Source organism: Sphingopyxis sp. EU05-FHT14B03 (assembly GCF_058790875.1).
On sequence record NZ_JBYTDC010000005.1, the window covers coordinates 105,576 to 161,091 of the forward strand.

The 55,516-nt window shown below is 66.1% G+C and carries 54 protein-coding genes (2 of these 54 only partly in view); 37 read left to right on the forward strand and 17 right to left on the reverse strand.

Annotated elements, in window-relative coordinates; all coding sequences use genetic code 11:
- The 3 genes in view from AC3WS4_RS23515 to AC3WS4_RS23525 are tightly spaced (at most 18 nt apart) and all read left to right on the forward strand, a layout consistent with a single transcriptional unit that may run on beyond the window.
- Positions 1–308, forward strand: partial view of a relaxase/mobilization nuclease domain-containing protein gene (locus AC3WS4_RS23515; RefSeq protein WP_492740703.1) — the end only. The gene continues 1,435 nt to the left of window position 1, outside the view; the window shows 308 of its 1,743 coding nt (coding positions 1,436–1,743); its start codon lies off the left edge, out of view; the stop codon is at positions 306–308.
- Between the two features lie 18 nt (positions 309–326).
- Positions 327–2,321, forward strand: coding sequence for a conjugal transfer protein TraG (locus tag AC3WS4_RS23520; protein ID WP_492740702.1), 1,995 nt, complete (start codon positions 327–329; stop codon positions 2,319–2,321).
- The gene (locus AC3WS4_RS23525; RefSeq protein ID WP_440859438.1) at positions 2,318–2,749 is read left to right on the forward strand and encodes a CopG family transcriptional regulator; all 432 of its coding nucleotides are present in this window, start codon (positions 2,318–2,320) and stop codon (positions 2,747–2,749) included. The genes AC3WS4_RS23520 and AC3WS4_RS23525 overlap by 4 nt, the downstream gene beginning before the upstream one ends.
- On the opposite strand, the gene AC3WS4_RS23530 is transcribed toward AC3WS4_RS23525, so the two are convergent.
- The 4 genes from AC3WS4_RS23530 to AC3WS4_RS23545 all read right to left on the reverse strand — a co-directional run bounded on the left by AC3WS4_RS23530 (position 2,725) and on the right by AC3WS4_RS23545 (position 5,081).
- Positions 2,725–3,567: a JAB domain-containing protein gene (locus tag AC3WS4_RS23530; protein ID WP_492740701.1), complete on the reverse strand. Its 843-nt coding sequence runs from the start codon at positions 3,565–3,567 to the stop codon at positions 2,725–2,727. The two genes, AC3WS4_RS23525 and AC3WS4_RS23530, sit on opposite strands and share 25 nt — an antisense overlap.
- A gap of 77 nt (positions 3,568–3,644) precedes the next feature.
- Positions 3,645–4,133: a hypothetical protein gene (locus AC3WS4_RS23535; RefSeq protein ID WP_492740700.1), complete on the reverse strand. Its 489-nt coding sequence runs from the start codon at positions 4,131–4,133 to the stop codon at positions 3,645–3,647.
- Between the two features lie 41 nt (positions 4,134–4,174).
- Complete coding sequence (locus AC3WS4_RS23540; protein ID WP_492740699.1) at positions 4,175–4,483, reverse strand: hypothetical protein; 309 nt, start codon at positions 4,481–4,483, stop codon at positions 4,175–4,177.
- A 79-nt stretch (positions 4,484–4,562) separates the two neighbouring features.
- Positions 4,563–5,081, reverse strand: coding sequence for a helix-turn-helix transcriptional regulator (locus AC3WS4_RS23545; RefSeq protein ID WP_077029198.1), 519 nt, complete (start codon positions 5,079–5,081; stop codon positions 4,563–4,565).
- A gap of 266 nt (positions 5,082–5,347) precedes the next feature.
- Between AC3WS4_RS23545 and trbB the strand changes: the two genes are divergently transcribed.
- The 14 genes from trbB to AC3WS4_RS23615 all read left to right on the forward strand — a co-directional run bounded on the left by trbB (position 5,348) and on the right by AC3WS4_RS23615 (position 17,597).
- The gene (trbB, locus tag AC3WS4_RS23550) at positions 5,348–6,277 is read left to right on the forward strand and encodes a P-type conjugative transfer ATPase TrbB (RefSeq protein WP_082396305.1); all 930 of its coding nucleotides are present in this window, start codon (positions 5,348–5,350) and stop codon (positions 6,275–6,277) included.
- Positions 6,277–6,609, forward strand: a complete 333-nt coding sequence (locus tag AC3WS4_RS23555; RefSeq protein ID WP_492740698.1) for a TrbC/VirB2 family type IV secretion system protein — start codon at positions 6,277–6,279, stop codon at positions 6,607–6,609. Before trbB ends, AC3WS4_RS23555 begins: the two co-directional genes overlap by 1 nt.
- Positions 6,609–6,869: a VirB3 family type IV secretion system protein gene (locus tag AC3WS4_RS23560; RefSeq protein ID WP_492740697.1), complete on the forward strand. Its 261-nt coding sequence runs from the start codon at positions 6,609–6,611 to the stop codon at positions 6,867–6,869. Before AC3WS4_RS23555 ends, AC3WS4_RS23560 begins: the two co-directional genes overlap by 1 nt.
- Positions 6,866–9,298, forward strand: coding sequence for a conjugal transfer protein TrbE (trbE, locus tag AC3WS4_RS23565; protein ID WP_492740696.1), 2,433 nt, complete (start codon positions 6,866–6,868; stop codon positions 9,296–9,298). Before AC3WS4_RS23560 ends, trbE begins: the two co-directional genes overlap by 4 nt.
- 6 nt (positions 9,299–9,304) lie before the next feature.
- Entirely contained in the window at positions 9,305–10,015 is a 711-nt protein-coding gene (trbJ, locus tag AC3WS4_RS23570) for a P-type conjugative transfer protein TrbJ (protein WP_492740695.1), read from the forward strand.
- A 1-nt stretch (position 10,016) separates the two neighbouring features.
- A complete protein-coding gene (gene trbK-alt / locus AC3WS4_RS23575) occupies positions 10,017–10,268 on the forward strand; it encodes a putative entry exclusion protein TrbK-alt (RefSeq protein WP_056350357.1) in 252 nt (83 codons plus the stop codon).
- Positions 10,265–11,545 carry a P-type conjugative transfer protein TrbL gene (trbL, locus tag AC3WS4_RS23580; RefSeq protein ID WP_492740693.1) on the forward strand — a complete coding sequence of 427 codons (1,281 nt, stop codon included), beginning with the start codon at positions 10,265–10,267 and terminating at the stop codon, positions 11,543–11,545. Before trbK-alt ends, trbL begins: the two co-directional genes overlap by 4 nt.
- Positions 11,546–11,549: 4 nt before the next feature.
- Positions 11,550–12,233 (forward strand): conjugal transfer protein TrbF, encoded by a 684-nt coding sequence (trbF, locus tag AC3WS4_RS23585; protein WP_492740692.1) that lies wholly within the window; start codon positions 11,550–11,552, stop codon positions 12,231–12,233.
- Positions 12,230–13,066, forward strand: a complete 837-nt coding sequence (gene trbG / locus AC3WS4_RS23590) for a P-type conjugative transfer protein TrbG (RefSeq protein WP_492740690.1) — start codon at positions 12,230–12,232, stop codon at positions 13,064–13,066. The genes trbF and trbG overlap by 4 nt, the downstream gene beginning before the upstream one ends.
- A 116-nt stretch (positions 13,067–13,182) precedes the next feature.
- Entirely contained in the window at positions 13,183–14,289 is a 1,107-nt protein-coding gene (locus AC3WS4_RS23595) for a TraB/TrbI/VirB10 family type IV secretion system protein (RefSeq protein WP_492743026.1), read from the forward strand.
- Positions 14,286–14,510: a DUF2274 domain-containing protein gene (locus tag AC3WS4_RS23600; RefSeq protein WP_056350365.1), complete on the forward strand. Its 225-nt coding sequence runs from the start codon at positions 14,286–14,288 to the stop codon at positions 14,508–14,510. Before AC3WS4_RS23595 ends, AC3WS4_RS23600 begins: the two co-directional genes overlap by 4 nt.
- Positions 14,507–14,707 carry a helix-turn-helix transcriptional regulator gene (locus tag AC3WS4_RS23605; protein WP_492740688.1) on the forward strand — a complete coding sequence of 67 codons (201 nt, stop codon included), beginning with the start codon at positions 14,507–14,509 and terminating at the stop codon, positions 14,705–14,707. Before AC3WS4_RS23600 ends, AC3WS4_RS23605 begins: the two co-directional genes overlap by 4 nt.
- A 647-nt stretch (positions 14,708–15,354) precedes the next feature.
- The gene (locus AC3WS4_RS23610; protein WP_492740687.1) at positions 15,355–16,584 is read left to right on the forward strand and encodes an MFS transporter; all 1,230 of its coding nucleotides are present in this window, start codon (positions 15,355–15,357) and stop codon (positions 16,582–16,584) included.
- Positions 16,584–17,597 carry an alpha/beta hydrolase gene (locus tag AC3WS4_RS23615; RefSeq protein WP_492740686.1) on the forward strand — a complete coding sequence of 338 codons (1,014 nt, stop codon included), beginning with the start codon at positions 16,584–16,586 and terminating at the stop codon, positions 17,595–17,597. The genes AC3WS4_RS23610 and AC3WS4_RS23615 overlap by 1 nt, the downstream gene beginning before the upstream one ends.
- 159 nt (positions 17,598–17,756) lie before the next feature.
- Here the strand turns inward: AC3WS4_RS23615 and AC3WS4_RS23620 are convergent, their stop codons facing one another.
- The 4 genes from AC3WS4_RS23620 to AC3WS4_RS23635 are packed head-to-tail and all read right to left on the reverse strand — an operon-like array spanning position 17,757 to position 24,143.
- On the reverse strand, positions 17,757–19,346 hold the full coding sequence (locus AC3WS4_RS23620) for a long-chain fatty acid--CoA ligase (RefSeq protein ID WP_492740685.1): 1,590 nt from the start codon (positions 19,344–19,346) through the stop codon (positions 17,757–17,759).
- A gap of 17 nt (positions 19,347–19,363) precedes the next feature.
- Positions 19,364–20,872, reverse strand: coding sequence for an alpha,alpha-trehalase TreF (gene treF, locus AC3WS4_RS23625; protein WP_492740684.1), 1,509 nt, complete (start codon positions 20,870–20,872; stop codon positions 19,364–19,366).
- Between the two features lie 3 nt (positions 20,873–20,875).
- Positions 20,876–21,832 carry an alpha/beta hydrolase gene (locus AC3WS4_RS23630; protein WP_492740682.1) on the reverse strand — a complete coding sequence of 319 codons (957 nt, stop codon included), beginning with the start codon at positions 21,830–21,832 and terminating at the stop codon, positions 20,876–20,878.
- A gap of 4 nt (positions 21,833–21,836) precedes the next feature.
- Positions 21,837–24,143, reverse strand: a complete 2,307-nt coding sequence (locus AC3WS4_RS23635; protein WP_492740681.1) for a TonB-dependent receptor — start codon at positions 24,141–24,143, stop codon at positions 21,837–21,839.
- A 154-nt stretch (positions 24,144–24,297) separates the two neighbouring features.
- On the opposite strand from AC3WS4_RS23635, the gene AC3WS4_RS23640 reads away from it, so the two are divergent.
- A complete protein-coding gene (locus AC3WS4_RS23640; protein WP_187140399.1) occupies positions 24,298–25,227 on the forward strand; it encodes an alpha/beta hydrolase in 930 nt (309 codons plus the stop codon).
- A 4-nt stretch (positions 25,228–25,231) separates the two neighbouring features.
- Here the strand turns inward: AC3WS4_RS23640 and AC3WS4_RS23645 are convergent, their stop codons facing one another.
- Together AC3WS4_RS23645 and AC3WS4_RS23650 are read right to left on the reverse strand one after the other, a co-directional pair.
- Positions 25,232–26,233, reverse strand: coding sequence for a LacI family DNA-binding transcriptional regulator (locus tag AC3WS4_RS23645; RefSeq protein WP_492740679.1), 1,002 nt, complete (start codon positions 26,231–26,233; stop codon positions 25,232–25,234).
- Positions 26,234–26,260: 27 nt separating this feature from the next.
- Positions 26,261–27,166 (reverse strand): alpha/beta hydrolase, encoded by a 906-nt coding sequence (locus tag AC3WS4_RS23650; protein ID WP_492740678.1) that lies wholly within the window; start codon positions 27,164–27,166, stop codon positions 26,261–26,263.
- A gap of 208 nt (positions 27,167–27,374) precedes the next feature.
- Here AC3WS4_RS23650 and AC3WS4_RS23655 point away from each other — a divergent pair, with 208 nt between their 5' ends.
- A complete protein-coding gene (locus tag AC3WS4_RS23655) occupies positions 27,375–27,911 on the forward strand; it encodes a nuclear transport factor 2 family protein (RefSeq protein WP_492740677.1) in 537 nt (178 codons plus the stop codon).
- A complete protein-coding gene (locus AC3WS4_RS23660) occupies positions 27,911–28,378 on the forward strand; it encodes a DUF3237 domain-containing protein (protein WP_492743028.1) in 468 nt (155 codons plus the stop codon). Before AC3WS4_RS23655 ends, AC3WS4_RS23660 begins: the two co-directional genes overlap by 1 nt.
- On the opposite strand, the gene AC3WS4_RS23665 is transcribed toward AC3WS4_RS23660, so the two are convergent.
- Positions 28,371–30,023, reverse strand: a complete 1,653-nt coding sequence (locus AC3WS4_RS23665) for a long-chain fatty acid--CoA ligase (protein ID WP_492740675.1) — start codon at positions 30,021–30,023, stop codon at positions 28,371–28,373. The two genes, AC3WS4_RS23660 and AC3WS4_RS23665, sit on opposite strands and share 8 nt — an antisense overlap.
- A 183-nt stretch (positions 30,024–30,206) precedes the next feature.
- On the opposite strand from AC3WS4_RS23665, the gene AC3WS4_RS23670 reads away from it, so the two are divergent.
- Both AC3WS4_RS23670 and AC3WS4_RS23675 read left to right on the forward strand, forming a co-directional pair.
- The gene (locus AC3WS4_RS23670) at positions 30,207–31,388 is read left to right on the forward strand and encodes an acyl-CoA dehydrogenase family protein (protein WP_492740674.1); all 1,182 of its coding nucleotides are present in this window, start codon (positions 30,207–30,209) and stop codon (positions 31,386–31,388) included.
- A gap of 12 nt (positions 31,389–31,400) precedes the next feature.
- Positions 31,401–32,513 carry an acyl-CoA dehydrogenase family protein gene (locus AC3WS4_RS23675; protein WP_492740673.1) on the forward strand — a complete coding sequence of 371 codons (1,113 nt, stop codon included), beginning with the start codon at positions 31,401–31,403 and terminating at the stop codon, positions 32,511–32,513.
- A 134-nt stretch (positions 32,514–32,647) separates the two neighbouring features.
- On the opposite strand, the gene AC3WS4_RS23680 is transcribed toward AC3WS4_RS23675, so the two are convergent.
- Positions 32,648–33,973, reverse strand: a complete 1,326-nt coding sequence (locus AC3WS4_RS23680) for a spinster family MFS transporter (protein WP_492740672.1) — start codon at positions 33,971–33,973, stop codon at positions 32,648–32,650.
- Positions 33,974–34,160: 187 nt separating this feature from the next.
- Here AC3WS4_RS23680 and AC3WS4_RS23685 point away from each other — a divergent pair, with 187 nt between their 5' ends.
- From AC3WS4_RS23685 to AC3WS4_RS23695, 3 genes are all read left to right on the forward strand, one after another.
- Positions 34,161–35,045, forward strand: coding sequence for an alpha/beta fold hydrolase (locus AC3WS4_RS23685; RefSeq protein WP_492740671.1), 885 nt, complete (start codon positions 34,161–34,163; stop codon positions 35,043–35,045).
- A gap of 161 nt (positions 35,046–35,206) precedes the next feature.
- Entirely contained in the window at positions 35,207–36,019 is an 813-nt protein-coding gene (locus tag AC3WS4_RS23690; RefSeq protein WP_187140389.1) for an IclR family transcriptional regulator, read from the forward strand.
- Between the two features lie 95 nt (positions 36,020–36,114).
- Positions 36,115–36,981: an SMP-30/gluconolactonase/LRE family protein gene (locus tag AC3WS4_RS23695; RefSeq protein WP_492740669.1), complete on the forward strand. Its 867-nt coding sequence runs from the start codon at positions 36,115–36,117 to the stop codon at positions 36,979–36,981.
- A gap of 87 nt (positions 36,982–37,068) precedes the next feature.
- Here the strand turns inward: AC3WS4_RS23695 and AC3WS4_RS23700 are convergent, their stop codons facing one another.
- Together AC3WS4_RS23700 and AC3WS4_RS23705 are read right to left on the reverse strand one after the other, a co-directional pair.
- Positions 37,069–37,830, reverse strand: a complete 762-nt coding sequence (locus AC3WS4_RS23700; protein WP_492740668.1) for an SDR family NAD(P)-dependent oxidoreductase — start codon at positions 37,828–37,830, stop codon at positions 37,069–37,071.
- 59 nt (positions 37,831–37,889) lie between these two features.
- Positions 37,890–40,058 (reverse strand): TonB-dependent receptor, encoded by a 2,169-nt coding sequence (locus AC3WS4_RS23705; RefSeq protein ID WP_492740667.1) that lies wholly within the window; start codon positions 40,056–40,058, stop codon positions 37,890–37,892.
- Between the two features lie 294 nt (positions 40,059–40,352).
- Here AC3WS4_RS23705 and AC3WS4_RS23710 point away from each other — a divergent pair, with 294 nt between their 5' ends.
- From AC3WS4_RS23710 to AC3WS4_RS23765, 12 genes are all read left to right on the forward strand, one after another.
- Complete coding sequence (locus tag AC3WS4_RS23710) at positions 40,353–41,117, forward strand: enoyl-CoA hydratase/isomerase family protein (protein ID WP_492740666.1); 765 nt, start codon at positions 40,353–40,355, stop codon at positions 41,115–41,117.
- Between the two features lie 14 nt (positions 41,118–41,131).
- Entirely contained in the window at positions 41,132–42,718 is a 1,587-nt protein-coding gene (locus AC3WS4_RS23715) for an AMP-binding protein (protein ID WP_492740665.1), read from the forward strand.
- Between the two features lie 59 nt (positions 42,719–42,777).
- Positions 42,778–44,382: a flavin-containing monooxygenase gene (locus AC3WS4_RS23720; RefSeq protein WP_492740664.1), complete on the forward strand. Its 1,605-nt coding sequence runs from the start codon at positions 42,778–42,780 to the stop codon at positions 44,380–44,382.
- Between the two features lie 39 nt (positions 44,383–44,421).
- Positions 44,422–45,510, forward strand: a complete 1,089-nt coding sequence (locus tag AC3WS4_RS23725; RefSeq protein ID WP_492740663.1) for an NADH:flavin oxidoreductase — start codon at positions 44,422–44,424, stop codon at positions 45,508–45,510.
- A gap of 98 nt (positions 45,511–45,608) precedes the next feature.
- On the forward strand, positions 45,609–46,373 hold the full coding sequence (locus AC3WS4_RS23730) for an SDR family NAD(P)-dependent oxidoreductase (protein WP_492740661.1): 765 nt from the start codon (positions 45,609–45,611) through the stop codon (positions 46,371–46,373).
- 10 nt (positions 46,374–46,383) lie between these two features.
- A complete protein-coding gene (locus AC3WS4_RS23735; RefSeq protein WP_492740660.1) occupies positions 46,384–47,031 on the forward strand; it encodes a glutathione S-transferase family protein in 648 nt (215 codons plus the stop codon).
- Positions 47,028–48,005, forward strand: a complete 978-nt coding sequence (locus AC3WS4_RS23740; protein ID WP_492740659.1) for a thiamine pyrophosphate-dependent dehydrogenase E1 component subunit alpha — start codon at positions 47,028–47,030, stop codon at positions 48,003–48,005. Before AC3WS4_RS23735 ends, AC3WS4_RS23740 begins: the two co-directional genes overlap by 4 nt.
- On the forward strand, positions 48,002–48,994 hold the full coding sequence (locus tag AC3WS4_RS23745) for an alpha-ketoacid dehydrogenase subunit beta (RefSeq protein ID WP_492740658.1): 993 nt from the start codon (positions 48,002–48,004) through the stop codon (positions 48,992–48,994). The genes AC3WS4_RS23740 and AC3WS4_RS23745 overlap by 4 nt, the downstream gene beginning before the upstream one ends.
- Positions 48,995–48,998: 4 nt before the next feature.
- On the forward strand, positions 48,999–49,229 hold the full coding sequence (locus tag AC3WS4_RS23750; protein WP_056350414.1) for a biotin/lipoyl-containing protein: 231 nt from the start codon (positions 48,999–49,001) through the stop codon (positions 49,227–49,229).
- Entirely contained in the window at positions 49,226–49,618 is a 393-nt protein-coding gene (locus tag AC3WS4_RS23755) for a nuclear transport factor 2 family protein (protein WP_492740657.1), read from the forward strand. The genes AC3WS4_RS23750 and AC3WS4_RS23755 overlap by 4 nt, the downstream gene beginning before the upstream one ends.
- 3 nt (positions 49,619–49,621) lie before the next feature.
- Positions 49,622–51,271 carry an FAD-dependent oxidoreductase gene (locus tag AC3WS4_RS23760; RefSeq protein ID WP_492740656.1) on the forward strand — a complete coding sequence of 550 codons (1,650 nt, stop codon included), beginning with the start codon at positions 49,622–49,624 and terminating at the stop codon, positions 51,269–51,271.
- Positions 51,268–52,182 (forward strand): SDR family oxidoreductase, encoded by a 915-nt coding sequence (locus AC3WS4_RS23765; protein WP_492740655.1) that lies wholly within the window; start codon positions 51,268–51,270, stop codon positions 52,180–52,182. Before AC3WS4_RS23760 ends, AC3WS4_RS23765 begins: the two co-directional genes overlap by 4 nt.
- 72 nt (positions 52,183–52,254) lie before the next feature.
- On the opposite strand, the gene AC3WS4_RS23770 is transcribed toward AC3WS4_RS23765, so the two are convergent.
- From AC3WS4_RS23770 to AC3WS4_RS23780, 3 genes are all read right to left on the reverse strand, one after another.
- A complete protein-coding gene (locus AC3WS4_RS23770; protein WP_492740654.1) occupies positions 52,255–52,578 on the reverse strand; it encodes a hypothetical protein in 324 nt (107 codons plus the stop codon).
- 297 nt (positions 52,579–52,875) lie between these two features.
- Positions 52,876–54,318 (reverse strand): aromatic ring-hydroxylating oxygenase subunit alpha, encoded by a 1,443-nt coding sequence (locus AC3WS4_RS23775; RefSeq protein ID WP_492740653.1) that lies wholly within the window; start codon positions 54,316–54,318, stop codon positions 52,876–52,878.
- A gap of 16 nt (positions 54,319–54,334) precedes the next feature.
- On the reverse strand, positions 54,335–55,516 hold the 3' portion of the coding sequence (locus AC3WS4_RS23780; protein WP_492740652.1) for an aromatic ring-hydroxylating oxygenase subunit alpha. 48 nt of this gene lie beyond the right edge of the window; 1,182 of the gene's 1,230 nt are visible here — the last part of the coding sequence; the start codon falls outside the window, past its right edge — the gene reads right to left on this strand; it ends in the stop codon at positions 54,335–54,337.

The window sequence follows — 55,516 nt, forward strand, 5'->3', positions numbered from 1 at the left end:
GGTCATCCCGGGAGCGGATCGAGACACTCCGCCGCAGCGAGGTGGACGCGGCCGTTGGCGCGATCGCGGCGCGGACCGGCCTCGAGCATCGGCCATCGGCACCGGGCGAGCATGTGAGCGGCATCTACCGCGAGCGCGTGCAGCTCGCCTCGGGACGCTTCGCGATGATCGACGACGGGCTCGGCTTCCAGCTCGTGCCCTGGCGGCCCGCGCTCGAGCCGCACCTCGGCAAGCATATCAGCGGTACCGCGACAGCGACCGGCGGCATCGACTGGTCGCTCGGCCGCGGCCGCGGGATCGGCATCTGACCGGATAGGAGAATAGCCATGAACGACCGCATCCTCTGGGGACAAATCACCGTCATCTTCCTGATCGTCCTTGGCGCGGTATGGACCGCGACGCAGTGGACGGCATGGGAGCTTGGCTATCAGGCGGCGCTCGGCGATCCCTGGTTCCGCCTATCGGGCTATCCCGTCTATCCCCCGCCGGCCTTCTTTTGGTGGTGGTTCGCCTTCGATGCCTATGCGCCGCCGATCTTCTATCGCGGCGCGGCGATCGCCGCTTCGGGAGGCTTCCTGTCGATCATCGTCGCGATCTTCATGTCGATCTGGCGCGCCCGCGAGCGGCGCCGCGCCGAGACCTATGGCTCGGCGCGGTGGGCGAGCGAACGCGAGGTTCGCGCCGCCGGCATGCTCGGCGAGGACGGGGTGATCATCGGACGGCTCGGAAAACGCTACTTGAGACACGATGGCGCCGAGCATCTCCTTTGCTTCGCGCCGACGCGGTCGGGGAAGGGCGTCGGCCTCGTCATTCCGACGCTGCTGACCTGGCCCGGCAGCTGCATCGTCCACGACATCAAGGGCGAGAATTGGGAGCTAACCGCGGGCTTCCGCGCGAAGCACGGCCGCGTGCTGCTCTTCGATCCGACCAACAAGGCGTCGGCGGCCTATAATCCGCTTTTCGAGGTGCGGCGCGGGGAGTGGGAGGTGCGCGACGTGCAGAATGTCGCCGACGTACTCGTCGACCCCGAGGGCAGCCTCGAGAAAAGAAACCATTGGGAGAAGACGAGCCACGCGCTCCTCGTCGGTGCGATCCTCCATGTCCTTTATGCCGAGGAGGACAAGACGCTCGCGGGCGTCGCCGCCTTCCTGTCGGACCCGCGCCGCCCGATCGAGACGACGCTGCGGCGCATGAAGACGACGAAGCACCTCGGCACATCGGTTCATCCGGTGGTCGCGGCAGCGGCGCAGGAGCTGCTGAACAAGAGCGAGAATGAGCGGTCGGGCGTGCTCTCGACCGCCATGTCCTTTCTCGGCATCTACCGCGATCCGGTCATCGCGGCCGTCACCGGATCGTCCGAATGGCGGATCGCCGACCTCATGGAGGATGATGTCCCGGTCTCGCTCTATCTTGTCGTACCGCCGGGAGACATCAGCCGAACCAAGCCGCTGATCCGCCTCATTCTCAACCAGATAGGGCGGCGTCTGACCGAGGAACTCAACCCCGCGGCACGGCCGCGCCGGCTATTGCTGATGCTCGACGAATTTCCGGCGCTCGGGCGGCTCGACTTTTTCGAAAGCGCGCTCGCTTTCATGGCAGGGTACGGCATCAAGGCCTTCCTGATTGCCCAATCGCTCAACCAGATCGAGAAGGCTTATGGGCAGAACAACGCGATCCTCGACAATTGCCATGTGCGCGTCAGTTTCGCGACGAACGACGAGCGCACCGCCAAGCGCATATCCGACGCACTCGGAACCGCCACCGAACAGCGTGCCATGAAGAATTATGCCGGCCACCGGCTCTCGCCATGGCTCGGTCATCTGATGGTATCGCGTACCGAGACGGCCCGCGCCTTGCTCACGCCCGGCGAGGTGATGCAGCTCCCGCCCGACGACGAGATCGTGATGGTCGCGGGTCTGGCGCCGATCCGGGCGAGGAAGGCGCGATATTTTCTCGACGCCCGGTTCCGTGCCCGGGTCGTCGCGCCGCCCGATCGGCAGGCCGGACTGATGAAGCCCAACGACTGGGCGCGGAGGGAAGGGGCTGCGCCTGCTCCCGTCCGCCTCGCATTGCCCGCGCCTGAAGCCAGGGAGCAGAATGACGGCGAGAGCGACGCTGCGAATAGCGGGATCCGGCAGGAACCCGAGCTTCCTGCGCATGAGAATGTAGCGCCGCCAAGCCGCCCCGTGCAGGGCGAGTTCGACTATGCCGACGACGACGCACAGGGCGACGCGGCCCGCGCCCGGGCGGCTGCGGATCGCCGCCTGTCGCGCGCGGCGCGCAATGCCTCGCTCGATCCCGGTGACGGGATCGACCTGTGAGCCGCGCCCATATCAAGCAGACGTTCCGCCTCGACGCTGGCCTCGTGCGAAGCGTGGAAGATCGAGCCCGGCAGCGCGGCACCACCAAGACCGAGGTCGTCGAGGCGGCGCTCACCACCATGTTGCTGCCACAGGATCAGGACCGGGCCGAAGCTCTGCTGATCCGGCGCCTCGACCGCCTGGTCCGGCTCCTCGAACGGCTCGAATGGCATACCGACCTCACCAACGAGACGCTGGCGCTCTTTGTGCGGCATTGGCTGACCAGCACGACACCGATACCCGACGCCGCGCTGGCTGCTGCGCAGGCGACCGGCAAACGGCGATGGGAGGGATTTGTCGATGCGCTCGCAAAGCGGATGGACGGCGGTGCCAAGCTGGCGGCAGAGTTGAGCCGCGGCGAAGCTCAATCGGACCCGGCGAGGAAATAGGCGCGGAGGCGGTGGGACACGTCGGGGTTGAGCTCGACGAAGACGCGGCGACCATCATAGAGATCCGGTTTGCGCCGGATGAGATTGGCGTCGCAGAGCTTCTGACAGAGCCGAATGGCGCTGCTCATGGGGATGCTCGGGGTAACGCATAGCGAGGTAACCGAGATCGGCTTTCGCTCGCATTCGTGGATGAAGAGATCGATCAGCATCTCCCACGCCGGATCCCCGAAGAGCTCGGGCGCGCCGAGCAATTGTTGGCGGAGCAGCCGTCGCCGCATCGTCGCCCGTGCGTTGGCGAGCGCCAGGTCCTCGTCCTCCGAGGTCTGCTGGCTGTCAGGGCTTCGGAGGGTGAAAGGTGCCGCCCCCTCCCGAGTGGTCGTCGGATCGCGATTGATGAGGTGATGTGCGTAGGCGGCGGTGACGATGATATGGTCGAGCACCTCGATCCCGAGCGATCTGCCAATCTGGTCGAGACGCCGCGTCACTTCGATATCTTCCGCGCTTGGGCTCGGATCGCCGCTCGGGTGATTGTGGACGAGAATGATGGCGGCAGAGTTCACCTCGAGGGCACGCCGAAAGATGGTTCTCGGGTAGAGGCTGATCTGGGAAATCGTCCCGCGCTGCATCTCTTCGTCGGTAATCAGGCGGTGCGAAGAATCCAGAAACAGGATGCGGAAGCGCTCGTCCGCAAGGCTGCCCATCGACAAGATCAGATACTGTCTGACCTCCGCTGCGAACGGATCGATGCGAATTCCGCGGATGTCGGAACTCGCCGCCGCGATTGCGGCGTCGCGGGCGTGCAGGATGAGGGATGCCACGGGAGAATTGCTGCCGACGATTCTCGCTATGGCCTCGGGTTCTTGCGCCCACAGGCGGCCGAGCGACTGGAATTCGTCTAGGAGGGCTTTGGCGACTGCTGCCCCTTGTCCCGGGGCTGCGATTTCCAGGAGATGTGCCAAGACGGATCGCTGCCGCACTGCTTCAGGCGACGCTGGTGATGCCAGGTTGCAAGGATTAGCAGGGGTGGCACCAGCCAGGACGATGCGACCTGCATCGTCAGATACACGACAGGACTGATGGAGAGGTCCACGGCTCGGCTCAGGTGGGCGAGCAGGGGCAAAGCATGAAGGATCGCCGCGGGAATGGTCCAGAAGCGGTATGCGACCATCGCCAGGGCAAGCGTCGCTAGGGCTCCAAATGCGTCTTGCGCGAGATAACCAATATCGAGCACATGATAGGAGACCAGCCCAGAAGCGACCAACAAGCGATCCCAGATCACGATGGTAACGGCGATCGCGACCATCGCCCGCTCGGGTCCGCCGCCCTTCCACGCCGCATAGAGAAGAGCGATCAGCAATATCGTGGCGAAAATGGCTATGCGCATTCTCGTGACTTTTCATGCGGATCGCTCTCGGTCAATTCGCTTCACGCAGCCGAAGAAAGCGGAACGACCTTGGTGCCGGCAACGGACGGGCATTCGCGCAGATCGTACCCGGCCGTTTCCTTGCCGATCTCGGCCAGCTCATTGTGCGCGCGAAGTATGCTGCCGCTGACCTTGACGAGCGACATCTGCGCCTCGACCAGGCGTATGATCGTTCCTTGGCCCGTTTTCGCCGGTGCGCCGATCGCGCGCCGGGCCATGACGACGCTGGTGGTGAGCGAAGCCACGGCAATCAGCGCGTCGTCGATACTTCCCTCGGCATTTGGGACGTCGCGATATAGCCGGGCCGCCATTGCGGCAATATTCTCAGACATAGGTTCTCCTTCGCCGAAGCCGCAGAGCCTCAGCCAATTGGACCGATTTGAAGAGAGGTCAGTTCTGGATCAGCTGGTTCAGCGCTTGGGCAACGCCGAGACCACCCAGGACAATCCAGACCGCAGCGGCAAGTCCGGCGAGATAGATCCAAAGCCGGTTTGCCGAATTATGATCGCGCTTGAAAAGACCTCTGAACGGCGGGCGAATTCCCGATGACCCGCCCCGCAACGCCGAACTGTCGTGCAGTTCCATGAGGTTGGGCGAGCCGCCGTCCGGAAACTCGGATCGCACCAATGCCGGCGTCGCCGGAACCTCCACCGCGTCGTATGTCACTCGGTCGTATTTCTCCTTCATCTGACGGTAGATGAAGGCGGACTCGTTCCGGTCCTGCGCGCCAAGTGTGTCGCGCGCCAGATTCAACCGCTGATCGACGGTGTGCTTCGAAATATCGAGGAGCCGCGCGATCTCTTTCGAGGTCTTGTGCTCGATGAGCAGGTCAAGGCACGCGCGCTGCTTCTCTGTCAGGCGGTTCCATCGAGCTTCGTCGTCAAGTGGGTGCGACCCCGAATCATTCATGTTTACATGATTGTCGAAATAGCGCCGCGCGCAAGCGTCATCGGAGTGAGTCGCGGTAAGATGGCTGCAGACCGGGCCGGCTGCATAGGCAGTGGCTAGTCATTCTTTCCGATGGTTTGACGCGCGAAAATCCCTGTTGAAGCCGGGACTTTTCTGCGTCTCTTACTCGTCCCCGTCGAGCCGGGCGCCGTTGCCCGGACCAATGAACGGGGACTCCGATGGGCGCAGCATCGACCGGCAATGAGCCGCAGGCACGCGGCGCGCGCATGCTCCGGACCGCGCTTGGCGGCGCCATTGCCGAATGGCTCGCCGACCCCTCGGTCATTGAGATCATGCTCAACCCCGATGGCCGTCTTTGGGTGGACCGGTTGGGCATCGGCATCGCCGACAGCGGCATCCTTCTTGCCGCCGCCGATGGCGAACGCATCATTCGCCTCGTCGCGCATCATGTTGGCGCCGCGGTCCACGCTGGCTCGCCGCGCGTCTCTGCCGAACTCCCGGAGACCGGCGAGCGCTTCGAAGGGCTGTTGCCGCCGGTGGTGGCAGCGCCGACCTTCGCCATCCGGAAGCCCGCCGTGGCGGTGTTCACCCTTCACGATTATGCCACCGCCGGTATCATGTCGGACCTCTCGGCCGAGATCCTCCGCTGCGCAGTGTCCGAGCGGAAAAATATTCTGGTGGCCGGCGGTACCGGAACCGGAAAAACTACGCTTACCAACGCATTGCTCGCGGAAGTTGCGAAGACGTCGGATCGTATCGTTCTGATCGAAGACACGCGCGAGCTTCAATGCGCCGCGCCCAATCTCGTCGCGATGCGAACGAAGGACGGCGTGGCGACGCTAGCGGACCTCGTGCGCTCTTCGCTCCGTCTACGGCCTGATCGCATCCCGATCGGCGAAGTCCGGGGAGCGGAGGCACTTGAGCTTCTGAAGGCGTGGGGCACCGGTCACCCCGGCGGTATCGGCACGATCCATGCGGGGACCGCACTCGGCTCGCTGCGCCGGATGGAGCAACTCATTCAGGAGGCCGTGGTGACGGTCCCGCGCGCGCTGCTCGCCGAGACGATCGACCTTGTCGCCGTGCTGGTACGCGACGGCACCGGGCGCCGCCTTTCCGAACTTGCCCGTGTCGATGGCCTCGACCCTGTGACCGGCCAGTTCTGCATCACCCCGCTCATCCCCGAAGGAGAAATATGATGACCCATGCCTTCGGGCATGGCGCCCGTCGCGCCATGCTCTGCTCTACCGCGCTGTTCGTCGCGCTGGTCGTTTCCGCCCCGGCGCATGCCGGCGGTTCGTCGATGCCGTGGGAAGCGCCGCTGCAATCGATCCTCGAGAGCATCGAGGGGCCGGTCGCCAAGATCGTTGCGGTGATCATCATCATCGTGACGGGCCTCAGCCTCGCATTCGGCGACACGTCGGGCGGGTTCCGCCGCCTCGTCCAGATCGTGTTCGGTCTGTCGATCGCATTCGCGGCGTCGAGTTTCTTCCTGTCCTTCTTTTCCTTCGGCGGCGGAGCGCTGATCTGATGGAGGAGATTCCGGGCTTCTTCGCCCCGGTTCACCGGGCGCTCGCCGAGCCGATCTTGCTCGGCGGCGCGCCGCGGTCGCTCGCGATCGTCAACGGCACGCTTGCCGGGGCGATCGGACTCGGACTTCGCCTCTGGATCGCAGGCATCGCCATCTGGGCGATCGGCCATGCGCTCTCGGTCTGGGCGGCGCGCCGCGATCCCCTCTTCGTCGACGTCGCAAGGCGTCACCTCAAATATCCTGTCTGGATGCGGCCATGATGAACCTTGCCGAATATCGCTCGAAATCCGCCTGCCTTGCCGATTTTCTTCCGTGGGTCGCGCTGGTGGGCGAGGGCGTGGTGCTGAACAAGGATGGATCGCTGCAGCGCACCGCGGGCTTCCGCGGTCCCGACCTCGACAGCGCCACGCCCGCCGAACTGGTCGCGGTGACCTCACGTCTCAACAATACGCTGCGGCGCCTCGGCTCGGGCTGGGCGGTGTTCGTCGAGGCGCAGCGCCTGCCCGCGAGCGACTATCCGCAATCGGAGTTTCCCGATCCGGCCTCGGCGCTGGTCGATATGGAGCGCCGCGAGCAGTTCCGGGAGGAAGGGGCGCATTTCGAGAGCCGCTATTTCCTGACTCTTTCGTGGATGCCGCCGGCGGAGGATGCCTCGCGCGCGGAAGGGTGGCTCTATGAAGGGATGACGCGCTCGGGCGTGGACCCGCGCGAACATGTCGCGAGCTTCACCGACCGGACGAACCGCGTCCTCCATCTCGTCGAAGGCTTCATGCCCGAGGCCGAATGGCTCGATGACGGCGAGACGCTGACCTACCTCCATTCGACCGTCTCGACCAAGCGGCAGCGCGTCCGCGTGCCCGAGACGCCGGTCTATCTCGATGCGCTGCTCACCGACGAGCCGCTCGTCGGTGGGCTCGAGCCGCGCCTTGGGACGTCGCACCTGCGGACGCTGACGATTACCGGCTTCCCGTCGGCGACCTGGCCGGGGCTGCTCGACGAGCTCAACCGGCTCGCCTTCGCCTACCGCTGGTCGACGCGCGCGATCATGCTCGACAAGACCGATGCGACCAAGCTGCTGACGAAGATCCGGCGGCAATGGTTTGCGAAGCGCAAGTCGATCGCGGCGATCCTCAAGGAGGTGATGACCAACGAGCAGTCGGTGCTCATGGACAGCGACGCCTCGAACAAGGCCGCCGACGCCGATGTGGCGCTGCAGGAACTCGGCGCCGATCATGCGGGCATCGCTTATGTGACTGCCACGGTCACCGTGTGGGACGTCGATCCGGCGCTCGCGGCCGAGAAGCTTCGTCTCGTCGAGAAGGTCATCCAGGGCCGCGACTTCACCTGCACGATCGAGGGCATGAATGCGATCGAGGCCTGGCTCGGGGGGCTGCCCGGCCATGTCTATGCCAATGTCCGCCAGCCGCCCATTTCAACGCTCAATCTCGCCCACATGATACCCCTATCCGCCGTGTGGGCGGGGGCGGAACGGGACGAGCATTTCGGTGATGCCCCCTTGCTGTACGGCAAGACCGAAGGCTCGACCCCGTTCCGCCTTTCCCTCCATGTCGGCGATGTCGGCCACTGCCTCGTCGTCGGCCCGACCGGTGCCGGCAAGTCGGTGCTCCTCGCCACCATGGCAATGCAGTTCCGCCGCTATCCGCGGGCGCAGATATTCGCCTTCGACTTTGGCGGCTCGATCCGGGCTGCTGCGCTCGCGATGGGCGGCGACTGGCAGGATCTCGGCGGTGCGCTGCACGACGCAGAAGGCGGGGTGGCGCTGCAGCCGCTCGCGCGGATCGACGAAGCGGCGGAGCGGAACTGGGCGGCGGAATGGCTCGCCGCGATGCTCGCGGGCGAGGGCGTGGAGATCGATCCCGCGGCGAAGGAGCACCTCTGGACGGCGCTGACGTCGCTCTCAACCGCGCCGGTCGGGGAGCGGACGCTCACCGGTCTGGCCGTGCTGCTCCAGTCGATCGAACTCAAGCAGGCATTGGCGCCCTATCTCGTCGGCGGTCCTTGGGGCCGGCTGCTCGATGCCGACGAGGAAAGGCTCGGCGACGCGTTCGTGCAGGTCTTCGAGACCGAGGGACTCGTCGGCGCCTCGTCAGCGGGCGCTGTGCTCTCCTATCTCTTCCACCGCATCTCAGGGCGTCTCGACGGGTCCCCGACGCTGATCATCATCGACGAAGGCTGGCTCGTTCTCGACAGCCCGGCCTTCGCCGCGCAGCTCCGCGAATGGCTCAAGACCCTGAGGAAGAAAAACGCCAGCGTCGTCTTCGCGACGCAGAGCCTCGCCGACATCGAGACGTCGAGCATCGCGCCTGCGATCATCGAGAGCTGTCCCACCCGCATCTTCTTGCCGAACGAGCGTGCGCTCGAGCCGCAGATCGCCCGCATCTACGAACGGTTCGGGCTCAACGACCGGCAGATCGAGATATTGAGCCGGGCGACGCCGAAGCGCGATTATTATTGCCAGTCGCGCCGCGGCAACCGCCTCTTCGACCTGGGCCTCGGCGACATTGCACTCGCCTTCACGGCCGCCTCCTCGAAGACCGACCAGACCCGCATCGGCGAGCTCTTCGCCGCGCACGGCCGCGACGGGTTCGCGGCCGCCTGGCTCTCCCACCGCAAGCTCGAATGGGCGGCCGAGCTGCTTCCCCCCACCGTCGCCCCCAACCAGGAGTAACCCCCGATGAAGAAGAATATCGTCCGCGTTCTGGCTGCGGCGTTGCTCGCGTCCGCCGCCGGTCCGATGATCGCGGCGCCGGTGAGCGCGCAGGTCGGCGGTATAGTCCACGATCCGCGCAACTATTCGCAGAATATCCTCACTGCCGCGCGCACGCTCGAGCAAATCAACAACCAGATCAAGCAGCTCCAGAACCAGGCGACCTCGCTGCTCAACGAGGCGCGCAACCTGCAGAGCCTGCCGGTCTCGACGCTCGGCGAACTCCAGGCGCAGATCGACCAGACGAAGCAGCTGCTGAGCGAGGCCGAAGGCATTGCCTATGACGTCGCCGACATCCGCAAGGACTTCGAGCAGCGCTACAAGGGCACCGCCTTTTCGGGCCCGACGTCGGCGCTCGTCGCCAACGCCGAGGCGCGCTGGAAGGACAGCGTCGGCGCCTTCGAGGACGCGATGAAGGTGCAGGCCGGCATCGTTTCGAACATGGGCGGGACGCGGACGTCGATCTCGACTGTCGTCGGCGCCAGCCAGTCGGCCACCGGCGCGCTTCAGGCCGCGCAGGCGGGCAATCAGCTGCTCGCGATCCAGTCGCAGCAGATCGCCGACCTTGCCGCCGTCATGACGGCGCAGGGGCGCGCCGAGATGCTCGATGCCGCGCGCGCGGCCGCTGCCGAAGCCGAAGGCCGCGAACGCTTCCGCCGCTTCCGCAAGGGCAATTGAGATGGGCCGGGCGGGCGGGCTGGTGATGGCGGCAATCGTCCTGGGTCTTGCACTGACCCTTGCCCTCATCGCCGCGCTCGAACCGCCCGCGCCCCGTGCGTCCGCTCCCCAGATCTCCGGAGCGGACGCACCCCCCTACTATGGCGACACGCTGCGTCGCTGCCGAACCGCCACCCAGACCGATCCCGAGTGCGAGGCGGCGTGGGAAGCGAGACGGCGCCATTTCTTCCGTTCTGGAAAGCCCGAGCAATGAACGACACCGGTGTTATCGACAATTTCCTGTCGGTCTTCTCGACCTATATCGACAGCGGCTTTGGGCTGCTCGGCGGCGAGGTGGGCTTCCTCTCCTCGACGCTGATCGTGATCGACGTGACGATAGCCGCGCTCTTCTGGGCGTGGGGTACTGACGAGGATGTGCTGCAGCGGCTCGTCAAGAAGACGCTCTATATCGGTGTCTTCGCCTTCATCATCGGCAACTTCCAGGCGCTGAGCGTCATCCTGCTTGAAAGCTTCGCGGGCCTCGGATTGAAGGCGAGCGGCGGGGCGATGGCGATCGGCGACTTCATGCGCCCGGGCATGATCGCTGCGACGGGGCTCGATGCCGCCGAACCCTTGCTCGATGCAACCGCCGATCTCGTCGGCCCGGTCGGGCTTTTCACCAACTTCGTCCAGATCCTGATCCTGCTGATCGCGTGGGTAATCGTGGTGCTCGCCTTCTTTATCCTCGCGGTGCAGGTGTTCGTCACGATCCTGGAATTCAAGCTCGTGACACTCGCGGGCTTCGTCCTGCTGCCGTTCGCCTTCTTCAACCGCACGGCCTTCATGGCCGAGCGTGTGCTCGGCCATGTCATCTCGTCGGGTATCAAGCTGCTTGTCCTCGCGGTCATCACCGGCATCGGCGTCACGCTGTTCGAGCGCTTCATGGAGGCCGGACTCGGCACCGAACCCGACATTCGGGAGGTGATGGCGATCGCACTCGGCGCGCTGACGCTGCTCGGTCTCGGCATCTTCGGTCCGAGCGTCGCCAACGGCATCGTTGCCGGCGGACCGCAGCTCGGTGCAGGCGCCGCCGCCGGAACCACGCTCGCCGCCGGTGCGACGATCGCCGCCGGCGCCGCAGGGGCCACGCTTGCAACAGGTGCCACCGCGTCGATGGCCGGGAAGGGAGCGGCGGGAGCTTCTCGGGCCGCCGGTGCTGCCTCGGCCTCCTATGCCCGCGACGCTGCCGGCAAGTCGGGGATGCGGGCCTTCGGTTCGGGCATGGCCAATGTCGCGCGCGACGCTGCGAGCAGCGCTGGCTCGCCGCTGCGGCAGGCGGCCGCCAAGCTCCGCCAGAATTATGCCGAGGGGCAGGCCGGGAAAGCCGCGCCCGCAGCTGCCGGGGCGGAGACCTCCGGTCAGCCGGCCTGGGCGGCCGCGATGAAGCGGCGGCAGGCGATCACCTCGGGCGCCACGGTCGCCGCGCAGACCCTGAAGCAAGGCGACAGCCACGGCGCCGGTTCAGCCCCCGACATCAGCCAGAAGGATTGAGATCATGTTCCGACGACCACACCAACATTATGGAAAATCGCCCGAGCCGGTGACGCCCTACCAGCGTGCCGCCCAGATCTGGGACGACCGCATCGGCTCCGCGCGGATTCAGGCGAAGAACTGGCGGCTCGCCTTCTTCGGCTGCCTCGCGCTCTCGGGCGGGCTCGCCTCGGCGCTCGTCTGGCAGTCGCTGCGCGGCACGATCACCCCTTGGGTGGTCGAGATCGACAAGCTCGGCGAGGCCAGGACGGTCGCGCCGGCGGATGCCGACTATGCGCCGACCGATCCGCAGGTCGCCTTCCATCTCGCGCGCTTCATCGAGCATATCCGCTCGATCCCGGCGGATCCCGTGGTGCTGCGTGCGAACTGGCTCAGCGCTTATGATTTTGCGGCTACTTCGGGGGCGCAGGCGCTCAACGACTATGCGCGGCACAACGACCCGTTCGCCGAAGTCGGTAAGCGGCAGGTCGCAGTCGACGTATCGAGCGTGATCCGCGCGTCGAAGGACAGCTTCCGCATCGCCTGGACCGAGCGCCGTTATCAGGACGGCGGCCTCATCGAGACCTCGCGCTGGTCGGCGATCGTGACGGTCACGATCGTGCCGCCGCGCACCCCCGAAGCCTTGCAGAAAAATCCCCTCGGTCTCCGGGTGACCGCGATCAATCTTTCGAAGGAGCTCAATCAATGATGAGGATTTCCCTGCTTGCGAGTGCTGCCCTGCTCGCCATTCCGCTACATGCCGCACCCGGCGATCCGCGCGCTCAGGTCGGCCGCGCCAATGACGCGGCGCGCGTGCAGCCCGAGCGCACGACCTTCCTCAATGCGATCCAGCAATATGCCTGGGCCGAAGGCGCGCTGTTCCAGGTTTATACGGCACCGGGGCAGGTGACCGACATCGCGCTGCAAGAAGGAGAGGAGCTTGTCGGACCCGGTCCGGTCGCCGCGGGCGATACGGTTCGGTGGATCATCGGCGACACGCTGAGCGGCGAGGGCGCGACGCGGCGCGTTCATATCCTCGTGAAACCAACGCGGCCCGAAATTGTTACAAATCTGATCATCAACACGAGCCGCCGAACTTACCACATTGAACTGCGCGCGACGCCTTCGACCTATATGGCCGCAGTCTCGTGGCGCTATCCGCAGGACGAGCTGATCGCGCTTCGCGCGGCCGAAGCCGAGCGTGTGAGGGCCGCGCCCGTCGCCAGCGGGATCAATCTCCCGTCGCTTAACTTCGCCTACCGGATCAGCGGCGACAAGGTGCCATGGCGCCCGGTGCGCGCGTTCGACGACGGCCGACAGCTCTTTGTTGAGTTCAGCCCTTCGATCGCGACCGGCGAGATGCCGCCGCTCTTTGCGGTCGGCGAGAAGGGGGCGGCCGAGCTGCTGAACTACCGCGTCGACGGCCGCTTCATGATCGTCGACCGGTTGTTCGATCGCGGCGAGCTTCGCCTGGGCGCCGGAAAGGCGGCGAAGAAGGTCCGTATCGTTCGCGATGCGTCGGCTGCGCGGGTACGCCCGTGAGCCGGCCAGAGGACGCCGAAGGCGAGGCTCCGACCGCTGAAATGGCACCTGACGCGGCAGTGGTAGCGCCTGCGAGCCCCGACGGCTTTCGTCTTGAGGGCGAACTGCCTCGCGTCATGCGCCTTTCGCGCAAGACGCTTGCGGTGCTCGGCGGCACCGCCGGGATCGCAATCGGCGGCGCGCTTCTCTGGGCGCTGCGCCCGGTCGATCCGAAGGCGGCGCAGGAGCTCTACGAGGTTACGTCGCCGAACCGGTCCGAGGCCGTGACCGGGGCGCCCGCAGACTATGGCGCCGTCCCCAAGCTCGGGCCGCCGCTCCCCGGGGACCTCGGTCGGCCGATTGTGTCGGCGCAAAAGGCGGGCGAGCCTGTTCCCGTCCCGGCGATGGGGCCGCCAACGCCTGATCCCCGGCAAATCGCGCGGGAGCAGGCGAGGCAGCGCGCACTGCAGGAGCGCGAGGCGGCCGAGGGAAGCCGCCTGTTTCTGAGCGGCGGCAGCGCGGCGGCCGCCGCGCCCGGAATTCTTGATGCCCAGCCGGCAGCCGCAGATCCGGCCAAGGAGGCGGATACGCCTACGGCGGCGCGCAAAGCCTTTCTAGCCAGCGGGCCGCAGCGCGCGTTCGAAAGCTCCGAGCGGATCGTCGCGCCGAGTTCGGCGGCCGTGGTTCAGGCTGGCACGGTTATCCCCGCCGCTCTGATCACGGGAATCCGGTCCGACCTCCCCGGCCAGATTACCGCGCAGGTCACGCAGAATGTTTACGATAGCCCGACTGGGCGGTTGCTCCTCATTCCGCAAGGTGCGCGGCTTGTCGGCGAGTATGACAGCGACGTGGCGGCGGGCCAGCGCCGCATCCTACTTGCATGGGATCGTCTCATTCTTCCGGGCGGCGGGTCAATCCGGCTCGATCGCCAGCCGGCGGGCGACGCCTCGGGTATGGCCGGTGCCGAGGACCGGGTGAACAATCACTGGGGCCGGATGCTTCGGGCAGCGTTGGTGTCATCGTTCCTTGGGATCGGCACGGAGCTTGCCGCAGACGGCGATGGTGACCTCGTCCGGGCCCTACGCTCGGGTTTGCAGGACAGCACGAACGAGGCCGGGCGTCGGATAGTCGAACGCGAACTTTCCGTTCCGCCTACGCTCACAGTGCGGCCGGGCTTCTCCTTGCGAGTGATCGTGACCCGAGATCTTATTCTCGAGGAACAGCTGGCGACGAGCCGGCGATGAGCAAGCTGCGCCTCGGTCCGGTCGTCGAGGAGCGGCCGGTCAAGCTGACTGTCGAGCTGCCAGGATCCCTCGTGCGCGATCTTGCGGACTATGCGGCCATCCACGCAAAATTGACCGGGTTGGCGACCCCGCTCGCGCCCGAAAAATTAATCGCGCCGATGGTGGAACGGTTCATCGGAAGTGATCGGGAGTTCAGCAAGCAACGTCGGAGGAAAGCATGAGCGGAGGAACGGACAGACTCGTACGCCTCCCGACGGTTATTTCGCGAACGGGATTGTCGCGATCGACGATCTACGAGAAAATCGCTGAAGGGACTTTCCCGAAGCAAATCCGTCTGAGCAAAAGCTCGGTCGGCTGGCGTGAATCGCAGCTTGATCAATGGATTGAGGACCCACCTTCTTACCGAGCCGACACCTGAGAATGGGTTGCCGCGCGCCTTCTCACCCGCGTGGATAGTTGATTGGATTGACGATAAGGCTCGGCCATTGCCAAGCCGCACTCAAACAGCGTCTCGGCACCCGCGCGACAAGCGCTGCCCGACTGTCTCCATACGGCGCATCATCCGGTATGCGCGGTGGCCGCAACTCTCGGATCTGCCCGAATGGTCGCCGCAACACTCCCCAGCAGAAATCAATCGCAGGCTGTCGCTGCCCACTCCTCGACGGTGTTCCGGCCGGAGCAATGCTGTGACCGCTCCGGCTCATTCTCATCGTTTGCATTGATCAGACGAGCGAGTGTTCTCTCATTCGAAACGGGGGTTGATCGAGACGAGTTTTTCCACGAAAATGGATGCGCTTCTGAATACGGTCGTTCGAATCTTTTCGCCTAATGAACGAAAGTGTGGGGGAAAGTGTGGGGGAATTAAGCCCTCTTGACGACCTAACCTATTGTTAAATTAGACGCTAATTTTTGCGTTCGATACAAGCCCTGCCACCATCCTCCCTCAGAATAGCTTCCCCGCCCCGCTTCGCGCGGACTGCGAGGCGTGATGCCTTTCGTTCGATGCGAATTTGAATGACATCGATATCAATTTTGATTATGCGCGGCCCATAACGGGAGAGAGCGATGGATTCGACACAGGGCAGCGCGTCGCCGCGAACGGTTTCCGGCGGCGCCGATCCGGGGCGGCTCGGGTTCGTCGTGTCGGGCCTCTATCTCGCGCTCTATGTCCATTATGGCTTTTTCGCCTTCCTGCCGCTGTGGCTGAAATCCACCGGTGCCTCGGCCGAGGAGATCGGCGTGCTGCTCGCGATCCCGATGATCCTGCGGCTGCTGACCGTCGCGCCCTTTGCGGCCTTCGTCGGGCGGCGCGGATGGGTGCGCAATGCGATCGCTTATACCTCGCTCGCCTCGGCGGCGATCATCCTGTTGCTGCTCGGCGAGCCCGATCATGCCGGGCGTATCGTCATCGTCATCATCTTTTCGATCATGTGGGACCAGATTCCGGTGCTCACCGACGCCTATGCGGTGATGGCGGTGCGCAGCCGGTCGCTCGATTTCGGTCGATTGCGCGTCTGGGGATCGATCGCGGTGGTGGTGTCGAACGCCGCCGCCGGCTGGGCGATCAGTATGTTCGGCCTCAAGATGTTGCCGTTGATGGTCGCGACACTGCTGATCGCTCCGGCGATCGTCGCGGTCCTGCTGCCTGCGGACCGCAAGCTGACCGCCGTCGATGCGGCGGTCGGCGGCCGCTGGCGCGACCTGTTCGGCGACGGGGGCCTGATTCTCGCGATGGTCGCGGCGTCGCTGATCATGGGCAGCCACGGCGTTCTGACGAGCTTCGGCGCGATTCAGTGGGAAGCGCAGGGCATTTCGACCACGGTGATCGGCCTGTTGCAAGCGCTGGCGGTCGCGGCGGAGATCGGGGCCTTCTGGTTCGGCGCGAAGCTGCTCGGCAACCGCGACCCGCGTCTGCTGATCGTGGCGGGGGCGATTGCCGGCGCGCTGCGCTGGGCGATCATGGCGACGAGTCCCGGCCTGCCGGTTCTGGTCGTGGGGCAGCTTCTCAACGGCATCACCGCGACCGGGACGATCCTCGGGATCATGCTGGTGATCGCGCGCCGGGTACCCAGCCATCTTACCGCCACCGCACAGGGGATGAACGCGGTCCTGCTCGGCGCGGTTCTCGCGGTCGCGATGGTCGGGTCGGGGCTGCTGTGGAACCAGGGTCTGGCGGTCGCCTATCTGGCCATGTCGGTGCTCGCGCTGCTCGGCGCGCTCTGCGCCTGGCCGCGGCGCAGCGCCACCGACACCCACCCCAATCAGGACGCCATGTCCGTATCGGGAGCCGAATGATGAAGCGCCGCATAACGATCCTTCTCGCCGCACTGTTGACCAGCGCGATGCCGACTCCCGTCGCCGCGCAGGTCGCGCCCGCCGCTCTGCCGACGCTGGGCCTGCAGAACTGGCCGCTGCCCGACACATTGAGCCCCGAAGGCAAGGCGGCGGCCGCCGCCGCGGCGGCGCAGGCGATGCCCGATCCGCTGCCGCCGCTCCCCGACATCCGCGCCTTCATCGGTGCGATGCAGGCGAGCATGGGGGCCGCGCTTCAGAAGCGGTACGAGGTAAGGGTCGAGGAAGCGACGATCGCCGGGGTGCGGGTGCGCATTATCTATCCCAAGGGAGTGAGCGCGCTCGGCAAGGGGCCGGTGCTGCTCAACCTGCACGGCGGCGGTTTCGCGATCGATTCGGGATCGCTGACCGAGACGATCCCGATTGCCGCGCGCACGGGCCTGCCGGTGGTCGCGGTGCTCTATCGGCTGGCGCCCGAGAACCCCTATCCGGCAGCGCTCGACGATGCGCTAGCGGTGTATCAGGCGCTTGAGAAGGAGCGGGGCGCGAAGCAAATCGCAGTGTTCGGGACGTCGGCGGGCGCGGTCCTGTCGGGGCAACTCGTCGCGAAGCTCGCGAGCAGCGGCGGGCCGATGCCGGCGGCGCTCGGCTTTCTCTCGGGCAGCGCCGACTTGGGGGTGCGCGGCGATTCCGAAAGCTGGATGCCGGGCCCGGGCTTCGACTGGGTCGCGGCCTATGCGGGCAAGACGGCGATGACCGACCCGATCCTGTCGCCGATCCGCGGCGACGTGTCGAAATTTCCGCCGACGCTGTTGCTCACCAGTTCGCGCGATTTCTTGCTGAGCCCGACAGCGATCTTCGCGCGGGCGCTGACCGAAAAGGGCGTCGACGCGCGGCTGGTGGTGTTCGACGGGCTGCCGCACGCCTTCTGGGCCTATATGGCGGCGCCCGAGAGCGATCAGGCGAACGAGCTGGTTGCGCGGTTTTTGAAGGATAGGCTGGCGGGCGCGAAATAGCGCGCGGGGCGGCGGCTTTGGGATGGGACGCGGGCGTAGCCTCATGTCCCGTCGTCATTCCGGGCTTGACCCGGGACCCGCCTTCCTTCCGTCGCCGTCGATCGAAGACAAGGCAGGCCCCGGGTCAAGCCCGGGGTGACGGCAAATTGGAGGCCGCGATCAGCCCTTCGCCAGATGGTCGCGGTAGCGGTCGCGCAGCGTCTTTTTGTCGATCTTGCCCGTCGCGGTGAGCGGGACGGTGTCGAACAGGATATCGTCGGGCATCCACCAGCGCACGACGCGGCTTTCGAGATGGGTGCGGATTTGCGCGGCGGTGACCCGCTCACCGTCGTGCGGCTCGATGACGAGCAACGGTCGTTCCTCCCACTTCGGATGATGCACGCCGATGACCGCGGCGATGCGGACGCCGGGACAGCCGACCGCGGCATTCTCCAGGTCGATCGAACTGATCCATTCGCCGCCCGATTTGATGACGTCCTTGGCGCGGTCGGTCAGGCGCAGGAAGCCGAAGCGGTCGATCGTGCCGATATCGCCGGTGTCGAACCAGCCGTCGGCATGGGCGGCGGGTAAGTCGGGATAATAGCGATCGACGACCCACGGCCCGCGCACCTGCAACGCGCCGGCCTGCTCGCCGTCCCACGGCAGCGGCGCGCCGTCGTCGTCGATGATGCGCAGTTCGATGCCGAACTGCATCCGGCCCTGCCGCGTCAGGATCGTCTCGGTCGCATAGTCCTCGCCCTCGGCTGCCAGCAGCGGGGTCGGGGTCGAAATCACGCCGAGCGGGTTGGTCTCGGTCATGCCCCAGATCTGGAGCACGGTGACGCCATATGTTTCGCGGAAGGTCTCGGCCATCGCGCGCGGTACCGCCGATCCGCCGATGACGAGGCGCTTTAAATCGCCGACGCCACGGCCGCTGGTCTCGAGATGCGCGAGATACATGGTCCAGATCGTCGGGACGCCGCCCGAGAAGGTCACGCCCTCGCCGGCGATCAGGTCGGCGAGGCTGGCGCCGTCCATCCGGTCGCACGGCAGCACGAGCTTGCAGCCATTGATCGCGGCGGCGAAGGGCAGGCCCCAGGCGGTCGCGTGATACATCGAAGAGCAGGGCATGATCGTGTCGAAGGCGCTGAACCCGAAGGCGCTGCTCAGCCCCGCCGCCATCGCGTGCAACACGATCGAGCGATGGCTGTAGAGCACGCCCTTGGGATCGCCGGTGGTGCCCGAGGTGTAGCAGAGAAAGGCCGCGGCCTTTTCGTCGAAGCGCGGCCAGTCGAATTCGCCATCCTCGGCGGCGATCAGATTTTCATAGGCATCGCCCAGCAGGACGAAATGTTCGATGGCGGGAAGCAGCGGTTTCAGCCGCTCGACGAGGTCGGCGAGGTTTGCCTCGAAAAAGAGGATGCGGCTGCCCGCATGGTTGATCGTGAAGGCGATCTGCTCGTCGCTGAGCCGCGGATTCGCCGTATGGAGCACCGCGCCGATGCCGGGGACGGCATAGAAAAGCTCGAGGTGCCGGTGGGTGTTCCACGCCAGCGACGAGACGCGGTCGCCCCCGGCGATGCCGAGCGTGCCGAGCATCTGTGCCGCCTGCCGAGACCGCCGCTCGCAGCCGGCCCAGTCGTAGCGCCACAAGGGTTCGTCGACGCACTTTGAGACGATCGCGCGCGCGCCGTGGGCGCGGGCGGCGTGGGTCAGGATCGCGCTGATCTGCAGCGGGGCATCCTGCATCAGGCCGGGCAGCATCGTCATTTCTCTCCCGCAGTGCGTCACTTGCCGGAGGGCAGGAGCGCGTAGCCGTCGATAAAATCGGCTGTCACGCCGTTCGTCCAGCCAAAACCGATCTGCGCCTCATATTCGCCGCCGCCGCCGACGGTGGCCGCTTCGATGTCATATTTCTCGAACAGCAAGCCGGTGCGGGCGAAGGTCGCGCCGACCGTGTCGACCCAGCGGCTGGCGATGTCGCGTGCCAGCGCGTCATGGCCATAGCGTTTCAGACCCGCGACGCCGATCCATTGCAGCGGCGCCCAGCCGTTCGGGCGGTCCCATTGCTCGCCGGTCTCGACGAGCGTCGTGCGCAGGCCGCCGGGCGCGAGAAGGTGGCTTGCGACCACGCGGGCGGTGCTGTCGGCTTGCTCCTGCGTCGCGGCACCGACTGCGAGCGGGGCGAGCGCCGCGGCGGTGAGCGGCGTGCGCAATGCGCCGCTGTCGATGTCATGGTCGGCAAAATAGCCGCCCTCGGCGTTCCACAAGTGGCGGTTCATCGTGTCGCGCCGTTGCTCCGCCAGTCGGGCATAACGACCGGCCTCGGCGTCCGGGCTCGCGGCGATCGCGGTTTCGAGTCCGAACAGAAAGGCGTTGAGGTCGACCGGGGCGATCGCCGTCGTCCGGATGGACGCCAGCGTGGCGTCGCCCAACCAGCGCGACGAGAAATCCCAGCCGCTTTCGGCCCCGGCGCGCAGGTCGCGATAGACTTCGCCGGCGGGGCGGCCGCTTTGCGCGGCGGTCGCGACATCTTCGCGCCAGCTTTCGTCGCGCGGCGTGTCGCGCGGATCCCAATAGCGGTTGAGCAAGCGGCCGTCCGCCAGCCGCGCGCCGCGCGCCGCGCTCTGACCGGGCACCAGTTCGTCGGTGCCGGCCATCCACCAGCCATGTTCGCGCTTCATCGCCGACAATCGCCGCGCCGCGACATCGGGACGGCGGTCGTCGAGCAGTTCGACCATCATGTGGAACAGCGGCGGCTGCGACCGGCCGAGATAATAGGTCCGCGTCCCGTTGGGGACATGGCCATGCGCCTCGATCAGGTCGGTCATCGCGTCGACGATGCCGTTGGCGAGTTCGAGCTCGCCGTCGCGGACGAGGCCGAGCATGGTAAAGAAGCTGTCCCAATAATAGATTTCGCGGAAGCGCCCGCCCGGCACGACGTGCCGGTGCTGGACGGGCAGTGCCGATCCGCCTGTGACAAGATCATCGGGTGCGCGCGCCAGTTCTTTCCACATCGCGCCGATCCGCGCGCGGACGGGCTGGGCGGAGGCGGTGCGTCCTGCGGTTTCGGTGGTCGCGGGCAGATCGAAATTGTCCGCGATAAAGGCACGCAGCGCGTCGTCGCCCGGCGCCAGGACGGCGAAATCGCGCATGATCTCGGCGACCGGGCGCTTCGGCAGCGCGTCGACGAAGGTCTTGCCGTCGGGCAGAATCGCGCGCTCCTGCACCTTGGCGAGGAGCGGGCCGAACAGGTCGGCGGGACTGGGGTCGGGGTGCATGGTGGGTCGGGTCAAGGCTCAGCGGGCCAGATGGCGGCTGAAAAAGGCGGCCTGCGCCGCGAGCGCGTCTTCGGTTTCCGGGCATTCCATATAAGCCCAGAAGGCATGGAGCATGCCCTCATAGACCATAAGGTCGGCATCGACCCCGGCCTTGCGCAGCGCCAGATGGAAGCGCACGGTCTGGCTGAGCAACTGGTCGCGGGTGCTGGTCATCAGCAGCGTCGGCGGCAGGCCCGACAGGTCGCCATAGAGCGGCGACAGCAGCGGGTCGGTGCGCTCGGTCCCGGCGCTATAGTCGGCCAACGTGTCGGGCGCGGTCCGTGCGCCCATGATCGACGGCAGAAACGCCTCGCAATCGCTGACCAGCGCGAGGTCCGCCGACCCGGAAAAGACGCCTGCCGCCGCGGGCATCGGCAGGCCTTCGGCCTTGATCCGCGCCAGAAGCTGTCCCGTCAGAACGGCGCCGGCGGAGGTGCCGTAAATGCCGATCGCGGTCGCCGGTCGCTGCGAGAGAGCATCGGTGTAGACCGCCAGCGCATCGTCGACCGCGGCGGGGAAGGGGTGTTCGGGCGCCATGCGGTACATCACCGTGACGACCGATATCCCGGTCAGCCCGGCGATCGGGATCGTCTCGGTCTCCGACCCCGAATCGACCATGAAGCCGCCGCCGTGGAAGTTGATCAGCAGCCGCTGGTCCGCGGCCGCTTCGCTTGCCCGACGCCGGACGAGCTTGACCGGCACGCCCGCGATCTTGTCCTTGCTCACCTCGACGTCGAACCGCCTGGCGCGGCTCTTGTTCAGCGGCCTCAGATGATTGGCTGCGGCGGCGCGGACCGCCTTGCGCGTGATCGCGTTGCGCATCAGCGTCGCGGTCATCTCGGGTGCCGAGCCGGCGGCGAGGAGCGGCGCCATGGCGGCGCGCGCTTCTTCGCTGACAGTCGGCGCGAAGGGCGGTTGTACGGGGCGGTCTGCCATCGGATCAGTTCCCGAACCGATAGCCGATCCGCACCCCGTACATCCGCGGCTCGCTATAGGTCAGCCCAACCATGCCCGACGACTGCGCATATTGGTCGAGCACCCCGACCGGCTTCGCCTCGTTGGTGAGGTTGTTGACGAAGAAGCTGAGGTCGATCGGCCGGCCGCCGACGTCCTTCAGCCCGATGCTGCCGTTGAGCAGGCCATAGGCGGGGAGGAAATTATAGAAGCTGCTGTTGGTCTGCGCGGTCGAGACCTTGGTCTGACGCACATAATTGGCCGCGAGCACAAGGTCGCCCACGCTGCCGAGCGAGGTCTCGTACGAGCCGCCGACCGAGAATTTATGCTTGGGGGTGTAGGGGAAGGGCGCGCCGTTCAGGATCGCCCCCGCGCTCGCATCCGCCACTTCGGTGTAGCGTGCGTCGATGTAGGAATAGCTGCCGTTGAGCGTCAGCCCCTGCACCGGCATGACCGCGAGGTTCAGCTCGACCCCCTGGATCTTGCCCTTCGCCGCGCTGCGCGTGACGTTGAGCAGCACCGTGCCGGCCGGCGTCTGCACCGCCTCCGCGGTGGTGCGCTGGATATTGTCGTAGATGCCGCGATAGGCGGCGACATTGGCGCGCACGTCGACGTCGCCGAGCGAGAATTGCGATTTCAGCCCGACCTCGATGTCGGAGAGGCGTTCGGGCGCATAGGTGCGGAATGCCGAACCGATCGGCACCGGGCCGTTGACGCCGCCTGACTTATACGCGTCGCGCGCGGTGACGTAGGCGTGGACGCCGGGCGTCACATCATAGTCGAGGGTCGCGGTGTAGCTCGGATAATCGCTGTCGACCGAGCCCGAGACCGCGGGCGGACCGCCGATCGTCTGCGAGGTGAAGCTATGTTCCCAGGTGTAGCGGAGGCCACCGGTGATGCTGAGTCCGGTGAGCGCGGGGGACAGCTTGCCGAGGTCGACGGTCGCCTGCCCGAAGACCGCCTCGCTCTTGTTCGTCTGGGTGAAGAAGCCCGAGATCGTCGGAAGCAGGGTGCCGATGGGGAAGAAAGTATATTGTTCGATCCCCGCGGGATCGCTCCAGCTCTGGCGGTCGAGATAGCCGCCGACCGAGAAATCGACCGCGTCGTCGAACAAAGTGCCCTGCAGCTGCAGTTCCTCGGTGAAGAAATTGGGTGCGACGGTCGGGATGCGCCCGCGCTGCCCGGCGATCGGGAAGGGCATCGCGTCATAATCATAGCCGTAGATCGTGCGCAGCTCCGAATAGCTGACGATGTTGCGCAGCTTGATGTTGTCGGTCAGCTGGACCGACGCCTGGTTGATGACCTGCCAATATTTCGTCTCCGAGAATTGGTCGAGGTCATAGGAGACGCGGCGCGGGCCGCGCGCCTGCTGTTCGGCGACCGCGGTCAGCACGCCTGGATAGAAGGCCGCCACCGGCAGGAAGCCCAGCCCCAGCGGCGTGGCGTCGAAACCCGCCGCCGGGTTGTACGCGCCGAGCACGGTGCCGCCGCCATTGTTGTCCGAGTGATAATAGCGCAGCATCGTATAAAGTTCGACATTGTCGGTCGGGCGCAGGGTCAGCCCGAAGCGGAAGCTTTCATAGGCGAGATTGTCATAATCCTTGCCCGCGAAGAACGGGCCGACGTCCTTGGTATAGCCGTCGCGGCGCCCGACCTCGCCCGCGATGCGCAGCATCACGCGGCCGGGGACGATCGGCGTGTTGAGTGCGCCCTCGATCCGGCGGTCGTCGTAATTGCCGAGCTGGACGCGGACATAACCTTCGAATGCATTCTTCGGCTTGACGGGTTCGAAGAGGATGTTGCCGCCGGTTGCATTCTTGCCGAACAACGTGCCCTGCGGCCCCGCGAGCACCTGGATGTTGGCGAGGTCGAAATAGGTGCCGACGCGGCCGTCGACGTTGACGCTGTTGGGCACCTCGGCGAAATAATTGACCACGCCCGGGGTCGATCCGAAGGCCGGGCCCTGCCCGCGCAGCGCAAAATAGGCGAACTCGCGCGGGTAGCCGCCGCTGATCGTGAACAGCGAGGGGGTGTTGTCGGCGAGCGAGGTGCGATCGGTGACCCCCTTCTGCTCGAGCGCCTCGTCGGTAAAGGCGGTGACGGCGATCGGCACGTCCTGCAGCTTTTCTTCGCGGCGCCGCGCGGTGACGATGATGTCATTGAGGCCGCGACCGTCTTCGGCCGACGTGTCCGGCTGGTCGGCGGGCGCCGCATCGGCCTGCGCGAACGCGGCGGCGGGCAGCAAACTGGCGCTGCAAGCCAGTGCGACAAGAAAGGCGGAACGCATCGACATCATCTCTTCCCTCCCAAAGGATAGCCGGATTCATCCGGTCGAGACAGCGGATGAAGGAAGATGATATCGATGTCAATAGCTCTTGCTTCAAGCCGCCGGGGCGCTATCAATAGGGCAAGTCGATAACTGATATCGATAGCAGGATGGGGATGTCATGAGCGATATCGAGCAATTCGGCCCGTGGGTCAGCACGGAAGCGAAAGCGCGGTTTGCCGCTTTCCTGACCGAATCCGCGACTCCGGCGGACCTGTCGGAAGCGCGTCCCTATTTTGCCGCCTACAACCAGCGCCTGCTCGACAAGGCGACGGCCAGATATGCCGTCGATATTGCCGAGCGCGAGATCGCCGGGGTGAAGGTTTATGACGTCGTGCCGTCGGGCGGCGCCTCCGGATCGCCGGTGCTGCTCTGCCTGCACGGCGGCGCGTTCATGTGGGGCGAAGGGCCGGGGGCGCTGCTTGAGGCGGTGCCGATCGCAGCGGTCGCCGGCATGCGCGTGCTCGCGATCGATTACCGCCTGGCGCCCGACCATATCTATCCCGCCGCGGTCGACGATATCGTCGCGGTCTATCGCGCGGTGACCGAAACGGTAGATCCGGCGAGCATCGGCATCTACGGCTGTTCGGCGGGCGCGGTGCTGACGACGCAGGCGGTGGCGCATTGTCTTCATCAGGGCCTGCCGCCGCCCGGCGCCATCGGGCTGTTCCATGGCGCGCCGGTCCCCTTTGCGGGCGATGCGGCGCTGGCGCAGGCCTTATTCGATCCGCGCGTCCGCTCGGGTGCGACCCCGAAGATCGAAGACCTGCCATATTTCTCGGGCGCCGACCTTTCTGATCCGCTGGTGCTGGCGGCCGGGCACCCCGAACTGCTCGCGCATTTCCCGCCGAGCCTGCTGATCTCGGCGACGCGCGATTTTGCCGCGAGCGCGGTGTCGGTGATGCACCGCCGCCTGCTCGCGGCGGGTGTCGAGGCGAGCTTCGTCCTGTTCGACGGGCTGTGGCACGCGCATCATATGGACGTCGACCTGCCCGAATCGGTCGAGACCTATAAGATCGTCGCCGGCTTCTTCCGCAAATATCTCGGCTGAGACGTCAGCGGCTCGTTTCGCGCGCGACGAGTTCGACGGGAAGCGCATGCGCGGTCGTGCTCGTATTTCCCTCGATCAGCGCGACGATCGCCGCGCCGAGGGTGCGGCCCGCGGCGGCGCCGTCCTGCCGGATCGAACTGATCGACGGGCGGTGGACGCTGGCGATCGGCGCATCGTCGAACCCGACGATCGCGACGTCGCCCGGCACCGTCGTGCCATGCGCCAGCAGCGCGTCGCACGCGCCGGCGGCGATGAAGTCGCTCGCGGCGAAAATGGCGTCGAACGCCGTGCCGTCGTCGAGCGCGCGGCGGACGACATCGGCCGCGCCTTCGGGGGTGAAGGGGCAGGGCAGCGCACCGACCAGCCGCGCCTCGCTGGCCGCCAGCGCCTCGCGAAAGCCTTCGAGACGGGCGGCGATCTCGGGATGCTGCATGTCGCCGAGGAACAGCAGGCGCGTAGCGCCGTGCGCGACGAGATGCTCGGCGGCGAGCTTGCCGCCCATGCGGTTGTCGCTGCCCACCACCTTGATGCCGACCCCCGGCACCGGTTCGCCCCAGGCGACGATCGGCAGGTTCATCGCGGCGACCTCGGTCACCCGCTGCGCGCCTTCGCCCTGACCGAGCATCACTGCGCCGTCGGCGCCGACCGCGTTGGACGACAGGAAATGCTCGTTCGTCGTCAGCAGGATCGAATAGCCCGCCGGGGTCAGCGCCTCGAGCAGCCCGCCGATGATCGCGAGGATCAGCGGATCGGTGTGCGACTGGTGGTCGGGATCGCGGTGGTCGATCACCACCGCGATCGTCCGCGTTTCGCGCGTCCGCAGGCTGCGCGCCGCGACGTTCATGCGATAGCCGACCTGTTTCGCAACCTCCGCGATGCGTTCGCGCACCTCGGGACGGACGAGGTCGCTGCCGCGCAGCGCGCGCGAAACGGTGATCTTGGAGACACCGGCCAGCGCCGCGACCCTTTCCATGGTCGGTCGTTCGCCCTTGCCGATTCTGCTCATCGCTGCACGTCCCCTTAAACCCGGCCCCTATCTACAGGCGAAGTAGCGGCGGACCAGCCCTCCGATCAAGTCATTGGCGGCCGCGACCGCCGCGATGGTGATGGGGAGGAACTGAAAGCCGTGCGGCAGGCCGGGAAGGCGGCAGGCGAGCGTCTCGACGCCGCTCCGGACCAGTGCCGCGGCATAATATTCGCCGTCGTCGCGCAGCGGGTCTTCGGCGGCGGTGAGGACGATCGCGGGCGCGAGGCCCCTATGGTCGGCGGCCAGCAGCGGCGAGGCGAGCGGATCGGATTCCGGCGTATCGCCCAGATAATATTCGCGGCACGCATCGAGATAGGGTTTCGACAGCCCCGGTGCGGCGACTTCGGCGAACGATGGCAGGGAAAAGCTCATATCGGTCGCGGGGTGGATGAGCAGCTGAAAAAGCGGTTGCGGCTTGCCCTCGTCGCGGAGCCGCAGGGTCGCCGCGGCGGTCAGGTTCCCGCCGGCGCTTTCGCCGCCGAGCGCGACGCGGACCGGGTCGCAGCCGAGGTCCGCCGCCGATCGGCGCGCCCAGTCGAAGGCGGTCATCGCATCGTCGAGCCCGGCCGGAAATTTATGCTCGGGCGCGAGGCGATAACCGACGCCGAGGACCGCGCAGCCGCTCGCCGCAGCGAGGTGACGGGTCATGGCGTCATGCGTATCGAGGTCGCCGAACATCCAGCCGCCGCCGTGGAGAAAGACGAGGAGCGGCAAGGGGCGGTCGGACGCGGGGCGGTAGAGACGAACCGGAACGCCGTCGGCGTCGAAATCCTCGACCCGATCGATAGCGGCGCCCGGCATCGCCGCCGCCATCATCGCCATGTTCGCGCGAAGCAGCGGAATCAGTTCGGGCGTGAGCGGCGGCATCTCCTGCGGCGGACCGGCGAAGGCGGCAATATCGGGATCGAGCATCGGATGTCCTTCCAATGACATCGATAACAACGAGAAGGGCATTTGTCCAACGACCTTTCGGGGCGGATCATCAGCCTGCCGGATTCGGTCCATCATCCACGCGATAATCGCGCGTCGCGGGCGAGCGATGCTCGCGGGGCGCGGCGCCGGCGTCTAGCGTCGGCCTTTGGGGCGCAAGGCGCCCGATTGGCGCGAAGAGGAGATGGACATGTCGGCGCAGACGATTGCCGCGCTTTGGGATCGCGAGATGATCCGCGATTGCCTGTTTCGTTATTGCCGCGGGATCGACCGGTGCGACGAGGCGATGTTGCGGTCGGCCTGCTGGCCCGGCGGCACCGACGATCATGGCGCCTATAATGGTACGACCGACGGCTTTGTCGACTGGGCGCTACAGTCGTTGCCGCTGATCGAACGCGGTATCCACCAGATTCACAATATCCTGATCGAACTGCGCGGGGACGAGGCCGCCGTCGAAAGCTATTTCACCGCGTTGCAGCGCCAGCCGGGCGGCGAAGGCGGGCTGGTCGAACTGTATATGGCGGGGCGCTATGTCGATCGCTTCGAAAAGCGCCGTGACGAATGGCGAGTCGCCGACCGCGTCGTCGTCTTCGACTGGGTCGACGAACGCCCGGCGCCCGACAAGAGCGAGGCCGAGCGGTTTGCGCACCGCAAATCGGTCGGGCGCCCGTGGCCCGACGATCCGGTCTACAAGCTGTTCGGCACGGGTGCGAAGGGAGAGGCATGATGGGGATCGAGACGCTGGCGTGGGAGCCGCTGTTCGTGATGCGGCTGAACGTCGCCTATGATCAGGCGCAGCCAATCGGCGGCGAAGGCCGGATGGGGATTTTTCCGGTACATGGCGGAACGTTCGAGGGACCGCGGCTGCGCGGGCGGGTGATGCCCGACGGCGCCGACTGGGTGACCTGGCGCGGTGACGGCACGATGATCATCGATGTGCGCACCTCGCTCGAAACCGACGACGGCGCGCGGATCGCGATGCACTACACCGGGCTGATGGCGCCGACCTCGCCCGAGGCGGAGGCGCGTTTCGCGCGGCGCGAGCCGGGGCCTTATGAGGATCTCTATCTGCGCACGACGCCGCGCTTCGTCACCGGCCACCCCGATTATGACTGGCTCAACCGGACCGTCGCCGTCGCCAATGGCATGCGCACCGACGACGGTCCGATGTATCACGTCTTCGCGATCAGCTGACCGCGTCCGCTGCCGCGGCGAAATGATCGCCGTGGCGCTTGCGGAGTTCGGTCTTGAGCAGCTTGCCCGTCGCGGTGTGCGGCAATTCCTCGACGAAAATTACGTCGTCGGGTAGCCACCAGCGCGCGACCTTGTCGGCGAGATGCGCCATGACCTCTTCCTTCGTGCAGGTTTCGCCGGGGTGGAGTTGGACGAGCAGCAGCGGGCGTTCCTGCCATTTGGGATGCGCGACGCCGATCACCGCCGCCTCGGCGACTTTCGGATGCGCGACGGCGGCATTTTCGAGATCGATCGAACTGATCCATTCGCCGCCCGACTTGATGACGTCCTTGGCGCGGTCGGTGATCTGCAGGAAACCGTCAGGGTCGATCTTCGCGACGTCGCCGGTGTCGAACCAGCCGCCTGAGTCGAGCGCGCTGCCCGCTGGCTGGCCGTGATAGGCATTGAGCACCCACGGACCACGGACCTTGAGCAGTCCCGCGGCTTCGCCGTCGCGCGGTAGTTCCTTGCCGTCCTCGTCCTCGATCCGCAATTCGATGCCGAACACCGAGCGGCCCTGCAGCGCGCGCAGGTCGATCTGAGCCTCTTCGCCCAGATCTTCATGGTGCGCGAGAGGGCGGCACACGGTGGCGACGGGGCTGGTCTCGGTCATCCCCCATGCCTGCATCGTCTCGACCCCGAGCAGGGTGCTGAAGCGTTCGATCAGCGAGCGCGGGGTGGCGGCACCGCCGGTGAAGATGCGGTCGAGCTTGAGCGCCTGCCGATCCTCGATCGCGCGTTCGCGTTCGAGATGGTCGAGAAAGGCGAACCAGATCGTCGGCACGCCGAGCGAGAAGGTCACGCCTTCGTCGCGCATCAGCTCGTAGAGCGAGACGGGATCGAGCGCCGAGCCGGGCAGCACCAGCTTCGATCCCGCCATCGCCGCCGAATAGGGGATACCCCACGCGTTGACGTGGAAGAGCGGGGTGACGACGAGGATCGAGTCCGCGGCGCCGAGTGACATGCTGTCGTTCGCGAGCGCGCTCATCGCGTGAAGCACGGTCGAGCGGTGACTGTAGAGGACGCCCTTCGGGTTGCCCGTCGTCCCGCTGGTATAGCAAAGCGCGCTGGCGCTGTTCTCGTCGATATCGGGCCATGCGGCGATCGCGCTCGGGCCACCGATCAGGCTCTGATAGGATATCGGATCGGCGATGCGCGTTTCGGGCATGTCGGCCTGATCGGCGAGGACGATTACACGTTCGATCTTCGGCAGGTCGGCGAGCAGCGGTTCGACGACCGGCAGCAGGTCGGCGTCGACGCACAGGATGCGGGCGCCGCCATGGTCGATGATGTAACGAATCTGCTCGGGGAAGAGACGCGGGTTGACGGTGTGGAGAACCATCCCCGCGCCGCTGACGCCATAATAGAGTTCGAGATGCGGCAGGCGGTTCCATGCCAGCGTCGCGACCCGGTCGCCGGGCTGGAGGCCGAGGTCGACAAGGCCCGCCGCGATGTGGCGCGCGTGGCGTTCGACCGTCCGCCAGTTCGAGCGGGTGAGCGCGCCATCGGCGCCGCGCGAGACAATTTCACGCCGCGGATGGTTGGTCGCCGCATGGCGGATCAGCATCGCCGTCGTCAGCTGCTGCGCCTGCATCAGGCCGTTCATCAACTCTCTCCCTTTCGATCCCTTGATTGCCGCGACGATTGCCCAGACCGCGAGCGGCGCGAAGCGCGGCGACCGGCGCACCTCGACAATCACATTTGGGAAAGTCGCACGATCCCGCCCCGCTAGCGCGCCAGCCGCGCGTTGCTGCGGCTAGGTCCGTCGCAATCGATGGGAGATGCGATCATGAATCTGGACCTGGCACCCGCAGACCGGGCGTTTCAGCAGGAGCTACGCGAGTTTTTCGCGAACTCGATTCCCGAGGAGTGGAAAAAGACCGTCCGCGCCGGGCTGCGCCTGTCGCCCGACAATCTGGTCGCCTATCAGCGCCGCCTCGCCGATCGCGGCTGGGGTGCGCCGACCTGGCCGAAGCAATATGGCGGCACCGGCTGGACGCCGCAGCAGCTTCACATCTTCTGGTCGGAGGCGTCGGCGGCCGATGCGCCCGCGCAGTTCCACCAGGGGCTCGAACTGATCGGTCCGATCATCTTCACCTATGGCAGCCAGGCGCAGAAAGACTTCTATCTGCCGCGGATCATCAGCGGCGAGGATTGGTGGTGTCAGGGCTATTCGGAGCCGGGGGCGGGGTCGGACCTTGCGGCGCTGCGTACGCGTGCCGATCGCGAAGGCGATGAGTATGTGATCAACGGACACAAGATGTGGACGAGCTATGCGCATGTCGCCGACCGCATGTTCGTGCTCGCGCGCACGTCGAACGAGGGGCGGCGTCAGCAGGGCATTTCGCTGATGCTCGTCGACATGGACACGCCCGGTATCCGGGTGAGTCCGATCCACACGCTCGATGAGAAGCATCACACCAATGAGGTGTTCCTCGACGACGTCCGCATTCCCGCCGCCAATGTCGTCGGCGAGGAGGGCATGGGCTGGAATTACGGCAAGGTGCTGCTCGACCGCGAGCGCATGGTCGCCGCGGCGACCGCGATGTTCCTGCCGCAGACGCTGCGCGCGGTGCGCGAGGCCGCGACGCGTCGCAAGACCGCGCACGGCCTGCTGATCGACAAGCCCGAGTTCAAGGCGAAACTGGCGCAGGTCGAGATCGAGGCACTGGCGGTGCAGGCGATGGTGTTGCGGCTGATGGCCGATGCCGCGGCGGGCGCCGACTCCGGGCCGCGCGGATCGATGGTCAAGCTGCGCTGGTCCGAACTGACGCAGCAGGCGACCGCTTTGTGGGTCGAGACGCTGGGACCGAAGGCACAGCATTTCGCGGCGCTCGACGATGCGAGCGTGCTGCCCGAGGATATGCCCTTCGCGCTGAAAGGCGCGCTCTATGCGCGTGTCACCACCATTTACGGCGGGTCGAGCGAGATCCAGCGCAACATCATCGCGCGCCGCGCGCTCGGGCTTTGAGGGAGATTAGCGATGCAGTTCGCCTTTAACGACGAGCAGCAAATGCTGCGCGACAGCGCCGAACGCTTCGGTGCGGAGGAATGGAATGCCGCCGAGCGGTTGAAGCGGCTGGCGGAAGTTGGCGAAGGTGCCGCGCAGCGTTGGGGCAAGATGGCCGAGCTGGGGTGGCTGATGCTGCCGATCGCCGAGGAAGACGGCGGGCTCGGCGGCGGGCCGGTCGAGGTGATGGCGATCATGGAAGCTGTCGGCCGGCACCTGATGACCGATGCCTATGTCAGCCATTGCGTGCTGCCGGCGGCGCTGATCGCGGGCGGGGGCGAGCATTGCGCGGCGCTGCTCGAGCAGATCGGAGCGGGGCAGGTGTGCATCGCCGCGGCGCTGGTCGAAGAGGAAGGATTTGATATTGCGGCCATTTCGACTCATGTGGTTGCTGACGGTGATGGCTTCAGGCTGACGGGGGCCAAGGCGCATGTCGAGGATGGCGCCGACGCCGACTGGTATCTGGTGTCGGCGCGTAACGCCGGAACTTCGGGCGAGCGCGACGGCGTCGGCCTGTTCCTGGTCCCCGCGAGCGCCGAAGGGCTGAGCGTCCAGCGCTTCCGTGCGGTCGACAGCCATCGCCATTGCAGCCTCGAACTCGAAGGTGTCGCGGGCATTCCGGTCGGCGCGATCGGTGAGGCGGCGGGCCGCATCGAGGCCGCGCTCGACCTTGCGATCGTCGCGCACCTCGCCGAAGCGGTGGGGTCGATGGAGGCGGCGGTCGAAGCGACGCTCGACTATGTGCGGACGCGCCAGCAGTTCGGGGCGCCGATCGGCAGCTTCCAGGTCGTCCAGCACAAGGTCGTCGACATGAGCGTCGCGTGCGAGGAAGCGCGCGCGCTGATGATGGTCGCGGCGTCGCAGCTCGCGGGCGGGGGCGACGCGAGGTCGCTCATCGCGGCGGCGAAGGTCCGCGTCGCGCAATGCGGTATCGCGGTGGCGCAGCAGGCGGTGCAGCTCCACGGCGGGGTGGGGACGAGCGAGGAACTGATCGTCAGCCATCATTTGCGCCGCCAGATGATGCTCGACCTGGCGCATGGGGATCGTGATTATCACAAGGCGCGGTTTGCGGAGATGACGCGCTAGCGCGCGATGACATGAGATTGAATCGTCATTGCGAGGAACGAAGCGACGCGGCAATCCAGAGTGGCGTAATCCGCTCTGGATTGCTTCGCTGCGCTCGCAATGACGAGGTGTATTAATCCAATGTCATCAATATTCTAGGCGCCCTGCTTCGCCTCGTCGGCCTCGATCCGGCGCCCCGCCAGCCAGAACAGCAGCGACCCGATCGCGAGCGGCAGCGCGACGAGCGCCATCGCTACGCGCAGGCCTTGTTCGCTACCCAGCGACGGGGCGAGCAGGTCGCTCGCGATGCCGACGAACAGCGGCCCCAGCGCGAGGCCGATCGCATTGGTCACGAACAATTGCACCGCCGCCGCCATCGCGCGGACGCGCGCGGGGACGAGCGTCTGCACCGAGGCGAAGACCGAGCCATAGTTGAGCGCGTGGACGAAGATCGCACCGCTCAAAAAGGCGAAGGACAAAGACACGGTCGGGGCGAGCGCGGCGCCCGCGAACAGCGGCGCCGCGATGACGAGCGAGGTCGACGGCACCAGCGTATAACCCCTGATCCCGCGCCGTGCCGCGCGGTCGGCGAGTTGGCCGCCGACGAAGGTGCCGACCATGCCGACGAGCCCGACGATCAGGCCGAGGCTGAGGCCGAGGAAGACCGTCGGCGGCACGCCCCAGCCCGCCGCCATCGCGTCGATCCCGGCCACATGGGTGCGCATGTAAAGCGAGCCGAAGAAGGACGCCTGACCATAATAGCCGAAGGCCCCCATCGCGGTGCCGAAGGAGATCAGCCAGAAGCTCGGCAGGCGGCGCAAGGTCGCGAGCACCTGGCTTAGCGGCATATGCGGGACCGCCGTTTGTGTCGTGATCGCACGCTTGCGCGGCTCGTCGAGGGTGAACCAGACGATGAGCGCGAGCAGGATGCCGGGCACGCCGGCGATCAGGAAGGCCGCGCGCCAGCCCAGCGTCGCGAGCAGGATGCCGCCGAGGACGAGCCCCGCGAGCGAACCGACGGGCACCCCCAGCGAATAGAGCGCGAGCGCGCGGCCGCGTTGTTCGCGCGGGACATAGTCGGTGATCAGGCTGTGCGCGGCGGGGGTGCAGCCCGCCTCGCCGACCCCGACGCCGATGCGCGCGAGCAGCAATTCGCTGAAGTTGCGCGCGAGGCCGCAGAGCGCGGTGAAGCCGCTCCACACCGCGAGCGCGACGGCGATCATGCCGACGCGGTTGCCGCGATCGGCGATGCGCGCGAGCGGGATGCCGAGCAGGGTGTAGAAGAGCGCGAAGGCGAGGCCGCTGATCATCCCGATCTGCCAGTCGGCGAGCCCGAGGTCGGCCTTCATCGGCTCGACGAGGATGGTCACGATCTGGCGGTCGAGCATGTTGAAGGCGTAAACCGTCATCAGCAGGAACAGCGCGCCATAGGGCATGGACGCAGGGCGGGCCGTGTCGGGGGTGATCGTGTCGCTGGTCATCGGCCTCTCCATGGCGGGCGCTTTGCCCGTTCTTCGCAGGCGCCACTCTAGGCTTAGGCTGGCAAGACGACCGGGCGAGAGCGCGAAGGTTGGCCATTATCCCCATGCTGATTTGTCACCCCGCGCGCGCATCGCGCTCGCCGAGGTGTCGTGCGGCGCGCAGACGGGCGGGCGAGGAGAAGCAGCCATGGCCTTCGCAACGAACGGTGCCGTCACCATCCATTATGAGCGCATGGCGGCGGGCGATGGCCCGGTGGTGATCCTGCTGGCGGGAGCGGGGCGCCCGTCGACCGATTTCGATTATGGCTTTTGCGCGCCGCTGGTCGCGGCGGGTTTCGTGCCGATCCGCATCGACAGCCGCGATACCGGACGTTCGACCGCGCTGGTCGATGATGTGCCCGACCTGCATGCGGTCAAGGCCGCGGCGCTGGGGCAGGGCGATGCGCCGCCGCCTTATGGCATCGCCGATATGGCGGCCGATGTGCTTGCGGTGATGGAAGCCGAGAAGATCGGTGCGGTGCATCTGGTCGGACGCTCGATCGGCGGGCTGGTCGCGCAGCAACTGGCGGTGCAGGCGCCCGGGCGCGTGCTCAGCCTGTCGCTGGTGATGGCGATGAGCCGGTCGATGGCCGACGCGGTTCCCGATGCCGCGCTCGACCGGCTTGCCGCCGACCATATCCCCGACGAGAATAGCTATGTCGCGCGCCAGCTCGGCGTCGCGCAGGCGAACGGCATGGCGGCGGATTTCGACGCGGGGCGCGTTGCCGAGGAGGCGCGGACAGCCTGGCGCCACGGCGTGCATCGCGGCGGCACCGCACGCCATTTCGCTGCCAGCCTTGCGGCGCCCGACCTGCGCCCCGCGCTCGGCGCGCTGCGCGTGCCGACGCTGATCCTCCATGGCCGCCACGACAAGGTCATTCCGGTCGCGCGCGCGCTCGAGACGGCGGAGGCCATATCGGGTGCGATCATCGAGATCGACGAGCAGATGGCGCATGACGGGCCGCCGCGGCTGCGCGCCGCCTGGGGGGCGCGGATCGCCGCGCATCTGGCGGGTTTGCCACCCATGTCCTGAGCTTCACCGGATATCACATATGTGATATGACCGATCGAAGTCACGCTTTTGCCCGTCCGGCGGAGGCGGGCCGCTATCGTGCGCGCAGCAGAGACCGCCCGCAAGGCGGCAGATTGACCGGCCACAGATGGCTTCAGCGCTGTCGTTGTTGGGGTGGAGAGATGAAGAGAAAACCCGTCAAATCTGCATCGCGCACCTTTGAAGTGCTCGAACTGTTCCGCGACCGCCGCGAGCCGTTGCGGCTCAACGAGATTTATTCGGCGCTCGGCTATCCGCAGTCGAGCACGACCAACCTGCTCAAAAGCATGGTGATCGAAGGCTATCTCAACTATAATCGCAAGACGCGGACCTATCTGCCGACGCTGCAGGTCGCCTCGCTCGGCAGCTGGCTTTACGGCCATGTCGCTTATGGAAACGGCTATAACTGGCTGATCGACGAGCTGTTCCGCAAGACCGAAGAAACGGTCGTCCTGGTCACCCAGAACGACCTGTTCATCCAATATGTGACGATGCGCACCCCCGACCATCCGCACAAGCGCCCGCCCAATCCGGGCGAGATGCGGCTGATGCTCGACGCGACTGCGGGCATGGCGCTGATGAGCCGGATGCGCGACCGCGAGATCGACAAAATCTATCGTTATTCCAACTATTACGAGCTCAATCCCGACAAGGCGATCACGCTGGAGGATGTGATGAGCCGGATCCGCTGGATCCGCCACACCGGCTATTGTTACTGGCCCGAACATCCGGTGCCGGGGATCGCATCGATCGCGATGCCGCTGGGCAACAGCAGCCATGGCATCCCGCTGGTGATCGGGATCGGCGGCACGACCGAAAGGCTGTCGCCGCGCCGCGCCGAGTTCGTCGAGATCATGCGCGAGACGATCGCCGAATTCCACCATCGCTTCCCGCAGGATTATCGCGGCGATGACAGCTCCGACGAGAGTGAGGAATTCGCCATCGCGGCGGAATGAACAATCGCATCTGAAATAAGCGGCGGCGCCGGACCGACCGGCGCCGCGCGTTCGCGTGCAGCGGCTATCCTCTGCCGTCACAAGAGGAGAAGATCATGCCCGTCGCCATCGACCTGTTGCCCGCCGGCGTCGCCGGACTGGGCGAAAGCCCACTGTGGGACCATCGCAGCGAGCGGCTGTACTGGGTCGATTCGATCGCGCCCGAAATCCTGTCGAGCGATGCTGAAGGGGGCGATGTGCGCCGCTGGACGCTCGACCAGCCGGTCGGGAGCATCGGGCTGGCATCGGATGGGCTGATCGCTGCGCTGGCCGACGGTTTTTACCGCTTCGACCCCGAAAGCGGGGGCGTGGAGGCGATCGCGCATCCGGTGATGGCGCCCGCGACGCGGCTCAACGACGGCAAGGCCGACCGCCATGGGCGCTTCCTGACCGCGTCGATGCGCACCGGCTATGACGATGATGCGGGGGCGTTGTTTCGGCTCGATGCCGACGGCGGCTGGGCGGAGATCGAACGCGGGGTGGCGATCGGCAATGCGATCAGCTTCTCGCCCGATGGCGAAACGCTCTATTTCGCCGACAGCCTCGACGGGCATTTGCGGCGCTATCGCTATGACGGCGAAAGCGGGGCGATCGGGCCGCGCGAGGATTTGGTCGATTGCCGCGAGCAGGGATCGGGCCCCGATGGCGCGACGGTCGATAGCGAAGGGCGGATCTGGGCGGCGCTGGTGCTGGCGCAGGCGGTCGCCTGCTATGCGCCCGACGGGAAATTGCTGCGCTCGATCCCGGTGCCGCTCCCCTTTCCGTCGTGCCCCGCGTTCGGCGGGCCGGACCTCGATACGCTTTACCTGACGAGCATCGCCAATTCGGGGCACCGGCTGGTGGCCGATCACCCCGATGCCGGGCGGATCACGGCGATCCGCGGTCTCGATGCACGCGGGATTGCCGAGGGGGTTTACGTTTAGGCGCGGTTTGAACCGTAGCCCTGAGTCTGTCGAAGGGCGTCTGTCAGAGAAACGCCCTTCGACAGACTCAGGGCTACGGCGACATTTTCAGCGCAGGGCGATCGAGATGCCGCCGTCGACGAGCAGCGACTGGCCGGTGACGAAGCCCGCGCGCGTGCTGTCGGCGAAGAAGAGCACCGCCTCGGCGATGTCCGAGGTTTCGCCGAGCCGCCCCAGGGGCGTGCTCGCGACGCGCGCCGCGAAGGTCGCGTCGTCGAGCATCGCGCGCACGCCTTCGGTCGCGACGGTCGAGGGGGCGACGGCGTTGACGCGGATCGCCGAGGGGGCAAGTTCGATCGCCGACGAGCGCGTCATGCCCTCGACCGCCGCCTTGATCCCGCAATAGACCATCGCATTGGGCAGCCCCATGTGCGCCGACACCGAGGCGATGTTGACGATCGACCCGCCGCCACGCGTCCGCATATGCTTCGCCGCGGCCTGGGTGCCCCAGATAATGCCCGCGATGCCGACCCCGAGCATCTTGTCGAGGCTTTCGGCGTCGATGCCGTCGATCGGCGAATATTTGGTCCACATCGCGTTGTTGACGACGATGTCGATGCCGCCGAGGTCGGCCGCCGCGCTGTCGAACGCCTCATGCAGCGCGTCGCGATCGGAGACGTCGCAGCCGAGCGCGACGGCTTTGCCGCCGTCGGCCTCGATTTGCTGGACGAGGTCTTCGGCCCAATGCGCCTTGCGGTCGAGCAGCGCTACGGCCGCGCCATTGGCGGCGAGCTTGAGCGCGATGTCGCGGCCGAGGCCGCGCGATGCGCCGGTGACGAGCGCGACGCGCCCTGCGAGTATCTTGGTCATGGATGGATTGCCCATAAAAATGGAGCCCGCTTTTGGGGCGGGCTCCAGTGGGAGAGAGATCAGAATTTGTAGCCGACTTCGACCCCGTAGACCCTGCCCTTGTTGAGCGGGGAGAAGGTCGAACCGGCGAAGAAGGGCAAAGGTGCCTCGGTGCCGAAGGTCGCTTCGTTGAGCAAATTGTTGCCGTAGACCGAGACTTTGACCCGACCATGGGTGACCGCGAGGCTGGCATCGACCATCGTCGCGGCGCGGAGCAGGCCGGTGTTCTGGTCGTTGTAGAAGGCGGCATCGCGGTGGTTGGCACCGACACGCGCTTCGGCATCGAAATCGCCGCCGACATTGGTGGCATAGGTGATCGAGCCGCCATAGCTCCACGGCGACAGGCGCGGCAATTTCAGGGCGAAATCGCGGTCGTTGATGACGCCGTCGGCGTTGAGATCGAACAGGATTTTTTCGTACTTGCCCTTGGTATAGCCGAACTGGCCGGCGATCGTCAGGCCCGAGACGGGCTTGACCAGCAATTCGCCCTCGAGCCCCTTGATCGACACATCGGCGGCGTTGGTGATGATCTGGAAGTTGCCGAAGGGCGCGAAGGGCGCCTGGAATTCGCGCTGGGTGCCGTTGATGCGGTTGTAGAAGCCGGCGAGATTGATCCGCGCGACATTGCCGAATTCCTGCTTCAGCCCGACTTCATAGGCGTCCTGCTTTTCCTGGTCGAACGGACCCGGCGCGACATTGGGGTTGAGGTTGCGGAAGTTGTAGCCGCCGCTGCGGAAACCCTGTGCGAAGGAGGCGTATAGCAAGGTGTCCTCGGTCGGCTTGAACTGGACGCCGACGCGGGGGGTGAAGCCGCTCCAATTGTCCTTGTCGACGAAGTCGTAGGAACAGCGCAGCGTGTCGAGGTTGCAGCCGCCGACGCCGATCGAGCGGACCTGCACGGCCTTTTCTTCGGCCGAATAGCGCGCGCCGACGCTGACCGTCAGCATGTCGGTGATGTTCCAGTCGACGGTGGCGAACACGCCGCCGGTCTTCTGCTTCTGACGCCCGCCGCCCGAGACGGTGAGCGCGCCGCCCGAGAGCAGGCGCTGTTCGGCGTAGTTGATGTCCTGGTCGAAATAGAAGAGCCCGGTCGTCACGTCGAAGGTGCCGAAGGTGCCCGCGTAGCGCAGCTCGTTGCTGATCTGCCACTGTTCGATATTGTTGCGCGAGTGGAGGCTGGTGACGGGCGAGCCGTCGACGTCGGCGCCGCTGTCGTTGCTGAGCGCGCGGACCGCGGCGATGTTGGTGATCGTGCCGTCACCGAAGGCGGTGTCGATGTTGATCTCGGCGATGCCCTGATCCCAGTCGGTCTTGGTGAAGCCGGCGTAATTCTGGTTCACGCGGAAGCTGTCGCGCGGGAAGAGGCCGTGGTTGGTGACCGCCGGGCCGTCGCCGCGGATGCGGCCATGTTCGTAGCGCAGGATCAGGTCGAAACTGTCGTTGGGCTGGAAGCGGAGGGCAGGGCGGACGATCAGCGTTTCGCTGCCGCCGAGCTTCTTGCCGTCGAAGTCGTTTTTGAACCAGCCGTCGTCGTCATTGTAATAGACCGCGACCTTGCCGCTGAGCACATCGCCGACGAGCGGGCCCGAGACCGAGATGCTGGCGCGCTTTTCGAGGCCGGTCGAGAGGCCCGCCTTGGCGTCGACGCGGAAGCGGTTGGTCGGGGTGGTGGTGCGCAGCAGCACCGCGCCGCCGGTGACGTTGCGGCCGAAGAGCAGGCCCTGCGGCCCGCGCAGCACCTCGACGCCCTCAAGGTCGAAGGTGTCGAAAAGAACGCCGGCGCTGACGCCGAGATAGACGCCGTCGACGAAGACGCCGACGGTCGGGTCGATCGAGGGGATCGAGCTGTTGATGCCGAGGCCGCGGATCGAGAAGTTCGCGTAACCGGGTGTGGTGCCGACGCTTTCGAGCGAGGCGTTGGGGACGGCATAGCTGACGCTGGCGATCGAGCGCGCGTGGATGCTGTCGAGTTCGTTGCTGCCGAAGGCGGTGACCGCGATCGGCACGTCTTGGACATTCTGCGCCGAGCCGCGCTTGGTCGCGGTGACGACGATCGCGGTGAGGCCGCCTTCGTCGGCCTGCGCCTCGTCCTGCGTGACGTCGTCCGATGCGTCCTGCGCGAAGGCGGGGGCCGCGGTCAGGAGGGCGGCGATACCGGCGCCCGCCAAAAATATGCTGTGCTTCTTCATCGTCCACTCCCTGATGAATCGCGCTTTCCTTGTCATCCCTCGATGGCGTTCGCCTCGAAGGGGGTGCGCGGGGTTTTAAAGGTCTTGGTGCAGCCCGTCGGGCAGGTTGCCCGGCCCCGTTCGTGGGTTGCGGGGCGAAGGGCAATGCGGGCGGCCCGGTCGGCGCCGATATCACAAGCGCGATTCCGGAAGCGCGTGTTTCAATCGCGAATGAGATTTTCGACCCGCCCGGCGGCTTTCGCGTCCGGTGGCCGCCGCCCGATGCCATGGAGACGGCAACTGGGAGAAACGGATATGAGCAACATTCGCACCGAAGTCGAAAACCATGTCGCGCTGGTCACGCTCGACAATGCGCCGGTCAACGCCGCCGCGCTCGATATGCTTCAGGAACTGACCGACGTCTTCGACAGCTTCAACGACCGCGACGATGTGCGCGTCGCCGTCCTCACCGGCGCGGGCAAATGCTTCAGCGCCGGTGCCGACCTCAAGAACCGGCCCGACCTGTCGATCCCCGGCAAGCGCTGGAACCGCAACCGCGTCGTCCGCGAGGTCGCTTACTCGATCGCCGATTGCGCCAAGCCCGTCATCGCCGCGGTCAACGGCCCGGCGCTCGGCGCCGGCTTCGGCCTTGCCGCGAGCTGCGACATCATCGTCGCCTCCGAAAATGCGGTCTTCGGCCTGCCCGAGATCGACGTCGGCCTTATGGGCGGCGGCAAGCATACCTCGCGGATCGTCCCGCACTCGCTGGCGCGGCGCATGATGCTCACCGGCTATCGCGCCCCGGCATCCGAAATGTATCGCCGCGGCATCATCGAGGCGTGCCTGCCCGTCGGCGAACTGTTGCCCTATTGCCTGGAGATGGCGGCGGTGATCGCGTCGAAGAGCCCGCTCGCGACGCGCTATGCCAAGGACTCGATGCGCACGATCGAGAATATGACGCTGCGCGACGGCTATATCTATGAGCAAGGCAATACCGCCAAGCTGTCGACCTCCTATGACGCGCAGGAAGCGGTCGCGGCGTTTGTCGAAAAGCGCGCGCCCGTCTTTCAGGGTCGCTGAGCGGAGCCGCCGTCATGGACTGGAATTTCGGCGACCTGCTCGACGCGACCGCGGCGCATGTGCCCGGCGACCGCCCGGCGATCATTCGCGGCGACCATGTCACCAACTGGGCGGATTTCGACGCCCGCACCAACCGGCTGGCGCGCGCGATGCTGGCGGCGGGATTGCCCGCGGGCGCCCGCATCGCGATCCTGGCGCGCAACATCCCCGAGTTCATCGAGATCGCGGCCGCGGCGTTCAAGGCGCGGCTGACCCACGTCAATCTCAACTATCGCTACACGACGTCCGAGATCGAATATGTGCTGCGTGACTGTCAGGCGGCGGGGCTATTCTATCAGGACGAGTTCGGGCCGGTCGTCGCATCGCTGATCGGCGGCGCGATCGACCATCTGACCTATGCCGTGCAGATCGGCAGCGACGGGGCCTATGACGGCATCGTGGCGGAGGGCGACGCGTCGCCGCTGGGCATCGCGCGTTCGCCCGACGACGGCTATTTGCTCTACACTGGCGGCACCACGGGGCGGCCCAAGGGCGTGATGTGGCGTTCGGCCGATGCGCGGCGCTCGCAGCTCGAATCGCCGGTCGCCGTCACCACGCCCGCAAGCATGGACGACCATGTCGCGCAGGTGCTGAAGGATGCGGCAGGCCGCGTCATGCCCGCCTGTCCACTGATGCATGGCGCGGGGCTCAACAGTTCGCTCGCCGAATTGCTCGTCGGCGGCACCGCCGTGCTGCTACCGTCGGACCGCTTCAGCGCCGAGGAATTGTGGAGCGAGGCGGCGCGCCACGGCGTCACCCGCATCCTGATCGTCGGCGACGCCTTTGCCCGCCCGATGGCCGACACATTGCTCGCCAATCCGGGGCGCTGGGATTTGAGCGCGCTGCGGCTGATCTCGTCGGCGGGGCTGATGTGGTCCGAGCAGGTGAAGGGCGCTTTGCTCGAGGCGCTGCCGCAGCTCACTTTGCTCGACATTCTCGGCGCGTCGGAAGCCTCGGGTTTCGGCTATGCGATCACCAACAAGGATCGCGCGACGCCGACCGGGCTGTTCGAGCCGGGGCCGCAGACGGTGATCGTCGATCAGGACGGCACCCGCGTGCTCGGCGACGACGAGGTCGGATCGGGCTGGCTCGCGCGGCGCCCGCCCTTTGGCGCGGGCTATCATGGCGATCCCGAGAAGACCGCGAGCGTCTATCGCATCATCGACGGCCAGCCCTATGCGGTTCCCGGCGACATGGCCGAGCGGCTGCCCGACGGGCGGCTGCGCCTGCTCGGCCGCGGCAGCATGTGCATCAACACCGGCGGCGAAAAGGTCTTTGTCGAAGAGGTCGAGGAGGCGCTGAAGCGCGTCGACGGCATCGCCGACGCGATGGTGTTCGGGCTGCCCGATCCCAAATGGGGCAGCGTCGTCACCGCGCTGGTCGAAGCGGGCGAAGCCCCCGACGACGAGGCGCTGCGCGCCGCGCTGTCGCGCGACCTCGCCGCCTACAAGCAGCCGCGCACCATCATCCGCGTCGCCGTGCTGCCGCGTCATGCGAGCGGCAAGAGCGACTATCGCACGGGGATGGACATCGCGCGCGCGCAGCTCGCCGACGCGGGCTGACCCGCGCCGCACCCGATACAAGAATCCCCGGAAAGACTATCATGCAACAGGCTGAAAATATGAGCGCAACCTCTCCCCGCCGTCTCGACGCGCTGATCATCGGCGCGGGTTTTGGCGGCATGTACGCGCTGCACCGCACGCGCGGCATGGGGCTCGACGTGCATCTGATCGAGGCGGGCGACGATGTCGGTGGCACCTGGTACTGGAACCGCTATCCCGGCGCGCGCTGCGACGTGATGAGCATCGATTACAGCTACTCCTTTTCGGACGAGATCCAGCAGGAGTGGACGTGGAGCGAGCAGTTCGCGGCGCAGCCCGAAATCCTCTCCTACGCGCGCTTCGTCGCCGACAAGCTCGACCTGAAGCGCGACATCAGCTTCGAGACGCGCGCGACCGCGGTGCAATATGACGAAGAGGCTGCGCTGTGGCGCATCGAGACCGATTGCGGGGTCGTCTACGAAGCGAATTATTGCCTGATGGCGACGGGGCCGCTGTCGGTGCCCAAGCAGGTCGACATTCCCGGCGCCGCGAAGTTCAAGGGCGAGCTCTATCTGTCGGGCAAATGGCCGCACCACGACGTCGACCTCAAGGGCAAACGCGTCGCGGTGATCGGCACCGGATCGTCGGGCATCCAGATCGTGCCCGTCGTCGCCGAACAGGCCGCGCATCTTACCGTCTATCAGCGCACGCCGAGCTTCACTTTGCCGATGCGCAACCGCAAACTCGACGCGGATTATGTCGCGCATATCAAGGCGCATTATCCGGGGCTGCGCGCCGCGGCGCGCCACTCGCTGACCGGCGGCGTCCGCCCGATCACCCACCGCCCGGTGTTCAGCGTGACCCCGGCCGAATCAGAAAAGCTGATGGAGGACGCCTGGCAGCACAGCGGACTGTCGTTCCTCGGCTTGTTCTCCGACCTGCTGACCAACCGCGAGGCGAACGAGGTCGTGGCGGAATTCGTGCGCGGCAAGATCGCCGAGACGGTGAACGACCCCGAAACGGCGCGCAAGCTGACCCCGCGCGGCTACCCGATCTTCGCGCGGCGCCCATGCCTCGATACCGGCTATTATGAGGCGTATAACCGCGACAATGTGACGCTGAAGGATTGCCTCGAGCATCCGATCGTCGAGATCACCGAAAAGGGCATCCGCACCGCCGAAGGCGAGGTCGAGGTCGAAATCATCATCGCCGCGATCGGTTACGACGCGCTGACCGGCGCGATGCTGTCGATCGACATCAAGGGCAAGGACGGCCGCGCGCTCAGGGACAAATGGGCCGACGGCGGGCGCTCGCACCTCGGCCTGATGATCGAGGGTTTTCCGAACCTGTTCGTCATCGCCGGGCCGAACGGTCCCTCGGCGCTCGCCAATTTCATCATTCTGAACGAGCAGAATGTCGACTGGGTGTGCGACTGCATCACCCATATGCGCAGCGAGGGCATAAGGTCGATCGAGGCGAATGCCGACGCCGAGGATGGCTGGATGCAGAAGGTGACGACGCTCGGCTCGCTGTCGCTCTATCCGACCGCCAACACCTGGTACACCGGCGCCAATGTGCCGGGCAAGCCGCGCACATTCCCGGTTTATATCGGCGGGCTTGGCCGCTACCGCGAAATCTGCGCCGATGCGGCCGCCGAGGGTTATCGGGGCTTCACGCTGCGATAACCGGCGCCCTGCGTCCCCGTCTGGAAAGGTCCCTCCTGTTTGTCCGATCGGCTGTTCGAACCGCTGTCGCTCTCGCGCGGTCCCGCGATGAAAAACCGCTTCATGCTCGCGCCGCTGACCAACCGGCAGAGCCATGCCGACGGCCGTTTGTCGGACGCCGAGCATAAGTGGCTGGAGATGCGCGCCGCGGGCGGGTTCGGGCTGACGATGACGGCGGCAGCGCATGTGCAGCCGGTGGGGCAGGGCTTCACCGGGCAGCTCGGCGTTTTCGGCGAGGAGCATGTGGCGGGACTGACGGTGCTCGCTGACGCGATCCGGGCGAAGGGTTCGCTATCGTCGGTGCAATTGCACCATGCCGGCAGCCGCGCCGACACGGTGCTGGTGGACGTGCCGGTCGCGCCCTCCGAGGTGCCCGACCGCGGCGTGCGCGCGCTGACCGAGGCCGAGGTCGCGGCGCTGCGCGACGATTTTATCGCGGGCGCGGTGCGCGCCGATCGTGCGGGGTTCGACGGCGTCGAGATTCACGGCGCCCATGGCTATATCCTCGCGGAGTTCCTCTCGGCAGCCTCCAACAGCCGCACCGACGATTACGGCGGCAGCTTGGAAAACCGCGCGCGCATCATCTTGGAGATCGTCGACGGCATCCGCGCCGCGACCCGGCCCGATTTCCAGCTCGGCCTGCGCCTGTCGCCCGAACGCTTCGGGCTGGTGCTCGAGGAAATCCGCGATGTGGCGGTGGAAGTCATGGCCGGGGGCAAGATCGATTATCTCGACATGTCGCTGTGGGATGCCCGCAAGGAACCCGAGGACGACAGGCTGAAAGGGCGATCGCTGCTGAGCTATTTCGCCGAATTGCCGCGCGGCCCGGTCCGCCTCGGTGCCGCGGGCAAGGTGATGACCGCCGAAGACGCGCGCGATGTGCTCGACGCCGGTTGCGATTTCGTCGTCATCGGACGCGCCGCCATCCTGCGCCACGACTTCCCCGAGCGCGTTCGCCGCGACCCGGCCTATCGCTCGCCGCCGCTGCCCGCGTCGGTGCCGCACCTGCTCGGCGAAGGGCTGAGCGACGAATTCGTCCATTATATGCGGCGCTGGCCGGGATTCGTCGAAGAGGAAGTGGCGGGATAATCCCCGCAGGCGAATGACTCGCCGCTCCCATTTTTGCTGATGTCCTGCCGTCGGTCCCCGCGATACTCTCCCCTTCAAAATCACAAGAGGAGGATGCGATGGATCTGGGTCTCAAGGGCAAGAAAGTCATCATGAACGGCGGCGCGCACGGCCTGGGGCTGGCGTCGCTCAAGATTTTCGCGGCCGAGGGCGCTGATGTCGCCTTTTTCTCGCGCGACGCCGAGAAGGTCGCGGCGGCGGTCGCGGCGATCGATGCCGCGGGGCCCGGCAAGGTGTTCGGCGAGCAGTTCGACATGACCGGCAATCCCGATGGCTATCGCGCCTGGCTGGAGAAGGCGCGCGATACGCTCGGCGGCTGCGACATCTTCATCCATACCGCGAGCTCGTCGGGGCAGGGTGCGACCGGCGACTGGCAGCGCGGACTCGACATGGACGTGATGGGCGCGGTCCACGGGGTCGAAGTGCTGACCGAGGCGCTCGCGGCGTCGGGGTCGGGGTCGATCATCTTCATGTCGTCGACCGCCGCGGTCGAGACCTTCATCGTGCCGCAGGCGTTCAACGCGCTGAAGGCGGCGCTGATCACCTATGGCTCGCAGCTGAGCCAGTCGCTCGCGGCGCAGAATATCCGCGTCAACATCGTGTCGCCCGGCGCGATCTATTATCCCGGCGGCAATTGGGAAGTCATCAAGTCGGCGGTGCCGGCGCTCTATGAAGGCACGCTGGCGCAAATGCCGATGGGCCGCTTCGGCGAACCCGAGGAAGTGGCGAAGGGGATCGTGTTCATGGCGTCGCCCGCCTGTCCGTACATGACCGGCGCGCATCTCGTCATCGACGGCGGTTTCACCAAACGCGTCCAGTTCTGAGGGGCGCGCAATGAAGCTTTACCAGTCGCTCGGCCCCAATCCGCGCGTGGTGCTGATGTACCTTGCCGAGACGGGGGTCGCGGTCGAACGCCGGTTCGTCGACATCATGACGGCCGAAAACCGCCAACCCGATTTCTGCGCGAAAAGTCCGCTCGGGCACACGCCCTTGCTCGAACTCGACGATGGGCAGTGTATCGCCGAGAGCATTGCGATCTGCGAATATCTTGACGAGACGCTGGGCGGTCATGCGCTGCTGGGCGCGACAGCCGAGGAACGCGGGCGGACGCGGATGCTGGTGCGGATCGTCGACCAGCTTGTCGTCGTGCCGATGACCGCGGGCTTTCGCGGTGCCGAGGGGTTGCCGATGTTTCAGAGTCGGCTGCTCTGCCTGCCCGACGCGGCGGCGGACCTGAAGCGGCTCGCCGCCGATGGGCTGGCGCAGCTCGACCGGATCGTCGGGGCGGGGCCGTGGCTCGCGGGCGAGCGGTTCAGCCTTGCCGACATCTTGCTTTACAGCTTCGTCGAGTTCGGCGCGATGGTCGGGCAGCCGCTCGATCCGGCGCTGACCAATCTTGCTGCCTGGCGCGACCGTGTTGCGGCGCGCCCCAGCGCTGCCGCCAGCGCCAACCCCCAATATGGCATCGGAGAATTCGCATGACCGAGACGATCGATCGCGACAAGCTGCGCGATATCTACACCCGCACGATGCGCGTCGCGCGCGCCGACGAGAAATTCCGTTCGCTGCTGATGACCGGCAAGCTCGCGGTGATCTATTACACCGTGCGCGGCCAGGAACTGGTGTCGGCGGCGGCGATGGCGGCGCTCGAACAGGACGATTATCTCGTCACCACCTATCGCGGCCAGCACGACCAGATCGCCAAGGGCGTGCCGCTGAACCCGCTGTTCGCCGAGATCGCGGGCAAGGTCGGCGGCACCTGCCGCGGCAAGGGCGGGTCGATGCACATCACCCATCCGGACTCGGGGGTGATGGTGACGACGGGTGTCGTCGGATCGGGATTGCCGATCGCCAACGGCCTCGCGCTCGCGTCGCAGAACCGTGGCGACGGCAAGGTGACGATCGTCTGTTTCGGCGATGGCGCGACCAATATCGGCGCCTTTCACGAGGCGATGAACATGGCGCAGCTGTGGAAGCTGCCGGTGATCTTCCTGTGCCAGAACAATCGTTACGGCGAGCACACCGCGTTCGCCGACCACACCAAGGTCGATTCGATCGTCACCCGCGCCAAGGCCTATGGGATGGCGGGCGTGAAGGTCGACGGCAACGACGCGATCCTCATGTACAACACCACCAAGGCCGCGGTCGACCGCGCGCGCGCGGGCGAGGGGCCGACGCTGATCGAGGCGATGTGCTACCGGATGATGGGGCATTTCTTCGGCGCCGACTTCTCGTACATGCCGAAGGAGCATCTCGCCGAGATGGCGGCGGAGGACCCGCTGCCGCGGCTCCGCCAGTTGATGCTCGACCACCAGTTTTCGGAGGCCGAGCTCGACGCGATCGTCGCCGATCTCGACGCGCAGATGGACGCCGCCGCCGAGTTCGCGGCGAACAGCCCGCTGCCGGGGCCGGAGGAAATCCGCAAGGATGTCTTCGAAGAGGAGATTGCGGCATGAGCGCGCAGATCACAGTAACGCAGGCGATCAACCGCGCGATCGACGAGGCGATGGCCGAGGATGAAGGCGTGATCCTGCTCGGCGAGGATGTCGCCGCGAAGCAGGGCGGCGGGGTGTTCAAGATATCGGCGGGGCTGACCGAGAAATATGGCGAGAACCGCGTCCGCGCGACGCCGATTTCGGAGCAGGCGATCGTCGGCGCGTGCGTCGGCGCGGCGCTTGCGGGCTTCCGCCCGATCGCCGAGATCATGCTGATGAACTTCGTGACGGTCGCGATGGACCAGATCGTCAACCATGCCGCCAAGCTGCGCTTCATGTCGGGCGGGCAGACGCATGTGCCGCTGGTGCTGCGCACCACGACCGGCGTCGGGGTCGGGTTCGGCGGGCAGCATAGCGATATGCTCGAGGCGTGGTTCGCGCATGTGCCGGGGCTGAAGGTGGTGACCCCATCGAACGCTGCCGATGCGCAGGGGCTGATGCGCGCCGCGATCGCGTGCAACGACCCGGTGATCTTCATCGAGAATATCCTCTGTTACGGTCTGAAATCCGACGATCCGGGCGCCAATCACTTCGTTCCGCTCGGCAAGGCGGCGGTGACGCGCGAGGGCAGCGACTGTTCGATCATCACCTATGGTCGCACCGTGCTCGACGCGCTTGAAATCGCCGAGCGTCTGGCGGGCGAGGGCATTTCGGTCGAGGTGATCGATCTGCGCACCATCGCGCCGTATGACGAGGCGACGGTCACGGCGTCGGTCGAAAAGACCGGCCGCGCGCTCGTGCTCCACGAAGCGGTGAAGCAATATGGCACCGGCGCCGAGATCGCCTCGCGGCTCAATGAAAAGCTGTTCGGCAAGCTGAAGGCGCCGGTGACGCGCATCGGCGGGGCGTTTTCGGCGGTGCCGATGGCGAATGCGCTCGAACAGGCGTGGATCCCGAACAAGGATAAGATCGCCGATGCGGTACGCGCCGCGATGAACTGGAAAGGCTGAGGCGATGGCGGAGGAATTGCGCATCCCGAAGGTCGGCATGTCGGCGACCGAAATGACGCTGAACGAATGGATGTTCGGCGACGGCGAGCGCGTCGAGGTTGGCGACATCCTCTATACCGTCGAAACCGACAAGACGACGGTCGAGGTCGAGGCGCAGGTCGCGGGGATCATCCGCCCGATCGGTGTCGAGGGCGAAGTCTATCCGGTCGGCGCGCTGGTCGGGACGATCGAATGACCCCGCTCGAAGCCAGCAAGGCGATGTACGACGCGGTGCACGCAGGCGATTGGAATGCGGTCGCCGATTTCATGGCCGAGGATTTCGTCATCCATGAACCCACGTCGCTGCCCTATGGCGGCGAATGGCGCGGGCGCGATGCGCTGCAACGGCTCTACACGCATGTCATGGGTTATTGGGACGATCCGGTGGTCAAATGGCAGGAACTGGTCGGGGGCGAAAAATATGCCGTCGCCTTGCTCCACTTCACCGTGACCGCGAAATCGAGCGGCAAGCGCTTCGAGACGCATATCGCCGAGGTCACCGCGTTCGACGACGCCGGCAAGATGGCGTCGATGCGTATCCATTATTTCGACACGGCCGACATAGTCGGCCAATTGAAGGCATAAGCCATGGCCGAAGCGCCGCATGTCATCGTCCTCGGTACCGGCGGCGCGGGGTTCACCGCCGCGATTGCAGCGCATGATGCCGGCGCGCGGGTGTCGCTGTTCGAAAAGGGCGATCAGGTCGGGGGAACGACCGCCTGGTCGGGCGGAATGATCTGGGTTCCGAACAACCATCATGAGGCGACGCTGGGGGTCGAGGACAGCCGCGACAAGGCGCTGACCTATCTGATGTCGATGTCGCATGGGCTGATGCAGCAGCCTCTGGTCGAGGCGTTTCTCGACCACGGGCCGGAGATGGTCGCGTTCCTCGAGGCGAACACCCCGGTGCAGTTCCGGCCGATCCCCGAATTTCCCGACTATCACGCCGAGTTTCCGGGCGGGATGCCGAATGGCGGGCGGTCGCTCGATTGCCCGCTCTATTCGTTTCACGAACTGGGCGAGTGGGCGGAGAAGGTGACGCTCTCACCCTATTATCCGATGCCCCATTTCTCGATCTACGACACGCCGCTCGGGCAGGCGAAGCCGCAGCCGCTGACGCCCGAGGAGTTGCAGCGCCGGATCGACGGCGACCTGCGCGGCAGTGGACAGGCGCTGGTCGGGCGGCTCTTGCGCGCGTGCCTCGACCGCGGGATCGAGCCGCAGACCGGGCATCGCGCGGTGCGTTTGCTGATGGACGGCGAGCGGGTCGTCGGGGTGCTATTCGAAACCGCCGACGGCGAGGTCGAGGTCGCGGCCGATGCGGTGATCCTCGCCACCGGCGGCTTCGAATGGGACGCCGACCTCCTCCGCGCCTTCATCCGCGGCCCGATGACGCATCCGCTGAGCCCGAAGACGAACACCGGCGACGGGCTCAAGATGGCGATGCGCGTCGGCGCGATGCTCGGCAATATGCGCGAAGCGTGGTGGATGCCGGTCGCCGAGGTGCCCGAGAGCGAAAGTTCGACCGGCAAGACCCTAGTCGCGGGGCAGCGCAGCCTGCCGCATTCGATCATGGTCAACCGCGCGGGGCGGCGCTTCACCAACGAGGCGGCGAATTACAATGCGATCGGCGCGGCGTTCCACGATCAGGACGTCAGCGCGTTCGATTACAAGAACCTGCCGTGCTGGCTGATCTACGACCAGCAATATATCGACCGCTTTGGTTTCGGGATGATCAGCGGCGAGCGCGGCGTCGCGCCGCCGCAATGGGCGATGCGCGCCGAGAGTCTGTCCGAACTGGCGGCGCGGCTGGAGATCGACCCCGACGCGCTCGAAGCGACGGTCGAGCGGTTCAATGGTCATTGTGCGACGGGTCGTGATCCCGATTTCGGGCGCGGCGATGCGGCGCACGACCAATGGTGGGGCGACCCCGACGGGCGCGGCTCGACCGCCGCGACGCTCGGGCCGATCGGCCAGGGCCCCTTCTTCGCGGTAGAGATCAAGAGCGGGGCGCTAGGCACCAAGGGTGGGCCGCAGACTGATGTCCATGGACAGGTGCTGAGCGTCGATGGCGGGCCGATTGTGGGGCTTTACGCCGCGGGCAATGTCATGGCCTCGGCGATGGGCATGACTTACGGCGGCCCGGGTGGAACGATCGCGCCTGGCATGGTGTTCGGCTTCCTCGCCGGGCGCCACGCAGCGACCGTGTCGGCGAAGCAATTGGAGGGCGTGGCATGAAGAAAATCATCGTCCTCGGCGCGCCCGCCGATCAGGGGATTCCCTTGCTGACGGCGCTCAAGGCGAGAGGCTTCGAACCGACCGCTGGCGTGCGGCGGCCGGGCGCGATGGCGACGACGCCGCATTCCGATGTACCCGAGGTCGCGGCCGACCTGTACGACGTCGCGAGCCTGACCGCCGCCTTTCGCGGCCAGGATGCGCTGGCGATGCATTTGCCGTTCGAATTCGACCGCGACCGCGCCGCGACGATGGGGCGCAATATCGCCGAGGCCGCGCGGGCGGCGGGGCTGGGGAAGATCGTCTTCAACACCAGCTGCTTCGTTGCCGACCATGATCTGGGCCTGTCGGCGCACGACGGGCGGCGCGACATCGAGCGCGCGATCCACGACAGCGGCGTGCCCTATGTGATCATCGAACCGATGGTGTTCATGGACAATATCGCGCGCATCTGGTCGCGCCCGGCGATCGTCAACAGCGGCGTGTTCGCCTATCCGGCGGCCGAGACGCTGAAGATCAGCTGGGTCTGCCTGGAGGATGTCGCGGCCTATATGGTGTCGGCATTGCTCCACGAGGATCTGGTCGCCGACCGGATCGCGGTGGGCGGACCCGAGGCGCTGGTCGGTGGCCAAGTGGCCGAGCGGCTGAGCGTCGCGGCGGGGCGCCCGGTGCGCTTCCAAAGCCTGTCGCCCGACGAATTCGCGGCGCGGATGAGCGAACTCGTCACCGGCTCGCGCGAGGTCCAGCCGGCGAGCATTTATGACGGGATGGCCAAATTCTATCGCTGGTACAACGACCAGCCGGTGTCGCCGGTCGCGCTCGATGCGGTGCCGGCGGCGCGGCTGCTCGGGGTGACGCCGACGCCGTTCGCGGAGTGGGCGGCGCGGCAGGACTGGTCGGCGGTGAAGGCGTAGTTCCGCTTTTTTTTTTGCGATTGGATCTCTTGCAAATTCAAGGAACGACTGTTTTCGACCGGTTGCGGACGCTCAGTATGCTGGCAAGGTTTTGGCATCGGCAACAGCGTCTTCACCCGCCTGAATGTCGAGAGAATGCACCTCCCAACAGGCGTCGAACCCACGCGCCAATGCGGTTTGTCTCAATTCCGGGAAATCGTCCTTCAACAATGCCAGGAACATCGACCAATGGGCTGCGCTCAACTCTGCTCGCCCAGGGGCGCAGTGTCGATCGGGATGGCCCTGCCGAACGGAATATATGGAGCCGAAATCATCTGGTTCGGTAAATTCTGCCATAATCTCTCGGAAAGCCGGGGTAGGCAGGTAAACCAGATAAGCTGTACCGATCAACGTCATGCGCCAGCTTAGATTTAGAAGTGTCCGGTTTCTACCTATTTCAACCGTTCGATACCGATGCGCATGCGATGACCGCTTTCGGGCGTTGGTTGCCGCGGAAGGAATAATGCTCTCTCCCCTTCAGGGGAGAGATACGCAGGCTTGCCGGTTTACCGGCTAGCCGGAGTTGAGAGGGGCGTGACGATGTCCCCCTCTCCCAACCCTCTCCCCTAAAGGGGAGAAGGCTAAATGTCCGCTCCCCACCCCAAAGCCCACGCTCGTTTCACCGGTTCGCAACAAAAGATATGAGCACCCTTTTTATGGCAATTGCCCGCCCACATATTTCCCCAGCGTGCGCTGGAAATGGCGGATGCGGCTTTCCTGATAATGGCCGAGTTCGATCACCCCGTTGGGCGAGGACTTCATGCCCTCCTGCACATAGGGCAGGTTTTCCATATCCTGGTCGAACACCCCGGCGAGCGCGGCGCCGATCAGGTGGCTGGCGCTGGCGAAGGGCTGGTCGTCGGGGATCAGGTGCATCGGGGCCGATTTGGGGGCCTGCTCGCCCTTGGGCGTGCGCATCAGGATGCGGACTTCCATCAGGCTGTGGTCGGCGTCGCCCCAAGGCCGCCAGCGATAGACGATGTTCGGTACCAGCCCGCCCCATGGCGACCAGTTGGGGAAGACATTATAGGTGAAATTGTCGAGCATCTCGCTGTCGGTCGCGGCCGAATAATCATGCCCGTTCATCGCGCCAAAAGCATCGCGGTTCGCCTGCGCCAGAACCTTGCGCGCGAGCATCGGATCGTCGGCGTCGAAGCCCTTGAGGTCGGTCGGATCGCCCGTTGCGCGCCGCGCGCGGCTGTCGCCGCCGCCGATGAAGTCCTCGAGCGACTTCAGGACATAGAATTGGTCCTTGCCCTTGATGTGCGGCGACATCGCGCCCGCCGGGGTGATCGCGCGGTTGAGGAAGTCGCCATAGAGGTCGTAGCGGGTGTTCGCGTCGGCGGTGAAACCGAGGATCTGCGGATGGGTGACGATGCTGTGCCACGCCTCCATGAACGCCTCGGCGACCGCTTTCCAATTGGCCGGGATGACGCGGCCGACCCAGGCGGCGGTGTGGCATTCGTCGAGCCGCCAATTGTCATAATGCTCGACCCCGGGGCCGATCCATTCGCGGAAAGGCGGCAGGTCGTGGTTCTCGGTGACGAGCAGGAAGCCCTGCCAGCTTTCGACCTTCAGCTCGGGCAGGCTCATGTCCTTGTCGTCGAGATGCTTGAAGTCCCATGCGCAGGGCGCTTCCTTGAAGCGACCGTCGTGGTGCCAGGAAAAGCCGTGGAAGGGGCAGCGCAGATTCACCGCGGGGCCGCTCTCGGTGCGCAGCTTGCGGCCGCGGTGGAGGCAGACATTGTAGAAGGCTTTGACGGAGCCGTCCTTCTGGCGGACGAGCAATATGCTCTTTTCGTTGATGTCATAGACGACGGTGTCGCCGGGGTTCGGCATATCCTCTTCGCGCGCCGCGAACTGCCAGATGTTCGGCCACATCTTTTCGCGCTCGAGTTTCGCCCAATCGTCGCTGACATAACGCTCGATCGCGATCGGGTCGTCGCCGAGCTCCTGGTTCGATTCGGCGAACAGATAGTCGGGGACGCGCCGCGTATCGGCCCTGAGCATGTCGGTGTAGCTGGTGCCGGGGCAGCGGTCGTCGCGGTCGCGGTCGCCGTCGAAGTCCGGGGCCTGGGGAGGGGAGAGGTCGTTCATCGATAACTCCGAAAGGTCAGGCAAGCTGGTCGAGCGGCATCTTGCACGCGGCGGCGATCGAGCGGTGGACGCCGTGGAGCGCGGGTTCGTTCGCGCCGAGGACGACGCGAAAGTCGGCGGGCGCGGTCATCAGATTGGCATAGCCATTGCTGGCGACCCGATAATCCTCGGTCTGCACGACGGTCGCGGTCATGTCATAGGCCATTTCGCACATGGTGCGATGCTCCTCACTTTCGACGCCGAACGGGGCATAGACCGCGAACTGGCAGAACATCTTGCCGGGGCCATCGGGGAACAGTCTGAAAACCTGCGTGAAATAAACGCCGGGGGTGACCGCGCCGAAGAAGATCACGGTGTTCGGGAACAGGAAATGGACCCCGCCATATTCGGTGTCGGGCCACTCGCTTTCGTCCTTGCCGACGAGCGCGCCGATCGACAGGTCGGGGAAGCTGACGCGGTGGTGACGGCCGATCGGTTCATAGACGTTGCGGTCGCTGTAATGCGTGCCGCCGATCGTCGAGGCGTGGAGCATCTTGAAATGATAGCTCTCGCCATAGGTGTCGAGTGCGAACTTCCAGTTGGAATCGGCGGTGAGGATACCCTTTCTGACCGGTTCGGCGCGGTGCAGTTCGAGCTGCGCGAGCACCGGGCCGAAGTCACCCAGATGCGCCTCGGCATCGATCGGCGCGCCGTCGGGATTGGCGCGCACGAAGATGAGGCCGAGATGCTCGGTGCAGGGCAGTTCGATGAGGTTGCGGGCGCCGATCTCGCAATCGGCGAAACCCTCCTTGCCCGGCTGGCCGACGAGGGTGCCGGCGGGATCGAAGGTCCAGGCGTGGAAGGGGCAGACGAGGCGCGGGCGCGGGCCGCTCCACGGTTCGGTCTCCTCGACCAGCTTGGCGCCGCGGTGGGTGCACATGTTGAGGAAGGCGCGCGCGACGCCGTCCTTGCCGCGCGCGACGAGGATCGACGGGCCGACCGAGTCGAAGACCAAAGTGTCGCCCGTCTTGGGAATGTCGCCCGACAGGCCGACGACGATCGGTTCGTTGCGGAAAATATGCCGCATTTCCGCGGCGTTGCGGGCTTCGCCGGTATAGATGCTCTTGTGCAGCGGCAGCGGCGCCTCGGCGCGATCGGTGCGGTTTTCGGCGACGATCGATACCAGCTTGCGCAGCCCGGTCCGCGCGTTGCGCTTGCG

Bases quoted from the DNA above. Each gene is read 5' to 3' on its own strand.
- AC3WS4_RS23520 (WP_492740702.1), top strand. From the start codon at position 327: ATGAACGACCGCATCCTCTGGGGACAAATCACCGTCATCTTCCTGATC.
- AC3WS4_RS23535 (WP_492740700.1), bottom strand. From the start codon at position 4,133: ATGCGCATAGCCATTTTCGCCACGATATTGCTGATCGCTCTTCTCTAT.
- AC3WS4_RS23540 (WP_492740699.1), bottom strand. From the start codon at position 4,483: ATGGCGGCCCGGCTATATCGCGACGTCCCAAATGCCGAGGGAAGTATC.
- AC3WS4_RS23545 (WP_077029198.1), bottom strand. From the start codon at position 5,081: ATGAATGATTCGGGGTCGCACCCACTTGACGACGAAGCTCGATGGAAC.
- trbB (WP_082396305.1), top strand. From the start codon at position 5,348: ATGCTCCGGACCGCGCTTGGCGGCGCCATTGCCGAATGGCTCGCCGAC.
- AC3WS4_RS23555 (WP_492740698.1), top strand. From the start codon at position 6,277: ATGACCCATGCCTTCGGGCATGGCGCCCGTCGCGCCATGCTCTGCTCT.
- AC3WS4_RS23560 (WP_492740697.1), top strand. From the start codon at position 6,609: ATGGAGGAGATTCCGGGCTTCTTCGCCCCGGTTCACCGGGCGCTCGCC.
- trbE (WP_492740696.1), top strand. From the start codon at position 6,866: ATGATGAACCTTGCCGAATATCGCTCGAAATCCGCCTGCCTTGCCGAT.
- trbJ (WP_492740695.1), top strand. From the start codon at position 9,305: ATGAAGAAGAATATCGTCCGCGTTCTGGCTGCGGCGTTGCTCGCGTCC.
- trbK-alt (WP_056350357.1), top strand. From the start codon at position 10,017: ATGGGCCGGGCGGGCGGGCTGGTGATGGCGGCAATCGTCCTGGGTCTT.
- trbL (WP_492740693.1), top strand. From the start codon at position 10,265: ATGAACGACACCGGTGTTATCGACAATTTCCTGTCGGTCTTCTCGACC.
- trbF (WP_492740692.1), top strand. From the start codon at position 11,550: ATGTTCCGACGACCACACCAACATTATGGAAAATCGCCCGAGCCGGTG.
- trbG (WP_492740690.1), top strand. From the start codon at position 12,230: ATGATGAGGATTTCCCTGCTTGCGAGTGCTGCCCTGCTCGCCATTCCG.
- AC3WS4_RS23595 (WP_492743026.1), top strand. From the start codon at position 13,183: ATGCGCCTTTCGCGCAAGACGCTTGCGGTGCTCGGCGGCACCGCCGGG.
- AC3WS4_RS23600 (WP_056350365.1), top strand. From the start codon at position 14,286: ATGAGCAAGCTGCGCCTCGGTCCGGTCGTCGAGGAGCGGCCGGTCAAG.
- AC3WS4_RS23605 (WP_492740688.1), top strand. From the start codon at position 14,507: ATGAGCGGAGGAACGGACAGACTCGTACGCCTCCCGACGGTTATTTCG.
- AC3WS4_RS23610 (WP_492740687.1), top strand. From the start codon at position 15,355: ATGGATTCGACACAGGGCAGCGCGTCGCCGCGAACGGTTTCCGGCGGC.
- AC3WS4_RS23615 (WP_492740686.1), top strand. From the start codon at position 16,584: ATGAAGCGCCGCATAACGATCCTTCTCGCCGCACTGTTGACCAGCGCG.
- AC3WS4_RS23620 (WP_492740685.1), bottom strand. From the start codon at position 19,346: ATGACGATGCTGCCCGGCCTGATGCAGGATGCCCCGCTGCAGATCAGC.
- AC3WS4_RS23630 (WP_492740682.1), bottom strand. From the start codon at position 21,832: ATGGCAGACCGCCCCGTACAACCGCCCTTCGCGCCGACTGTCAGCGAA.
- AC3WS4_RS23635 (WP_492740681.1), bottom strand. From the start codon at position 24,143: ATGTCGATGCGTTCCGCCTTTCTTGTCGCACTGGCTTGCAGCGCCAGT.
- AC3WS4_RS23640 (WP_187140399.1), top strand. From the start codon at position 24,298: ATGAGCGATATCGAGCAATTCGGCCCGTGGGTCAGCACGGAAGCGAAA.
- AC3WS4_RS23645 (WP_492740679.1), bottom strand. From the start codon at position 26,233: ATGAGCAGAATCGGCAAGGGCGAACGACCGACCATGGAAAGGGTCGCG.
- AC3WS4_RS23650 (WP_492740678.1), bottom strand. From the start codon at position 27,166: ATGCTCGATCCCGATATTGCCGCCTTCGCCGGTCCGCCGCAGGAGATG.
- AC3WS4_RS23655 (WP_492740677.1), top strand. From the start codon at position 27,375: ATGTCGGCGCAGACGATTGCCGCGCTTTGGGATCGCGAGATGATCCGC.
- AC3WS4_RS23660 (WP_492743028.1), top strand. From the start codon at position 27,911: ATGGGGATCGAGACGCTGGCGTGGGAGCCGCTGTTCGTGATGCGGCTG.
- AC3WS4_RS23665 (WP_492740675.1), bottom strand. From the start codon at position 30,023: ATGAACGGCCTGATGCAGGCGCAGCAGCTGACGACGGCGATGCTGATC.
- AC3WS4_RS23670 (WP_492740674.1), top strand. From the start codon at position 30,207: ATGAATCTGGACCTGGCACCCGCAGACCGGGCGTTTCAGCAGGAGCTA.
- AC3WS4_RS23675 (WP_492740673.1), top strand. From the start codon at position 31,401: ATGCAGTTCGCCTTTAACGACGAGCAGCAAATGCTGCGCGACAGCGCC.
- AC3WS4_RS23680 (WP_492740672.1), bottom strand. From the start codon at position 33,973: ATGACCAGCGACACGATCACCCCCGACACGGCCCGCCCTGCGTCCATG.
- AC3WS4_RS23685 (WP_492740671.1), top strand. From the start codon at position 34,161: ATGGCCTTCGCAACGAACGGTGCCGTCACCATCCATTATGAGCGCATG.
- AC3WS4_RS23690 (WP_187140389.1), top strand. From the start codon at position 35,207: ATGAAGAGAAAACCCGTCAAATCTGCATCGCGCACCTTTGAAGTGCTC.
- AC3WS4_RS23695 (WP_492740669.1), top strand. From the start codon at position 36,115: ATGCCCGTCGCCATCGACCTGTTGCCCGCCGGCGTCGCCGGACTGGGC.
- AC3WS4_RS23700 (WP_492740668.1), bottom strand. From the start codon at position 37,830: ATGACCAAGATACTCGCAGGGCGCGTCGCGCTCGTCACCGGCGCATCG.
- AC3WS4_RS23705 (WP_492740667.1), bottom strand. From the start codon at position 40,058: ATGAAGAAGCACAGCATATTTTTGGCGGGCGCCGGTATCGCCGCCCTC.
- AC3WS4_RS23710 (WP_492740666.1), top strand. From the start codon at position 40,353: ATGAGCAACATTCGCACCGAAGTCGAAAACCATGTCGCGCTGGTCACG.
- AC3WS4_RS23715 (WP_492740665.1), top strand. From the start codon at position 41,132: ATGGACTGGAATTTCGGCGACCTGCTCGACGCGACCGCGGCGCATGTG.
- AC3WS4_RS23720 (WP_492740664.1), top strand. From the start codon at position 42,778: ATGAGCGCAACCTCTCCCCGCCGTCTCGACGCGCTGATCATCGGCGCG.
- AC3WS4_RS23730 (WP_492740661.1), top strand. From the start codon at position 45,609: ATGGATCTGGGTCTCAAGGGCAAGAAAGTCATCATGAACGGCGGCGCG.
- AC3WS4_RS23735 (WP_492740660.1), top strand. From the start codon at position 46,384: ATGAAGCTTTACCAGTCGCTCGGCCCCAATCCGCGCGTGGTGCTGATG.
- AC3WS4_RS23740 (WP_492740659.1), top strand. From the start codon at position 47,028: ATGACCGAGACGATCGATCGCGACAAGCTGCGCGATATCTACACCCGC.
- AC3WS4_RS23745 (WP_492740658.1), top strand. From the start codon at position 48,002: ATGAGCGCGCAGATCACAGTAACGCAGGCGATCAACCGCGCGATCGAC.
- AC3WS4_RS23750 (WP_056350414.1), top strand. From the start codon at position 48,999: ATGGCGGAGGAATTGCGCATCCCGAAGGTCGGCATGTCGGCGACCGAA.
- AC3WS4_RS23755 (WP_492740657.1), top strand. From the start codon at position 49,226: ATGACCCCGCTCGAAGCCAGCAAGGCGATGTACGACGCGGTGCACGCA.
- AC3WS4_RS23760 (WP_492740656.1), top strand. From the start codon at position 49,622: ATGGCCGAAGCGCCGCATGTCATCGTCCTCGGTACCGGCGGCGCGGGG.
- AC3WS4_RS23765 (WP_492740655.1), top strand. From the start codon at position 51,268: ATGAAGAAAATCATCGTCCTCGGCGCGCCCGCCGATCAGGGGATTCCC.
- AC3WS4_RS23770 (WP_492740654.1), bottom strand. From the start codon at position 52,578: ATGACGTTGATCGGTACAGCTTATCTGGTTTACCTGCCTACCCCGGCT.
- AC3WS4_RS23775 (WP_492740653.1), bottom strand. From the start codon at position 54,318: ATGAACGACCTCTCCCCTCCCCAGGCCCCGGACTTCGACGGCGACCGC.